This is a genomic window from Kitasatospora sp. NPDC023176 (assembly GCF_055560495.1).
Genome location: NZ_JBVHIP010000011.1, coordinates 52,399 through 109,263, shown reverse-complemented (window position 1 = coordinate 109,263; position 56,865 = coordinate 52,399). Strand labels below are relative to the sequence as shown.

Below are 56,865 nucleotides of genomic sequence, written 5' to 3'. Positions count from 1 at the left end.
AGCCGCAGGTGGACCTGGCCGCCGCGGGGGTGGCTGCCGGGTCTGAGGCCGGCGGTGATCAGGCGGGCGCCGGCGGCGGCGAGCAGGGTGCGGCCGGGGGCGCTGTAGAAGAGGACGACGCCGGCGGCCACGGGCCACCAGGGGCTGTGCGGGGCCCAGGGGGTGTTGCTGCCCATGAGGTTGTCGATGGCGATCAGGACGATCACCCAGCGCAGGCCGGAGAGGCCGAACATGCCGAGCAGCATGAGGGTCTGCCAGAACCCGGCGCTGCGCGGGGTGGGGCGCACCGGCCGTGCGGGCGTGGCGGTCGCGGCGGCTTCCGGCCCTGCCGCGGCCGCCGCGGCCTGGGGGGCCGGGGCGAGGGAGTCGAGGTAGCCGGCGAGGTCGCCGAGCACCGGGTGGGCGTAGAGGTCGGCGACGGAGACGCCGGCGTGGCGGGTGCGCAGTTCGGAGACCAGGCGGGCGGCGGTGAGGCTGGAGCCGCCGAGGGCGAAGAAGTCGTCGCTGCGGCCGGGGGCCATGCCGAGCAGGCTTTCCCACTGGCCGGCGAGCCAGCCGGCGGTGCCGTCCAGGGTCTCGGTGGGGCGGTCGGAGCCGCCGGTGGTGGCCAGCGGCCAGGGCAGGGCGTTGCGGTCGACCTTGCCGGAGGTCTTGGTGGGCAGGGAGTCGACGAGGGCGAGGACGGGCACCAGCGGGGCGGGCAGGCGCTCCAGCAGTTGCTGGCGGGCGGTGGCGAGGTCGCAGCCGGTGCCGGGCTGGGTGACGAGGTAGCCGACCAGCAGGTCGGCGCCGGCCGGGGTCTTGCGGACGGCGGCCGCGGCGGCGCGGATGCCGGGCAGGGCCTGGAGGGCGGCGTCGATCTCGCCGAGTTCGATGCGGCGGCCGCCGAGTTTGATCTGGTCGTCGGCGCGGCCGAGGAAGATCAGGCCCTCGGGGTCGTTGCGGACCAGGTCGCCGCTGCGGTAGACGCGGGGGGAGGCGATCGCCGGGTGGGGGCTGTACTTCTCGGCGTCCTTGGCGGGGTCGAGGTAGCGGGCGGTGCCGATGCCGCTGATCAGCAGTTCGCCGCTCTCGTACCAGGGCACGGGGTGGCCGGCCTGGTCGACGACGGCGATCTCCCAGCCGTCCAGCGGGGCGCCGATGCGCACCGGCTGGCCGGGCAGCATCCGGGCGGCGGTGGCGACCACGGTGGTCTCGGTGGGGCCGTAGGTGTTCCAGAACTCGCGGCCGGGTACGGCCAGGCGCTCGACGAGTTCGGCCGGGCAGGCCTCGCCGCCGACGATGATCAGGCGCACCTGGTCCAGGCACTCCTGGGGCCACAGGGCGAGCAGGGTGGGGACGGTGGAGATCGCGGTGATGCGGCGGCTCACGAGCCAGGGGCCGAGGTCGGTGCCGGCCTTGACCAGGGAGCGGGGGGCGGGGACGAGGCAGGCGCCGTGGCGCCAGGCCAGCCACATCTCCTCGCAGGAGGCGTCGAAGGCCACTGACAGGCCCGCCAGGACGCGGTCGCCGGGGCCCAGCGGGCGGGGGCGCAGGAAGATGCGGGCCTCGGCGTCGACGAAGGCGGCGGCGCTGCGGTGGGTGACGGCCACGCCCTTGGGGCGGCCGGTGGTGCCGGAGGTGAAGATGATCCAGGCGTCGTCGTCGGGGGTGGGCCAGGCCGGGCGGCCCGAGGGGCGGGCGGCGGGGCCGGCGGCCAGCCGGTGGCCGGCGCCGAGGATCGCGCAGACCTGGGCGTCCTGCCAGATCATCTCGGCGCGCTCGTCGGGGTCGTCGGCGTCCACGGGCACGTAGGCGGCGCCGCAGCGCAGCGCGGCGAGGATGGCGACGTACAGGTCGGCGGTGCCGGAGGGGATGCGTACGCCGACCCGGTCGCCGGTGCCGATGCCGTGGCCGGCCAGCACGCCGGCGAGGGCGTCGACCTCCTGCAGCAGGGTTCTGTAGTCGAGGACGGTGTCGCCGGTGTCCAGCGCGGGCGCGTGCGGGTGCGCGTCGGCCGTGGCGGCGATGACGTCGAGGAGGCTTCGCGGGTGGGCGGGCTGGGCCACCGGCCAGCCCGCGGCCTGCCCCGGGTTGGGTCGGTGCAGCGTGCCTGGGCCAGCCGTGTCGTGGCGTGCGTCCATGGGGATGGGTTCCTTGGCTCCGTTTGTTCGGGGAGGCGCGTGTCACGCGCTACGTGCGGTGACGCCGTTGTCAGGTGAGGGGACGCGCCCACTCACCATGACTCCGCTGGGCGTCCGCTGGATGCAGCGAAGGTGCGGTCAAAGAGAATTCTCATCATCGATGCCAAACGGCCTAATGGTGATGCGATTCGAATGTCGATTCGGGTATTTCGTGCATTTTCACTGGTGAAGGCTAATCGGCGAAAACCGGAGGGGCATGACGGCGGAGGGAAGAGCGATGAACACCATGGCGTCCGGAACGGTACCGGTAGTGAGGGGTTGGCTACCGAATCGGGGGGTTTTGGTCGGATGTTCATCCTGTCCACGTCAGCCTCGGGTTTGTGTGAGACTCTCCAGCCGGCGTCCGTCAAACGGACGTTTCCTGTGAAGACGGTGTGGGCCGCGGCGGAGGGCCCCGGACCGGATGGTCCCGGATCGGATGGTCCCGGGCCGGACGGCGGGGATTCACTCCTCTGGTACGCGGCGTACGGGTCCAACCTGCACGCCGCCCGCTTCGCCTGCTACCTGTACGGCGGCCGTCCGGGCGGCGCGGCCCTGCGCTGCCCGGGCTGCCGCGACCGCCGCCCGCCCCGGCTGACCGCGGCCCTCACCCTGCCCGGCACCCTCTACTTCGCCGGAAACTCCCCCACCTGGGGCGGCGGGACGGCCTCCTACGACCCGGCCGGCCACGGGCCGGTGCCCTGCCGCGGCTACCTGCTCACACCCGGCCAGTTCAGCGACATCGCCGCCCAGGAGATGCGCCGCCCCCCGGGCGCCGACCTCGACCTCACCCGGGTCCTGGCCACCGGGCGCGACCGGGCCGGCCCCGGCCGCTACGAGACCCTGCTGCGCGTGGGAGCACTCGGGGGGCGCCCGGTGCTCACCTTCACCTCCCCCGCCGGCCTGGCCGGCGCCGAGGTCACCGCCCCCACCGCCGCCTACCTGCGCACCCTGGGCGCCGGGCTGGCCGAAGCCCACGGCTGGGGGCCCTGGCGCGCCGCCGGGTACCTCGCCACCCGCCCGGGCGCGGCCGGGCACTGGGGGGTGGGGGCGGTGGCGGCACTGCTGGGACGAGCAGGGGGCCCGGGCGATTCCAGCGGCAACCGGCGTGCACTGAAAGGGAGTTGACGCCTCAGACGGCCGGCGGGGCGGGGACCAGGCCGGCGGCGGCCAGGCCGGCGAAGACCGCCTCGCCGAGGGCCTGGACGGCGGACTGCGGGCGCACCATCACGGTGAACTCCTTGATCCGGCCCCGCTCGTCGAAGTGCAGCAGGTCGATGCCGTGGATCTCCTTGCCGCCCGCCACCGCCCGGAACAGCAGCACGGCGGACGGCGCCTCGCCGCCGTCGGCGCTGGTCTGCGCGGTGCCGTCGTACTCGCCGACGTAGCGGAAGTCCTCGAAGGTGCGCAGCAGCACCCCGAAGAGGCCGAGCACCATCGCCTTGCCCTCGAAGGGGCTGAACTTGACCGGGCTGTAGAAGCGGATGTCGTCGGTGAACAGGTCGTCCAGCGCGGCGAGGTCACGGGCGTCGACGGCGGCGCGGAAGCGCTCCGCGGTGGTGGTGGTCATGAGCCGGCACACTCCTTGGATACTCATGAATGTGATTAGTCAGTTTCATGACTACTACCATGGAAGGCCTGTCCGGCAACAGGAGGGAGGGCCGACCCGATGGCCCTGCGACACGCCGTGCTGGCCGCGCTGCTCGACGGCGAGACCAGCGGCTACGAGCTGGCCAAGGCCTTCGACCTGGGCGTGGCCAACTTCTGGTACGCCCAGCCGCAGCAGCTCTACGCCGAGCTGACCCGGCTGGAGCGCGACGGGCTGGTCGCCGGGCGCGAGGTGGTGCAGGAGAACCGGCCCACCAAGCGGCTGTTCACCGTCACCGCGGCCGGCCTCGCCGAGCTGGACGCCTTCGCCGCCGCCTGCGCCAAGCCCTCCTTCGTCCGCGACGACCTGATGGTCAAGGTCCGCGCCGCCGACCACCTCGACCCCGGCGTGCTCGCCGAACAGCTCGCCGAGCGGGCCGAGTTCGCCCAGGCGAAGATCGACCTGTTCGAACGGATGCTGCACGGCATGCGCGGCGGGCGCGAGGAGCCGGAGTTCCTGCGCGAGGGCGAGCGGATCGGCCCCTACCTGACCTGCCTGCGCGGCCTGGCCTTCGAACGCGGCAACCGGGACTGGTGCCGGGAGGCGATCGCCGTACTGGCGCAGCGCCGGGCGGCCGCGCCCGGGACCGGGTCCGGGGCTGCCTGAAACCCGCTCGCCGGCCGGGCAGTCGGGGCTGTCGACGGCCCCCTCCTCCTCCGGGCCGAGGACGCCGCGCACGTCCGTGGCGGTGAGCGGCCACGCCAACTCACGCGGCAGACGGAGCACCGGCACGGCGTTTCGCGACGACCTGCGGCCGTACCGCTGACGAGGCCGCGCGGTCAGGGCGCCGGTCAGGCCACGGGCAGGCATTCGTCCAGGAGGGCGACGATGTCGCGCCAGGCCCGTCGGGCGTGCAGCGGGTGGTGGGCGACGCCGGGGACGGTGACCTGGTCGACGGGCGGGTGGTGGAAGGCGTGCTCGGCGCCGCCGTAGACGACGAGGCGCCAGTCGACGCCGGCGGCCTGCATCTCGGCGGTGAAGGCCTCGCGTTGGGCGGCGGGCTGGATCGGGTCCTCGGAGCCGACGCCGGCCCACACCGGGCAGCGGATGTTGGCGGCTTCGCCGGGGCGGCCGGTCATGAGGGCGTTGATGGTGCCGACGGCCCGCAGGTCGACGCCGTCGCGGGCGAGTTCGAGGACGACGGCGCCGCCGGTGCCGTAGCCGATGGCGGCGATCCGTGCGGGGTCGGTACGCGCTTCGGCGCGCAGCACGTCGAGGGCGGCGTGGCCGATCTCGCGCAGCCGGGCGGGGTCGGCGAGCAGCGGCAGGCAGCGGGCGAGCATCTGCTCGGGGTCGGTGTACCAGTGGCCGCCGTGGATGTCGAAGGCCAGGGCGACGTAGCCGAGTTCGGCGAGGGCGTCGGCGCGGCGGCGCTGGAAGTCGTTGAGGCCGGTGCCTTCGGGCCCGATCAGGACGGCGGGGCGGGGGCCGGTGCCGGCGGGGAGGGCGAGGTGGCCGACCATGGTCAGTCCGTCGGCGGGGTATTCGACCGTGCGGGTGGTGACGGTTGTCATGCGAGGGACTGTAGGCGCCGGTGGGGCCCGGCGGGGCGGGCCTTCACCGACAGCGGAACCGGGAACGATCCGCAGGGTTCAGAAGACGAAGTAGCTCGCCCCGAAGGTCCGGACGGACTGCCCCGGGTCCACCTCCGCCGTGACCGGGCCCTGGCAGTTGGCCGCGGCGTGCACCAGGACCGGGGAGCCGGTGTGGTTCTGGAGGGAGACCGGCGAGGTGACGGGGTAGCAGCCGCGCTGCGGGTTGTCGTGGGGCACGCCGTTCACCACCAGAAGGCCGGTGGCGGCCTGGGCGGGGGCGCTGAGGGCGAGCATCCCGGTGGCGACCGGCAGGACGACTCCGAGGATCCGACGACAGATCCGACGACGCATGGAACGACCTCCCTTGTCGGGGCGCACCGCCCCGAGGCGGCGCCTGTACGGAGGATCGTGTCGGCGCCGCGTCGGATACGGCAATCCCCCGAACCGGCGACGGAACGCCGGGAGTTGAGCGCCGTCCGGGCCCTGGGGGCGTCCGCATGGCTGACGGGTGCCTCGGGCATCCACGGCTCGCCGGGGTCCACGACCCGCTCGACCCCGACCGCGCCGAGCAAGGCCACCATCACCCCGCAGGCCCCGGCATCCCCGCACGCGGGAGGCCGGAGCGCGGGAAGTCGGACGGGCCGGCTTCCCGCGCTTTCGCGCGTCGGGGCGTGGTGCCTCGTTTCCCGGCTCCGCGTGAATCGTTGATCGTTGCACCAACGGATCACACCCCTCCCCCGCAGGCCCGCCCGGCGCAGCGCCGGGCGGGCCGCAACGGAAAGCCACCCCATGCCCGTTCGCTCCTGGCGCGCGGCGGTCGCAGCCGCCGCCGTGCTCCTGTTCCTGCCCGCTCCCCGCGCAGCGGCGGAGCCGGCGGCGTACACGCTGCGCAACGCCCGTACCGGGACGTGCCTGCACCACGCCTTCGGCACCGCCCAGGTGCGTCTGGAGCCCTGCGAGGAGGTGCCCGAGCAGCGGTGGGAGCTGCGGGCGGCGGGCGCGTGGACCAACGTGACGGCGTTCGACCGGGAGAAGGGCACCTGGGGCTGTATGGCCATCGGCGACAACTGGAGCATCCGCTACGGGCAGTGCGGCACCACCGAGTCGGCGTGGACCATCCCGGACGGCGGCCGCTCCCGGGTGCGCTCGGAGTCGGACCTCAACGGCAACGACCTCTACCTGACGGAGATGCAGGACGGCCGCCTCAGCGCCCAGCCCGGCGGCACCACGCCCTCCGCGGACTGGATCGTGGCCGCCGAAATTCCGGGGAGCGCCTGACCGCGCCCTGCTACGGTGCCCGGATGGCAGCGATCAAGCAGTTCCAAGTCACCTTCGACTGCGCGCAGCCCGAGCGCGTCGCCCGGTTCTGGTGCGAGGTGCTGGGGTACGTCGTGCCGGCGCCGCCGAAGGGGTTCGCCACGTGGGACGAGTACCAGGCCTCCCAGGCTCCCGAGGAGCGGGACTCCTGGTTCGCCTGCACCGACCCCTCGGGGGTGGGCCCGCGGCTGTACTTCCAGCGCGTTCCCGAGGGCAAGAGCGCCAAGAACCGGGTGCACCTCGACGTGCGGGTCGGCACCGGGCTGGTGGGCGAGGAGCGCCTGGCCGTCCTGGAGGCGGAGGCCACCCGGCTGGAGGCGCTCGGCGCGGTACGGGTGCAGGTGCTGTACGACGGCCATGACTCGTGCATCTCGATGCAGGACATCGAGGGCAACGAGTTCTGCGTCGACTGAGCACCCGCCGGGCAGCGCGGATGACGGCCGGCTGACAGCGGGGACAGCGGTCTGCCGGTGGGCTGTGAGCGGCCCGCGGAACCCTGGAGGCGGGGCGTTGAACGACACCCCGCCTCCAGCCCGTCACCGCGCAAACCCCCGGGAGCCCGCCATGTCCTCCTCCGCACCCCAGAGCCCGCCGTGGGACGTCCACCGGCTGCCCCGCGCCGAGGGGAAGGCCGTCCTGGTCACCGGCGGCAACGCGGGCATCGGCTACTTCGTCGCCGAGCAGCTCGCCGGCACCGGGGCGACCGTCGTCCTCGGCAGCCGCGACCGCCGCAAGGCCGAGGCCGCGATGGCCTCGATCGGCGCCCGCGTGCCCGGCGCCAGGCTGCGGCACCTGCCGCTGGACCTGGCCGACCCCGCCTCGGTGGAGGCGTCCGCGGAGGCGATCGGCCTGGAGCGCCTGGACGCGGTCGTCCACAACGCCGGCATCGCGCTGGACGACCCGCCGCGCCGCCGGAGCGCGGACGGCCACGAGCTGATGTTCGCCACCAACCACCTGGGCCACTTCGCGCTGACCGCCCGGCTGGCCCCGCTGCTCGCGGCCACCCCCGGCAGCCGGATCGTGACCACCGGCAGCTTCGCCGCCAAGTCCGAACGCCTGGACTTCACCGACCTCCAGAGCGCCCGCGACTACCGGCCCAAGCGGGCCTACGCGCGTTCCAAGCTGGCCCAGATGCTCTTCGCCGTCGAACTCGACCGCCGGCTGCGCGCCGCCGGAAGCCGGACGCTGAGCGTCCTGGTGCACCCCGGCGGCGCGCTCGACGCCCTCACCCCCGCGCGCCCGCCCCTGCACGCCCGCACCACCGGCGAGCGGCTGGGCCATCTGCCGCTCGGCCTGGTCGTCCAGGGCAAGGACGCCGCCGCGTGGCCGGCCGTGCGGGCCGTGCTCGACCCGGGCGTGCGCGGCGGGCCGGTGCTGTGGAGCCCCCGGGTGTTCGGGCTGCGCGGCGAGCCCCGGCCCGAACCCCTGTGGGAGCACCTGGCGGATCCCGTCACCGCGGCCTGGCTGTGGGAGGCCAGCTGCGAACTGACCGGCCACGAGCCGGTGTTCAGCGCGGCGGCGGGATCCGGCTACTCCGACCTCTCCTTGAGGTAGGCCTCGTACGTGGCCGCCGTGAGCAGGCCGTTCAGTTCGGCGGGCTTGGTCAGGTCGAGCTCGATCATCCAGACGCCGTGCGCGTCGGAGTTGATCTCCTCGGGCGAATCGTTCAGGTCCTCGTTGACCGCCGCGACCTTGCCGGACACCGGGACGTAGAGCTCGCTCACCGACTTGACGGACTCCACGGAGCCGAACGACTGGCCGGCCTCGAACGTGGCACCCACCTTCGGCAGTTCGACGAAGACGATGTCACCGAGCTGCCGCTGGGCGTAGTCGGTGATGCCCACCCGGGCCTTGTTCTTGCCCGTGGTCTGCACCCACTCGTGCTCCTCGGTGTACTTGAAGTCTTTCGGGTAGGCCATAGCGTTCTCCGCAGGACGAGGTTCGCTGACGGTGCGTCAGCCAGGGAGGAGCCTGCTACAGATCTTCGCCGACTGGCATGACTGTCACTCGAACGAGTGAACGAGCAGGCGCCTCGACCGGGGCGCCTGCTCGTGGCGCGGGACCTCGCCCCGGCCGGAGCCGGGAACCGCGCCGCGGGCTCAGACGAGGGCGGTGACCAGCAGGGCGAAGGCGGCGATGATGACGGCGACGCGGACGTAGTGGTAGCGGTCCCAGCGGTCGCTCTGCTCCTTCCAGTCGGCGGGCCGGTTCTCCGGGGTCCAGGTCTTGCTGCGGTTGTTGATCGGGACGAGCAGCAGGACGGACATGATCACGCTGACGATCAGCAGCACCGCGGCGGTGAGAACGAGACCGGTGCCGTGGTGGTGCCATCCGGCGGCGGCCCAGATGCCGGCGAGGACGAGCGAGGAGATGTACCAGACCGGCATCACCGCGCCGAGCATCCGGCCGCCGTGGGCGCGGGCGAGCTGGCCGCTGTCCTCGGGAAGTGCGCCGAAGATCCGGTTCATGACGAAGGCGACGGAGAACTCCACCCCCACCATCACCCCGACGACCACGGTCGTGAACACCTCGAGTGCGCTGAGCATGATGACCCCTCCGGACATCTAGTGCCGCTAGCTGATGAGGCAATGCTAGTACTGCTGCCGCTCCACTGTCTAGCAGTGCTAGGATCGGGTCATGTCGGTACAGGAACGAAAGCAACGCGAACGGGCGGAACGCGAACGCCTCATCGTCGCCACCGCCCGCGAACTCGCCGAGCAGCAGGGCTGGGACGCCGTCACCACCCGCCGGCTCGCCGAACGCATCGAATACAGCCAGCCCGTCCTCTACAGCCACTTCCGCGGCAAACGCGAGATCATCGGCGCCGTCGCCCTCGAAGGCGCCACCGAGATGGCCGCCGCGGTACGCGCCGCGACCTCCGCCGCGACCAGCCCCCGCGAACGGGTCACCGCCCTCGCCCGCGCCTACCTCGACTTCGCCGCACACAACCCCGCCGTCTACGACGCCCTCTTCCAACTCGACGGCGGCCTGGCCTTCGCCCAGGAGTCCACCCCGGAACCCCTGAAGGACGCCTTCGCCGCCCTGCTGGAAAGCCTGAGCGAGGTCGCCGGAGACGGCGTCCACCCGGGAATGTTCACCGAGGTGTTCTGGGCCGCCCTGCACGGACTCGCCACCCTCACCCGGGCGGGACGGCTACCCCCGGAAGAAGCCGAACCCAGGGTGGAACTCCTGGTGGACCGGCTCGCCGTACTCTGACCCGTCACCCCGACAGGCGGGCGGCCGGGGCCTCGGGGGCTCCGGCCGCCCGCCTGCGGCCTCGCCGCCCCTGGCTCAGTCGGGGCGCTGGCCGTGGAGGAGGAGGGGCAGGGCGCGACCGGTCAGGGCCTCGGCGGTGCGGGCGGCCTGGGAAGGGGCCATGTGCCGCGCGAGTTCGCGCACGGGGACGAAGCGGGCGCCGAGCAGTCGGCTGCGCTTCTGCGCGGGGACGGCGGGGGTGGTGGCGTCGCGCACGGTGCCGCCGTCGAAGACCAGGCTGAGGCGCTCCAGGTAGCGGTCGCAGGGCGCGTAGTCGAGGGCGACGGCGTGGGTCAGGCGCAGGATGATGCCGGTCTGGGCGTGCAGGTGGCGGGCGGCGGCACGGTGCGGGGGCTCGTTCACCTTGCCGGCGCCGCCCGGCAGGATCATCCCGTCCAGGTAGTCGGGGTCCACGAGCAGGACGTCGCCGGCCTGGTTGCGGACGAGGACGAGGCAGCCGAGCCGGCAGACGGGGGGCTTGGCCAGCAAGCGGGGGTCGTGCATGGGGAGTTCACTTCCTGAGGGTGCAGAAGAGAAGGAGAGCGAGGCAGGCCCACCACAGGAGACGGGCGAGGAACTCAGTCGTCATAGGTGAGGCGCTCGTAGCGCAGGCCCTTGCGAAGCAGGTCGACGATGCGCAGCAGGTCGAAGGGGCGGGCGGTGAGGTGGAGCAGGTACTCGCACGTCGAACGGCCGGTGTCCCAGTCGACTTCGAGCGTGGGGAGGTGGACCCGGCCGAGGGCGAGGACCGTGGTCAGGTCGTCCAGCACGACGGCGGCCTGCCGGCGCTGATCGGCGGTCACGCGGGACAGGGTCAAAGCTCCCCCGGCCGCTTGTGGACCTCGAAGAGGCGCCAGGCGCTGAAGGCCTCGGTGAAGGAGGAGAAGCCGCTGCGCTCACCGGTCGGCTTGCACAGCCACGCGCCGGTGCACTCGTTGCGGACCCGGTAGCACCGGGCCTCGGTGTCCCAGCGGACGCCGTAGCCGTGGAGGCGGGGGACTTGGGCATGGGTCATGGGAATGGAACTCTCTGCGATGGGAGTTTCACGTTCTGTTGCACATGGTGGCGTGACGTTGCCTACGATCGGAAGCAGCCTGCGACTTGCCTATGGGCTCGCCAGAAGTTGGGAACCGCCATGAACAAGAAGAAGATTGACCCGGAGTCGAGCCCTTGGGCGCCCTTCGGAATCCAGCTTCGCAACTTCCGCGAGGCCAAGGAGATCCGCCAGGAGGAGCTGGCGCCGCAGCTCGAGTGCTCCCCGTCGCACCTCTCCTACATCGAACTTGCGCACCGGCCACCGAGTCGCAGGCTCGCCGAGCTGGCGGACATCGCACTCGACACCGGCGGCACGATGCTGCTGATGTGGTATCAGCTGAAGAACGCGGCGATCCTGGAGGGCTTCCCGGAGTACGCGCGCTACGAGGCCCTCGCCGAGCGGATCAGGATTTTCGAGAACGACTTCATCAACGGGCTCCTGCAGACCCGGGCGTATATGACCGCGCTCCAGATGGGCTTCGTCAGGCAGGGCGTTTCAACCCAGAAACTGGCCGAGGAGCGCATCGAGTTCAGGCTGAACCGCCAGAAGATCCTGGACCGGCCTTCTCCCCCACTCCTGCAGGTGGTGCTGGATGAGAGCTGCCTCCGGAGGATCATCGGCGGACGCGACGTCATGATCGAACAACTACTCCATCTTGAGCAACTGACCAATCGTCGCGACGTGATCATCCAAGTGGCGCCGTTCTCCCTGGGCGAAGACCGGCCGTTCACACATATGACGGCCCTCCTTACCATGCCAAACAGTAAAGTTCTCGCTTACGGCGAGATTGAGCAGCGTGGCTACATCGACCGCGATACCAAGTCGGTTGCCGCAGTGGCCAGAAGCTACGATCGACTCGCGATCGATGCCCATGGCCAGGCCGAATCGCGAGCTTTCATCCGTGCGGCAAGGAGGGACCTGGAGTGGATGTCGACATGACCGAGGCTTTCTGGCGGAAGAGTTCGTACAGTGGCGCAAACGGCGGGCAATGCGTCGAGGTCGCCGACGGCTTCCCCGGCGTCATGCCAGTCCGCGACTCCAAGGACCCCTCCGGCCCCGCCCTGGTCTTCTCCGCCACCGCCTGGCAGTCCTTCGTCACCGCCGTCCGCGCCGGCGAACTCGACGCCCGCTGAGCGCAGTTGATGACCCCGCCACCCCTCCCGGGGGTGGCGGGCCATGTCATTACCGCTTCGAGCGATCTTCCGTGAGTCGCCTTGCGTGATCACCCGGACATCACCAAGTGGGTCGAGGACGTCGAGAACACCAACACCCACCAGGACGTCGTCCTGATCGTCGGCGACCCCACCGACCCCACATCCCACCGCGTCCGCCTGGTCGACGCCTGGGCCGGCGCCACCTACCACCTGGACGAGGACGACGACCCCGACGCCTTCGCCATCGAGTTCGCCAACATCACCGTCGAGAAGTAGGCAACCCGCTCCTCGCCCACCACCGCACGGTGGTGGGCGAGTCGGGCCACCGGGTCAGCACCGCCCACCGGGCATGACCGGCCGGTGCCACGGGCGCAGCCGGCGCGCGTCGGCCACTTCCGCCGACCGCCCTGAACGGAATGCGGACCGGCCCCGTTCGCTCCCGAACCGTCCATCCCTGGCCACTTCCGAGCAGTACCGGTCATGGCCTGGTGCGCAGGGTGACCGCACGACTACGGTCGTCCACGAATCATCAGCACCGATCGAGGCGGTAGCCCATGGCCGTGAACCCCCGTATCGACGTCTCCACCTCCCTCAGCGCCGCAGGCGCGGCACCAGGCTCCGAAGAGCTCGCCGAACTCGCGGCGGGCATCTCCCACGACGTCCTCTTCACCACCGAGATCGGCCTCCCGGGCACCCGCGTCCCCGACACCACCTGGGAGCTGCGCGGCGGCCGGGCGAGCGGCACGGCGGGCGTCTACTACGCCGACGGGCGCAGCGACCTGCGGAAGCCGTTCCTGTTCGCCGACGGCTTCAACTACGGCCCCAGCGACGTCCCCGGGCTCTTCAACCACTTCAACGCCCCCTACGCGGAAGGCCGTCCGGGCCTCTTCGACCAGCTCCTCGCCCGCGGCTACGACATCGTCGTGATCGGCTTCGACCAGCGCCACACCTTCATCCAGCACAACGCCGAGGTCGTCACCGAGGCGATCCACGGGGCCATCGCCGAGCGCCTCGGCGACGAGCCGCTGACCGTCGGCGGCGTGAGCATGGGCGGCATCATCACCCGCTACGCGCTCGCCAAGCTGGAGAGCGACGGCGTCGACCACGAGACCGCGACCTACCTGTCCTGGGACTCCCCGCACAACGGCGCCTGGATCCCGCTGATCCTCCAGCAGATGGCGTACTTCTTCGAGAAGCTCGCCCCCGCCGAGCCCGGCCGGCCCTCCCAGGCCGACCTGATCCGCAGCGAAGCCGCCCAGCAGCTGCTCTGGGCCTGGGTGCCGGACGCCACGTACTCCGGCGACGTCGCCACCGCGAGCGAGCTGCGCACCGACTTCGTGCGCGAGCTCGCCGACCTCGGCAACTTCCCGCGCCGCCCCCGGCTGCTCGGGGTCGCCAACGGCCGCGGCGACGGGGTCGGCCTCCCGCTGCCCGCCGGTGAGATCGCCTTCGACTGGAAGGCCCTGCTCAACACCGCCAGCGCCACCGCCCGCTTCCAGCCCGAGCGCGGCAGCGAGCAGCGGATCGGCAGCATGCACGTGCTCGCCGAGATCCGCCGCTCCACCACTACCGAGGTCCCGGCCCTGGACGGGGTGCCCGGCGGCACCCTGGACTCCTTCGGCAAGGTCGCGGACGCGCTGAAGGCGAAGATCGGCGAGGAGTACCGCAGCGGGGCCTTCGTCCCGGCGGTCAGCGCCAGCGCCCTCGCCTACGACCCGGTCGTCTGGGACGTCGACCCGAACCTCAACCTCCTCGACCAGGCCCCCGACCGCTTCCACCTGGACGACGTCGCCTTCGACATCGCCAACACCGAGCACAGTGCGGTCTCCGCCGTCCTCGCCGACTGGGTCCTCCAGCGGTTCTGAGCCCCCCGGGGCGGGGGGGGGGGGGGTGGGGGGGGGGGGGCCCCCCCCCCCCCCCCCGCCCGGCCGTTCGACTCGCGCTCCCCTGTCCGGACGGGCACCGGCTGCTGGCCCCCTCAGCCCTTCCGTCCCGCCACCCGCCGGATGACCATGGAACGTCGGTGGACATCCGGAAGGACGCACCCGTGCGCACACACGAGGGCGAGCGGCAGCAGCGCCGGCACGCAGCCGGGACACGGCCACCGACCGCGCCGGCCGCGGTTCCACCGGCCGGCGCAAGCGGAGGAAGGGTGACGCATGACCGCCGGCGGCCGGTGGGCGGGTGGCGCGGCGGTCAGCTCCGGCGGGTCCCCCACCTGCGGGGGCCGCGTACCCGGATGCGGCCGAAGCCCTTCTTGCCGATCAGCTCGATCCGCAGCCTGACCGGGGTGCCCGGGTCGGGGGCGTACTGGTTCTTGATCTTGCTGAACTCCAGGGTCAGGCCGTAGGGGTCGACCGTGATGCCCGGGCCGACGATCAGCGTCAGGTTCCCGCCCTGCATGTCGACGTCGATCTCCAGGGTGTCCTGGGTGATCACCGCCTGGGTGAAGTCCAGCGTCACGTTGCACCACTCCGCGGCGAGCTCCAGGCGCCGCGGCAGCACCCAACCGCCGGTCCGCTCCAGCCTGCTGAACTTCTGCTCGATCCGCAGGACGTCCCTGGACTCCGCCGGGACCCCTGACGTCGAGATCGAGATGGGCGGCAGGTCGGCGGTGAGTGCGGCCAGGTCGCCGACCGTGCGCGCAGACAGCGCGGCCTCCACCCGCTGGTCCAGCTCATCGGCCGTCAGCCGGCCGTCGCCCGCCGCCACGCCCAGCATGGCGACCACGCGGTCGCGGTCCGCGTGCGAGGCCCGCAGCGCGGGCAGGGCGCTGGGGCCGGGGGCGCTCCCGGCGGGCACGATCTCTCCCGGCATGTTTCCCGTCCCTGAACTCGCTCGGCGAAGGTCTGCGCGCGAGGGACCGCGCGGCAACTTACGTTATATCGCGATACGGTATATCGCGTTACACCTGATCGCCAGGCCCGGGCCGCCTGCGCCGCCAGGCCCGGTACAGGTCGATCGCACCGACGCCGAGGACGCCGAGGACCATCAGCCCGATGTAGAGCCACTTGCCCCAGGAGCGCGTCACGACCAGCAGCACCACGACGGCGCTGCCCGAGGCGAAGAGCAGGAAGCCCAGCCCCGTCGCCGTCGGGCACCGGCCCCGGCGCCGGTGCCGACGCCGTGGGTGGCGGGCCGGCCCTCCCCCGGCGTTCAGCGCCATGTCCGCTCCCGTGAAGGTGCCAACTCTCTTGCCACCCCTGGATGTTGTCCACAATGGCGTGCCTTGAAGCGGGATGGACGCGTCAGGAGGCGGCGTTCTTGCCGAAACGCTTGGCCAGGGCCGGGTCCGACTCCCACCACAGGCCGCTGCCGGCGGACCCCTCCTCGGCGGGCCGGGCGGGCTCGGCGCCCCGGGCCGACGGGAGCAGGGAGTCGCCTACGGCGCGCAGGCGGAACAGCAGGCCGGGCACGCTCCAGAAGACCGCGATCATCAGCAGCAGGAGCACTGCGGCGTAGGGCCAGGGGATCATGGTGGCGCGAACCAGGGGCACCACCAGGAAGGCGAAGCCGTATCCGGTCGCCCGGCCCGTCAGCAGGAACTCGCGGTCCTCGACGGCCTCCACGGTGACGGTGTTGGAGCGGGTGCGGTCCCAGGTGGTGAGCCGGACGGTGTGGGTGCCGGCCGGCACCGGGAAGCGTGCGATCGCACCCTGTTCCACCTTGCCGACCGGCACCCCGTCGATCTCCACGCCGAAGCAGCCCCTCCGCAGGGCGACCAACGGCGGCTCGGCGTGCACGACGACGGTAGCGGTCATCTGGTGTCCCCCTGGGTTCGTGATCATGATGCGTGGAGCGCGCCCATGATAGGGGGATGCCCCTGGCCGGGCACGGTCAATTCGGCTGCCGGGCGGCCAAGTTCTCCAGACCGAGGTCGCCCGGGTGCGCGCCGGTGGTGTAGCGCGGAGCCGCGCGCCCCCAGTCGTGGTAGCCGCGGATCCAGGCGGCGTGGGCGTCGGCGTAGCGGGCCAACTCCGGCATCTTGCCGCCGAGTTCCCGCTCCAGGGCGGGCAGGCCGGCGCGCAGGTCGAGGAAGGAGCCGACACTGCGGTCGACGGTGTCGCACACCTGCCGTACGGCCTCCGCCCGCGAGGCGCCGTGGTGGCGCATCAGGCTCAGGACGAGATTGGGGCGGCCGCCGGCCTGGTCCTTCTCCAGCGAGTGGATCTCGTTCATGGCGATGATCGCGTCGCAGGCGGCGATCCGCATCGCCTCCAGATGGCTGGAACACCAGGCCCGCAGCGGGACTTCGAAGTGCCCGGCCCGCTCGGCCAGGGCGAGCAGCGGGCGCACGCCGATCGTGCGGCGGCGGGCGCGCAGGTGCGCGGACGGGGCCGGGAGGACACCGTGCGCCCGCTCGGCGATCTTGGTGGGCCAGCCGGCCAGGTAGTCGACCCAGTCGTGGACGGTGCGGCGGCGCCACTCCTCGGACATGCCCGCACTCATCCGCTGCCAGCAGTCGGCGAAGGCGGCCACCACGGGCGGCGCGTGGGTCGTCCGGGGTTTCGGCCAGCGCAGGAGGTCCACCAGGTCCTGGCAGACGGCGATCGCGTCGCCCGTACACCCGTCCCGGCCGTCGAACTGGTCGTCGAACTGGTCGTTGAAGAGGAAGAACCAGCCGAGCAGGTCGAAGCAGAGGTCCAGGTCGGTGCCGGTCGCGTCCGGGACGCCGTACGCGGCGCTGTCCGCGACCCGGGAGGACTCGTAGCGGCGCAGCGCCTCCCCGCTTCCGACCAGCCCGGAGGCCCGCACCCAGGCCAGGTGGCGCCGGCGGGCCCGGGCCAGCTCGGGGCTGACCCGGCCGGCGAGGGGCACCGTGAACTCGATGTCCTGGGGCATTCGGCTTCCGCACTCCCGGGTCCGGTGGTCGTCCGTAGCGGCTGTACGTGGCCGTACCGGCCGGACGGTTCGGGCCCAGCGTGGTCGAAGCGGCGCCGTCCGCGCCAGAGCGCAAGGGGGGCATCACCCGGCGCACCCGGAGGCGCCGAGCCCTCCCGCACCGAGGGTGCGGGAGGGCTCTCGTCCCGGGTGTTACTTGCCAGCGGGGGCGATGTCGCCCCACGAGGTGTCCGCGGGAGCGGACCAGCCCCAGGAGGTGTTGGCGGGGGCGACGTCACCCCAGGAGGTGTCGGCGGGCGCCACACCGCCCCAGGAGGTGTCCCCGGCGGGAGCGACGCCGCCCCAGGAGGTGTCCCCCGCGAAGGCCTGGCCGCTGCCGAGGACGATCAGGGCGGCGGTGGCGGTACCGACGACGATGCGCTTGAGCATGATGGATCCTCCGACGTTCCGATGGTTCGGGCCTGACAGTAGATCAAGATGCGGTCAGTTGTTCGATCAATATCGAAATCTGTCCCCTCCTCGACCTCCCGACCCTCCCCGCCCTTCCCTGTCCTCCCCCGGCCTCCCGGTCCTGCCGGTGAACCCGCCCGGGCGCGGGTGCCGTTGGTCCCTGTCGGGGGTCCGGGCTCCGTGCGCCCGCGCAGGAAGTCACCCCCGTCGACTTCCTGTGCGGGCCGTCCCGGGCATCGCCGCCGGCGGGGTGACGGCCCCGCCGGCGGCGGCATCGGTATGCCGGACCACCCCGTGTCGCCGGCGCGGCCCGGGCCCGGTCAGTCGGGCAGGTTGCCGTCGCCGCCCATGTTCGCGGTGATGCGGCGCAGCACGTTGACGGTGGTCACGAAGTCGGCCTCGTCCACACCCTCGTGGGCCTGCCGGAGCACGCGGTGGTTGCGCTCGCGGGCGCGCAGGCGGGCCGCCTCGCCGTCCTCGGTGAGTGACATGGCGCCGGTCGTCTCGTCCTCCAGCAGCCAGCCGCGGGCGGCGAGGTCGTCGAAGACCCGGTCGGGGTCGATGCCGAGGTCGTCGTGGCGGGCCAGCCGTTCGACCAGGGTGGTGCGGTTCCAGCGGCCGGGGGCGCCGGCGGCGTGGTTGAGCGTCCACCAGTGCGGCTGGGTGAGGTTCTCCACGGCCAGTTGCTCGCGCAGGGCTCCGACCACCCGGCGGTACGCCTCGCCGGTCCACGCGCCGATGGGCTGGGCGGCCAGGACTTCGTGCGGGTACTCCTTGAGCGTCACGCTGGTGCGCCTCTTCTGTTCGATCGCCAGGACGTGATCACCGTAGGACCTCAAGTCGGCTTGAGGTCAAGGCGGTTCGCAGGGGTGCAGCGGCCGGCTCAGGCCGGGTCCGGGGTGTTCCGGGCGTGCTCCGGCGCCGGGGCGCGTGGTACAGCGCCGGCAACACGTACCCGTGCGGGTTCGGCTTCGCCTCCACCGTGACCTACGACGGCCGGGACCTGCTGGACGGCTCCAGCTCCGGCAGCGGCGGAGCCTGCGGCACCGTCGGGGGCAACTCCGCCGCCTGCGCGGGCGGCGGCAACGACACGCTGCGCGCCCGCTACGTGCTGAGCGGCCCGTGCTGGACCGACACCCAGATCGACTCCGGCTGCCGCACGTACAACCTGGACCTGCCCTGCGGCTGAGCGGCGGCCCCCTGACCGGAGCGGGAAGTCGCCCCCGCCGACTTCCCGCTCCACCCGGGCCCGCGGTTCGGGCGGTGGCCGCCGGACGGCCCGCAGGGTCCGTCGGGGCCGCAAACCCGGAGCCACTCGAATGAGTGGTCGTCATCTCGCCTGCCAGTGAGGCGCTTTGGCGTCCCGATACGTTCCGCCCATGGACTTCAGCGCAATCGCCAACGCTTTCGTGAACCACTACTTCACGACCTTCGACGACTACTCCGCGCGCGGCAACCTCGCGAGCCTCTACCGGCCCGAGTCGATGCTCACCTGGGAGAGCGCCCAGATCCAGGGCGCGAGCGGCATCATCGGGCAGCTCGCCAAGCCCGAGCTGAAGACCGTCAGGACCCAGATCACCTCGGTCGACCCGCAGCCCTGCGCGAACGGCTCCGTGGTGGTCCTGGTCACCGGCAGCCTCGCCGTCGACAACGCCTACGACAAGCCGCTGCGGTTCAGCGAGATGTTCGTCCTGGCCCCGATCCCCGACCGGCCCGGCGGCTTCTTCGTCTACAACCAGGTCTTCCGCCTCATCCTCGGCTAGGGACTGTCTCTTTGGTTATCTGCGGGTCCAGATGAGGATCGCGGCGAGGTGGAGTGCGGCTTGGTAGGCGATGGCGAGTTCGTCGGTTCGCATGGCCAGGCCGCGCCACTGCTTGAACCGGTTGATGCACCGCTCGACGGTGTTGCGTTCCTTGTCGGACTCGGGGTCGAAGGCAGGTGGCCTGCCACCGTGAGGACCACGTCGTTGGCGGTGGCAGTTCGCGGTCGCCCCGGACCGGTGCGTGGGATGCGGATCGCCGCCATGACGGGGGTGAACGCGGGCGCGTCGCCCGCTTGTCCGGCGGTGAGGACGACCGCGAGCGGACGGGCGTTGCTGTCGCAGGCCAGGTGGACCTTCGTGCTCAGGCCGCCCCGCGAGCGTCCGAGTGCGTGGTCGGCCGGCTCTCCTCGGCCGGTGTCACCTTTTGCGGGCACCGGCGGCGTGCTGGTGGGCCCGGCAGACGGTGGAGTCCACCGAGACGGTCCAGCCGATGTCGTCGCCCGCGTCCGCTGCGGCGAGAATAGCTGCGAAGACCCTGACCCAAGTGCCGTGACTGCCCAGCGCAGCAGTCGTTTGTGAGCGGTCTTGAACGAGCCGAGCTCGTGGGGCAGGTCCCGCCAGGGCGAGCACGTGCGGTACTTCCACGCGATCGCCTCCAGAGTGCGGCAGTGGTTCGCCCGTCGCCGCCCGCGGACCGGATCGGCCGGCATCAACGGCTCGATCCAGTCCCACATGGCATCACTGATCACCAATCGGACAGACACATCCGATCAACAGCTCAGCCCATCAAAGAGTCACGCTCTAGTCGGCGAGCAGGACGGCCGGCAGCGGGGCCTCCAGCACCAGGGCCCGGGGGAGCGTCAGACCGAAGTGCCGCTCCAGCACCCCCAGGGTGGTCCGGTGCACCTCGCGGCCCGCTCGCTCCTCGTCCGGCAGACCTTCGGCGCTCAGCAACTCCTTGATCTTACCCGCGACTTCGGGGTCTCCGACGACCTGGCCGTTGCCCCATGAGTCGTCCAGGTGCAGATTGAACGAGCACACCGTCCGACCGTCCCGGTGGTAGCGGAAGGTCGGCGGCACCGGCTTGCCGTTCTCCTCCTCGTACTCCACCAGGAAGACCTCGGCCCCGCCCTCGGAGATCGCCGGACCGTCCCGGAATTCCCCGAACCAGCCCCCGTACGCCACCGCGAAGGTCCACCCGCCGCTCACCCCCAGCCGCAGCCCGATCCCGTCCCAGGCGTCCCCGAACTCCTCCTCCAGCGCCTCGACCAGCCCGTCCCCGGTGAGCTCCCCGACCGGCTCCACCGTCCGCTCCGACCACTGGGCCGAGGCCGCGATCCGCACCGCCAGCGCCTCGACCCCGAGCCCTCGGGCCAGCGTCACGCTGTAGCCGCCGAAGGCGATGCTCTGTGGCTCCGCGAGCCAGGCGATTCCGTCCGTCATACAGGTGATCCTGCCGCACCACACCGACACACCTCCGCCCCGGGCCGGCGGCCTGCTCCGACCCGGCCGCCCACCCGGCCCGATCAAGGAGACAGGCCCTGGCTGCCCGGCCCGGGCGCCCGGCCCGCGTGCGGAAGGGGCACCCGGGTCTGCGCGGACGCCGAGCCGGTGCGCTACCAGTGCGTCCCGCGCCGAGGTCCGTCGTCGCGGTCGATCACGTCGCGCTGCCCGCCGGGTTCGGGAACCTTCGCTTCGCGGCCGGTCAGAAGTTCCGCGTCATCCACTTCTCGTCGAACTCGCCGTTGCAGGGCCACTGGATGACGGGCGCCCCGTTCGAAGTGGAGCTGCCCACGCCCAGGCACTGCGCGCTCCACCTGTTCTGGAACGAGGGGACGGTCGAGGTCGCGCTCGCCGTGACGGTCCCCATTCCCGCGAAGACGAGACCGGCCGACACCGTCACACCGAGAACCCTGCCGAGCTTCATGAAACCAGCCACCCCTGAGCGTTGGAGCACCTATCGATACGTATGCGGACCGAGGCTGGACTTCCATGATCAACTATGTCAACCGTTGCGGGCCGCACGGGGTTTCGCGCCGGTCAGCTGCCCAGGAAGCCCAGGACGGCGAGGACCTCTAGGAGCGCGGCCGCTGGGAGGGCGACGAGGTGGTCGTGGAACTCCATGTCGACTCCGTCGGCCTCGCCGTGCGGGCGCAGCGGTAGGACGGCGAGCATGCGGCGCGCCTCGTCCGCGGTGAACGGCGTCGCGGGCCCGGGCCGTTGAGCCCGGTGGGGGGATCCCGTACGGCATCGGCAGGGGGCCGACGCGGCGACAGGAGGCGGAGCGTGGCGGCGGACCACATGGTCATCGAGCAGGTGCGGCGGCTGGGAGCGGGCCCGGAACGGGACCTCGCCCCCGACTACGGGCTCGTCCCCCCGGCCCGGGCGGCCGTGCCCGACTGGCACCGGCCGCTGGACTCGCTGGGCACGGTGCTCATCCCCCCGGAGGCCCGGCCCGCCCCTGACGGCCCCGCCGTCCTCCTGCCGCCGCCCCCGCCGTACGCCGTGCCCGTACTGCCCGCCGCGCCTCCCGCGCCGTACGCCGTGCCCGCACCGCCCGCCGCACCGCCCGTACCAGCCACCCCACCGCCTGCACCGGCCCTCGTCCCGTACGCCGCGCCGCAGCCTCAGCCGGACCCGGCACCCGTGCCCGCATCCGTGCCCGCCGCCGCCCCGGTTCCCGCCCGGCGCGCCCGGCGCCTCGGGGCCGGTCTGGGCCTCGGCCGGGGCGAGCAGCGCGAGCGGGAGCGGCTGGAGGCCGTCATCCGCACACCCCTGCACCGCTCCTTCCGGATCGCGGTCATCGGCCTCAAGGGCGGTGTCGGCAAGACCTCCACGACCCTGGGGCTCGGTTCCGTCCTCGCCGAGACCCGGGCCGACAAGGTCGTCGCCGTCGACGCCAACCCGGACACCGGCACCCTGAGCCGGCGCGTCCGCCGGGAGACGGCGGCGACCGTCCAGGACATGCTCGCGGCCGCGCCCTCGATCACCGGCTACATGGACATCCGCCGCTTCACCTCGCTGACCCCCAGCGGACTGGAGGTCCTGGCCAACGACGGCGACCCCACCGTCGCCAACGCCTTCGGCGGCGAGGACTACCGGCGGCTGGTCGACCTGCTCAGCCGCCAGTACCCGGTCGTCCTCGCCGACTGCGGCACCGGCCTGCTGCACGGCTCCATGCGCGCCGTGCTCGACCTCGCCGACCAGCTGGTCATCACCGCCACCACCAGCGTCGACGGCGCCAGCGGCGCCGACACCACCCTGGACTGGCTGTGCGTCAACGGGTACGAGGAGCTGGCGCGGCGCAGCGTGACCGTGATCTCCGGCGTGCGGGCCAAGGGCCGGGCGATCCGGGCGGACGACCTGGTGGACCACTTCGGGCAGCGCTGCCGGGCCGCCGTGGTGCTGCCCTTCGACGAACACCTCGCCCTCGGCGGCACGTTCGAGCCCGCCAGGCTGCACCAGCGCACCCGCCGTGCCTACCTGGAGCTGGCCGCCCTCGTCGCCGAGGGCATCCGGCCGCCCGGTACCTGACGGGCCGGCTGACGGGCTGACGGGCGGGCGGCGGTCCGTCAGGCCTGCCAGCGGCCCGGGCGCCAGGCCCGGCGGCGGGCGGCGGTGCACAGGAGGGCGAGGCCCAGGGTGAGGGTGACGGTGGTGAGGACGACGGCGGCCACCGTCGCGGCCTGGCGGGGGGCGGGGTCCGGGGGCGGGGGGCCCAGGACGGTGGCCCGCGCGGCCGGGAGGGCGGCGGCGGTGGGGGGCGGGGTGGTGGTCAGGGCGGCGAGGGGGTCGACGGTGCCGTAGCCCAGGCGGGGGTCGGGCAGGGCGGTGCCGGGGTGGTAGGCGGTGGATTCGAGGCGCTCGCGCAGGTGGGCCGGGTCGAGGTCGGGGTGGTGGCCCAGGAGCAGGGCGGCGGTGCCGGCCACCACGGCGGTGGCGAAGCTGGGGCCGCTGCCGGTGAAGTAGCCCTTGCCGGCCGGTCCGGTGCTCATCATCGCCTCGCCGGGGGCCGTCAGGTCGACCCGGGCGCCGGCGCCCGTCCCCGCTCCGCTGCCGGTGCTCACGCTCCCCGTACTCGTCCCCGTGCTCGTCCCCGCGCTGCCGCCGGTGCCGCCGGTGCCGCTCGCCGTGCCCGTGCCCGTGGTGCCCGCCGTGCCGGTGGTGTCCGGTGCGGTGCCGCCCGGCGCGAGGGCGGCGACGGTGAGGACCTGCGGCGGGGCGGAGGGCAGCGCGGCGCCGCCCTGGTCGGGGGTGGCCGGGGCGATGACCAGGGCGCCCTTGGCGTCGGCGTGGCGCAGCGCGTCGTCCAGGCCGGCGTCGCCGGCGGGTACGGGCAGGGCGGAGGCGATGACCCGGGCGCCGGCGTCGGCCGCGTCCCGGATGCCCTTGGCGAGCAGGGCCGGGGTGGTGGTGCCGGTGTCGTCGGTGACGGCCACGGCCAGGATCCGCGCCTCGGGGGCGATGCCGGCGAAGCCGGTGCCGTCCTGGTGGCGGGCGGCGATCAGTCCGGCGAGGAAGGTGCCGTGGCCCACGCAGTCGCGGGTGGAGTCGCCGGTGCCGTACTCGCGCGGGCCGGGCAGCAGGCGTTCGCCCAGGACGCCGGAGGCGGGGTCGACGCCGGAGCCGACGACGGCGACGGTCACCCCGGCGCCGCGGCTCAGTGCCCAGGCGGCCTCGGGGCGCAGGAAGGTCTGGGCCCAGGGGGTGCGGTCGGTGCCCTTGTCGGAGGGTTTGAGGCAGTCGCCCGCGCGGGCGGCCGGGCGGTTCTGGGCGATCACGGGCAGGGCGGAGGGGTCGCCGGTGGCCGCCGCGGCCGGGGCTGTCAGGGCGCAGGCGAGGGTGCAGGCGGCGAGGGCGGTTGCCCGGCGGGTGGTCACACCGCGCTCCCCTGGAGCAGTGCGGGGACGTCCTGGGGCAGCAGCAGGCTCAGTTCGGAGACGTCGCCGACCTCCAGGCGGGCCAGGCGCCCGGCCTGACGGGTCACCATCGCCTCCAGGGTCTGGCGGGCGAAGCGGCCGTTGCCGAAGTTGCGGTCCCGGGGGACGGCCGCGCACAGCGCCGTCAGCGTGGTGAGGGTCTCGGGGGCGCAGAGGTAGCCGGCCTCCTCGGCCTGGCGGCTGACGATGGTGACGAGTTCGTCGGCGCTGTAGTGGTCGAAGGCGATCTGCTGGGGGAAGCGCGAGGCCAGGCCGGGGTTGGAGGCGAGGAAGCCCTGCATCTCCTCGTGGTAGCCGGCCACGATCACCACGACCTCGTCGCGGTGGTCCTCCATCAGCTTCATCAGGGTGTCCACCGCCTCCTGGCCGAAGTCGCCGGAGGCGGCGCCGCCGCGCGGGGTGAGGGTGTAGGCCTCGTCGACGAACAGGACGCCGCCGCGGGCGCGTTCGAAGGCCTCCTTGGTGAGCTGGGCGGTGTGGCCGATGTAGCGGCCGACCAGGTCGGCGCGGGCGGTCTCGACGAGCTGGCCGGTGGGCAGGACGCCGAGTTCGGCGAGCAGGGCGCCGTAGAGGCGGGCGACGGTGGTCTTTCCGGTGCCGGGCGGCCCGGCGAAGACCAGGTGGTGGCTGATCCTGGCGGCGGGCAGGCCGGCCTCCTCGCGGCGGCGGGCCTGGGTGATCAGGTTGACCAGGTTCTCCACCTGCTCCTTGGCGGCGCTCAGGCCCACCATCTGGCGCAGCCGCGCGAGGAGTTCGCTGCGGCCGTCCGCGCCGGGGCCGGTGGCGCGGGCGGCCTCGGCGCCGAGGTCCTCGGGCAGCAGCAGCGGCAGGTCCGCGTCGGTGACCTCGGCGAGGGCGGCCAGCCGGGAGGCCTGGCGGTCGACCATCTCCTCGAAGACCTTGCGGGCCGCGCGGCCGTTGCCGAAGTCCGCGCCCTTGGGCATGCGGGTGAAGTGCGTGCCGAGCGCCTCGACGGTGGCCTCGGCGAGGTCGAAGCCGTGGGCGGCGGCGGCCCGTTCGACGATGGTGACCAGTTCCTGCGCCGAGTAGTTGCGGAACTCGACGGTGCGGCTGAACCGGGAGGCCAGGCCCGGGTTGGAGGAGAGGAACTCGCGCATCTCCTCGGAGTAGCCGGCCACGATGACCACCACGTCGTCGCGGTGGTCCTCCATCAGCTTGACCAGGGTGTCGATGGCCTCGCGGCCGAAGTCCGGGCCGGTGCCGCCGCCCCCGGCGGACAGGGTGTAGGCCTCGTCGATGAAGAGCACGCCGCCGAGCGCCTCGGTGAACACCTCGGTGGTCTTGATGGCGGTGCCGCCGACGATGGAGGCGACCAGATCGGCGCGGGCGACCTCGGTGAGGTGGCCGCTGCGCAGGACGCCGAGTTCGGCCAGGATGCTGCCGTAGAGGCGGGCGACGGTGGTCTTTCCGGTGCCGGGCGGCCCGGCGAAGATCAGGTGCCGGCCCATCGGCAGGGCGGGCATCCCGGCCTGTTCGCGGCGCCGGGCCAGCCGGTTGAGGTTGACCAGGGTGGCGACCTGCTCCTTGACGCCCTCCAGGCCGACGAGCGCCTGCAGGGCGGCCTGCGGGCCCTCGGGTTCCGGCGGCGGCAGCGGCTCGGTGCCGGCGCCGTCCGGTCCGGGCGGGGTCCCGTCCCCGGGCAGGGGTTCGGCGCCGGCCGGGCGGGTGCCGGGCGCGGCGGCGACGGGCTGGGCCTCGGCGCTGCCGTGGCTGTCGGCGTGGGCGTTGTCGCGGCTGGTCAGTTCGGTGACCGCCAGCCGGGTGCCGGGGCGGGTCTGGCGCAGTCCGGAGCCGCGGTTGCCGCTCACGGTGCAGCCGGTGACGCGCACCGGCTCCTCGGAGTCCACCCGCAGGCCGTCGCGGGTGTTGTCGGTCAGTTCGCAGCCGGTCAGGGCGGCCCGGGCGCCGGCGGCGAGCAGGACGCCGTGGCGGCGGTTGCCGTGGACGCGGGTGCGGGCGGCGGTGAGTTCGCCGCCGTCCTCGACCAGCAGGCCCTCGCCGCTCCAGTCGGCGATGTCGCAGTCGCGCAGCGAGGCGAGGCCGCCGGGGCCGATCTCGACGCCGTTCACCGTCCCGCCGGCGGCGGTGGCGGTGGCGGTGCCGCGCACGGTGGTGGCGCCGACCTGGGTGTTGCCGCCGTCGGCGACCCGCAGGGCGGCGCGCCCGCCCGCCCCCAGCAGGCAGGACTCCAGGCGCCCGCGGCCCTCGCGCAGCACCTCGACGCCGTGGCCGCCGACCTCGGCGACGTCCAGGCGGCGCAGCAGCGGGTTGGCGCCGTCGCGTACGACGACCCCGGCGCCGGCGGCGCCGCGCACTTCCAGGCGGTCGAACTCGGCGGCGCTCTCGCCGGTGAGGTCGACGGCGTCGCCGGCGCCGGCGGTGACGGTGGTGCGGGTCAGGACCGGGCTGGCGGACTCGTCGACCAGGATGCCGGTGCCCTGGGCGTCGCTGACCTGGCATTCCTCGAAGCGGCCCCGGGAGCGGGCGGTGACGTGGATGCCGTGGCCCTTGGTGCGGGTGGTGCGGCAGCGGCGCACCAGCGGGTCGGTGCCGCCGGCCAGGACCAGTCCGTGGCCGCGGGTGGCGTCGAACGCGCAGTCCTCCAGGAGGACCTGGGCGGTGGAGCTGACGTAGACGCCGATGGCGACGTCGCGCACGGTGGTGCGCAGGACCCGGGTGGTGCTGTGTTCCTCCAGGGCGATGGCGGGTTTGTCGGTGGCGGAGATCTCGCAGTCCTCGATGGAGCCGCGGCCTTCGCCGTTGGCGCACACGCCGTTGCCGCGGGCGTCGCGCAGGACGCAGTTGCGCACGACGGGGTTGGCGTTCTCGCCGATCACCACGGCGGAGCTGCCGAGGTGTTCGATGACGGTGTCCTCGATGACGCTGGTGCCGGTGGAGGTCTCGACGATGCCGGCGCCGGCGGGGTTGACGATGCGGCAGCCGCGCATGGCCAGGGAGCCCTGCTGGCGGGTGAGGACGGCGGTCCAGGAGTTGCCCGCGACCTCGCAGTCCTCCAGGGCGGCCTGGCCGCGCGGGACGTCGATGGTGGGCAGTTCCTCGTCCTGGCCGTGCAGGACCAGGCCGGTGAGCTGGACGGCCTCGGCCACGACCTGGACGACGGCGCCGCGGCGCGGGGAGATGCGTACGCTGCCGCGGGCCTCCTCGGCGGTGATGGTCACCATCTTGGTGATCACCAGGTTCTCGTCGTAGCGGCCGGGGCGGACGCTGATCACCGCTCCGCTGCGGGCCGCCTCCAGGGCGGCGCCGATCGTGCGGTAGCCGCCCTCTTGCGGCTCCGCGCCGACCGTCAGCACATGGCGGGCCATGGGGCGCTCTCCTCCGTCGTTCGTGGCTGTGGTGCTTGCCGTGCTTGTGGTGCTCGGTGGTACGGGGCTGGGGGTGGGTCAGCCGGTGCAGTCGGCCTTGACGGCGGAGGCGGCGTGGTGGGCGTAGGTCTTGACGCTGTCGCCGACCCAGTCCTGGCCGCGGCTGTGCATCACCACGGCGATCCGGCCGCCGCTGAGCGGGAAGGTGCCAGCCGAGACCCACTGGCCCCGGTAGGAGACCTGGTTCACGAGGAAGGACTGGTTCTGCACGGTGTAGTAGGTCGGGGCGCCGCCGACGGCCTTGAGGTCGCCGTTGGGCACGTACACCGACAGGCGGCAGCTGCCGGTGGTGAGCGAGCCGGTGTTGAAGGTCCACACCACCGAGTTGCTGTTGTCGTCCTTGCCGGAGGCGCCGGACATCGGCATCGAGGTGAAGCCGCCGGCGCAGCCGTCGCCGGTGTAGCCGCCGGAGTTGTTGCGCCAGCCCTTCTGCCCGTCGTCGTACCAGCCGTTGCGCTGCATGGAGGTGGATCCGCCGCAGCCCGGGCCGGCGACGCCGCTGTAGGTGGGCGCGGGCGGCGGGGCGGGCTGGGCGGACTTGGCCGGGGGCGGGGCCGGCTGCTGGGGCTTGGCGGGCTGCTGCGGCTGGGTCTGCGCCGCGCCGCCGCCCTGGCCGCCGCCCTGGTTGGCGCCCTGGCCAGTGTTCTGCCCGGTGTTCTGGCCGCCGCCCTGGGGTCCGGCGGGGGCGCCGGCGGCGGCGTGGTTGGTGGTCGTGCTGCCCGGGTTGCCGCCCTGGTCGGCGCCGATGCCGGGCAGGGCGGCTCCGGCGGCCGCGGCGGGGACGACGGCGCCCTCGCCGGGCTGCGGGCCGGCCGGCTGTCCGGGCTGGCCCGGCTCACCGGGCTGGCCGGGCTGCAGCGGCTGGTCGCCGGGCGGGTTGCCGGGCCCGTCGGCGCCGGGCACGTACCCGTTGCCGCCGCCGTCCGGCTGGGAGAACCCGGCGGGCGGCGGGCCGTCGGCGCCGTGCGGGCCGGGGCCGTCCCCGCCGAGCCCGGAGATGCCCAGCGGCACCCCGACCAGCACCAGGCCGGCGATCACCGCGGCGGCCACCATCGGCTTGGGGATGCGCCGCCCGGCGCCCTCCCCCTCCGGTGCCTCGGCCGGCGCGGGCACGGCGCTGATCCCGGCCCGGGTCTGCCCGGCCGTCGCCTGCGCCGCACCGCTCCCGGCGACCGGGGGCACCGCCCCGGCGGCGCCCACCGCCGCGGGCGCCTGCGCCGCGCCGGCGGCCGTACCCTCGCCCGGTGCCCCGGACTCCGCTGCCGGCTCGGGGACCTCCCAGGCCACGGCGGGCAGTTGGATGCCCCCGCCCGACGACCCGTTCCCCCGCGCACTGCGTTCCCTGCCCACCCGCACTCCCTGGCCCACGACGACGACGCCCGACGGGGCCGGCCGCCCCGGCCGCACCGGCCGCGGCGGGAACCGCCCCTCCCCCAATCGACGGACGGCACGTGACGCCGGGTTCAGCCGGTTTCCAGGCGCCACGCCGGCTCGGCCGGGCTCGGCGGGTGGAGGACGAAGTCGACCGCCCGCTGGAGGGTCTGCGGGGACGGCTGCGGGCACGGCCCGGTGCGCTCGCGCAGGTGGGCGAGCAGCCCGGGCTCGGGGGCGAGGTCGTACTCCTCCAGGTAGTAGGCGACGGTGTCGGTCCAGATCCACTCGCCGTCGGTGCGGTAGTTCATCGGGACGGCGCCCCGGCGGGAGGCGTCGAAGACGTCGTCCATCAGCATCGGCGTCACCAGCACCTCGGCGCCGGACCGCAGGTACTCCAGCAGGTCGGCCCGCTGCCCGCCGTCCCGCACCAGCGGGTGGTCCGCCGAGAAACCGGGCCCGATCACCGGGTCGACCAGGTCGAACACCGCCGCCAGCCGGAACTCCGGCTCCGCCGCCCGCCCTTGCTGCTGATCCACGTCCTGCTCCCGCTCGCGTGCCGGCGCCCCGGCCGGGGCGCCCTCACCCGGGTCAACGGCGCCGGGACGGGCGGCGTTCACCGGGCGGGGCGCCTGCCCGCTCAGGCGGCGCTGCCCTCGAGGTCGGGCCTCTGGTCCTTCTCGTACCAGAGCAGGAGGGCGGCCTGCACTTCAGGGGAGGGCTTCCACGCCACGATGCCCTGCCGCATGTGGGTGTTCAGCTCCTTGACGAAGTCCTCGGGCTTCCCCTTGTAGGTCTTGGCGAACGCCGTGACCGCCCTGGCCGACGCCGGCTTGACCCCCTTGTCGATCACGTTCACCGCATTGGCCCTGGCCGCCTGCGCCTCTTCCTCGGCCGCCCGCCGTGCTGCCTCCTCCTGCTCGGCCGCCCGGTCCACGAGCCGCTGGTTCCAGGCGGCCTCGCCGTTCTTCGAGGGGAAGTACTTGAAGGCGATGTCCTTCCCCTTGGGCACGTACGGGCTGGTGGAGTTGAGCCTGGCCGTCTCCTTCCAGCCGTACTCGATGAGGCCCTCCACGTCCTTGCCGTCCTTGAGGTAGGTACGGGGCTGCTCCGACACCGTCGACTTCTGCTGGGCGGCGATCGTGTACCCCACGTAGGCGCTGACCCCCGGGAACGCGTCCTGGAAGTCCTTGACGACGGACTTGCAGCTTGCGCACGTACCCCGGGAGGAGAGCACGATGAGCGCGCCCTCGGGCTGGGCGGGCAGTTCGGCCCCCGACTGTGGGGACGCCGCCTTCTCCGGCGGCTTGCCCGGCGGCTTTGCGGAGGGGTGGGGGACCTGCTCGAAGCCCCAGTCCTTCATCTGCTGGAATGCCTTCGCCAGCCCCTTCACCTCGGCGTCGTAGCGCTGTGTCCACAAGCCGTTCTCGCCCGCCCACCGGGCGGCGGCCTTGAGCGAGCGGCTGTCGTTGATGGATTCGTCCTTGCCGTTGGTGACGGCCTCGGTCGTCTGCCAGCTCTTGTCGCCCTTCAACGCCAGGCCGATGACGGCGTAGGTCACGGTCTTGTCGGTGCCGGTGAAGAGTTGCTCCAAGAGGGAGTCGTCCAGGACCGCCGTCGCCGCCTGCACGGAGTCGGGATCCGGTTGCGGTTTCACCGGGGCGGGTTCCGGGTCGTCCACCCTCTCCTTGCCCTTCGCCACCGGCTTCTCCTGCGGCTTGGCCACCACGTCGGAGTCGGGACCCGGGTCGTCGGCCCTCTCCTTGCCCTTCGCGACCGTCCCCTCCTCCGGCTTCGCCGCCTCCGGCGCGTCGGCCGGCACCGTCCTGCCCGACAGCGCGCTCTCGACCCCCTCCGCCGAGTTGGTGTCGGGGCGATCGGCGGCGGCCTTCTTCTTGGTGTTCTTCCCGAAGGCCAGCGCGCCCTCCAGCTCTCGGTTCGGGTCGAGGGTGCCCGGCTCGGCGCGCTCGTAGCCCTCGGGGCGCTCCCGGTCCCGCTCCGGGCGGGCGGGGGCGGGCAGGTGGGCCCCGCGGTCCACGACCGGGGGCGTCGGGCCGTCCGCCGTGGGCCGGGTGACCTCCCGGAAGTGCCCGCCGGGGACGATGGCCGGCACGCCGTCGGCCGTGTAGCCGACCTCGGAGGCGACCACCAGGTGGCCGGGGCCGTCCGTGCCGTCCACGCGCGGGGTGAAGTACACCGAGCCCGTCGCGACCAGCGCGCTGCTGCCCAGGTCGGCGAGGCCGAGCTGGCGCATCACCTCGGTGACGAAGTCGAGGCCGGGCGCCTTCCCGAGGTTGCAGGAGACGAACTGCAGCCGGTCGGTGCCGTTCCAGACATCGCCCGCGTGCAGCCCGGCCAGGATCCCGGCGACCCGGTCCTCGGTCAGTTCCTCGCCGTCCAGCACCGGCTTTCCGGTGTCGGGGTCGGTGTGCACCGGCAGCGTGAACACGCCCTCCTGCGCGGGGAAGCGCGCCAGGGCGTACCGCTCCGCCGGCGACGGCTCGGGGTTGCCGAGCCACCAGCCGTGTGCGGGGCCCCCGAACGCGCTCAGGGGCGCGCCGACTTCGCCCGCCTTCGGTACCGGGTCGGTCCAGTACCAGTCCGCCGGGAGGTTGATCGTGTCGAAGGGGGCGGTCTTCGCCAGGGTGCCCTCCTCCAGGTAGGCGCTCACCTCGTGGATGTTCTCGGCGGTGTACCGGAACACCGCCGGAGCGTCGCCCTCGGCGATGTCGACGCTGTTGTGGAGTTCGACCGTGAGTGCCCCGTCCTGCTCCAGCCTGAGGTGGACCGTGACGCTCTGGCCGGTCAGCTTCGGGTGGGACGGGGTGATCTCGACCGTCTTCTCCCGCCCGTCCGCGGACTGCCGCTCGGTGATGCGGTGGTCGGGCCGCAGGTCGTCGGGGAAGGCGGCGCGCAGCGCGGCCTCGCCGTAGAACCCGGCGAACAGGTCGAACGCGTGCTCCATCGGCATGTCGTTGGTCCAGCCCGCGATCGTCTCCGTGACGTCGTGGAGCGTCATGGGCTCGGCGTCCGCCCGGATGACGTGGTAGGGGCCCTCCTCCTCCCGCCCGGTCACCGTGAGCCGGGTCGGGCCGAGCGTCACCTCGTACTGGCCCGGGTTGACCTCCGTGGGGGCGCCCGGGGGCATGTGGTCCCGCGGGTACGACAGGGCCAGCATGGGGTGGGTCAGCGGGACCTGGATCTCGAACAGCGCGTAGCCGTCGGGGTTCGACATCCACTCCTGGACGAACTGCCGGTCGTAGGAGGTGGACGACGGCACGATCTCCGTGAAGCTCTGCTGCTCCCGGGTCTGCTCCGACATCCGCACCGCCCGGTACAGGAGCAGGGTTCCCTCGGCGTGCGGCTGCCCCGCCGGGGGCTGGAGGTCCTGCGCATGGGCGAAGAACCGCTCCAGGTTGCCCATCATCGTGGCGTAGGTCGCCGTGCCCTCCCGGTGGATCAGCCGGCCCGCCGGGTTGCGCAGGTTGGTGAAGGCTCCGGTGCGGATCTGTCCCATGAACGTGCGCAGGGCGCTGTCGGGTCGGGCCGTGGTCAGGTGGCGTAGGGACAGGTCGGCGCCGGCGGCCCTCTGTTCGGGGGTCGGCTGGAGGAAGCGCACCGCTTGGTCGTTGTGGCGCGCCGGGTCGATCGACTCCACCAGCCGGTAGCCGTCGGGGTGGTCGTGGAAGGAGCCGTCCGGTGCCCGGTGGGCCCGGTGGTCCTCGGCCTGGACCTGGATGTCGCCGGAGTCGTCCCGGAGCGCCCGGAACTCCCGCCAGTGGCCGCCGCCCACCATGACCGGGTGGCCGTCCTCGGTGAAGCCGACGTCGGAGGCGACCACCAGGTGCCCCGGGCCGCTCTCGCGCGGGGCGAAGTACACCGGACCGGTCGCGGTCAGCGCAGTGGTCCCCAGGTCCAGTTCCTTGAGCCAGCGCGTCACTTCGGCGCCGAACTCGTGCGCCGGACCGCCGCCCAGGTTGCACGCCACGAACTGCACCGTGTCGGTGCCGTTCCAGACCCCGGAGCGGTGGAGGCCGTACAGGACGCCCGCCGTCTGGTGGGCGGACAGCGGCCCGTCGGGGCCGAGCGGAAGACCGGTGCCCTCGTCCGTGTGCACGGGCACGACGAACACCCCGGGCTGTTCGGGGAAGTTCCGCAGCGCGTCGCGCTCCGCCTGCGGCACCTCGCTCGGGCCGATCCGCCAGCCGGCGGCGGTGCCGCCGAAGGCCGACAGCGGCAGGCCTGTGTCCTCCGGCTTGAGCACCCGGTAGTCGAACCAGTCCCAGGGGAGGTCCAGCATCTCGAAGCTGGGGTTCTCGGCCAGCTTCTGCGAGCGAAGGCCCCCGCTCACGGTGCCGATGCTGTCGGCGTCGTAGACCATCGGCTCCCGCGGCTCCGTGTCTTCGCTGGAGCGCCAGAGGATGGAGACGGACTCGCCTTCATGACGGATCGTCGCTTCCAGGAACTGTCCGGCCAGCTGTTCGTGGGAGTGCTCGATCCTGACGGTCTTCGTGAGGCCGTCCGGCGACGACGTCTCGCTGATGCGGTGGAAGGGCCCGAGGTCGCCGGCGTAGGAGGCCCGCAGCGAGCGGTCGCTGAAGAACTGGGTGAACTTCTGGAACGCGACCGGCATCGACATGCCGCTGGTCCAGTTCGCGACGTCGGCGCGGATGTCGGCGACCGTCATGGGTTCGGCGTCCACCCGGATGACGTGGAAGCCTCCCTCGTCGTCCCGGCCGGTCACCGTCAGGCGGCTCGGGCCGAGCGTCACCTCCGACTGCGCCTCGTTCACCGGCTCCGGGTCGCCCTGGGCCCTGGTGTGGCCCGGCGGGAAGGACAGCGCCAGCATGGGGTGGGACAGCGGCACGTTGATCTCGAACAGCGCGTAGTTGTCGCCGCCGCCCCCGTTCGACATCCAGTCCTGGACGAACTCCCGGCTGAAGGAGGTGGAGGCGGGCAGCAGTTCGGTGAAGCTGTCCCGGCCCCGGGATTCGGGGTCCATCCGCACCGCCCGGTACAGCCGCAGGGACTCCCCCGTCGGATGCGCCCCGGCCGGGCGCAGCGCCTGCGCGTGGTCGAGGAAGCTCTGCACCTTGCCGAGCAGGGAGTCGTACCGCTCCCCGGTCCGGATCGCGATCATGCCCTCGTCGTCGCGCTTGCTCGTGAACCCGCCGCCCTTGATCCAGCCCATGAACTGGTGGAGATCCGGGTTCTGGGCCGCGGCGTCGAGGTGCTGCCGGGCCAGGTCCACAGCGGTCTCGTCGGTACCGAAGGTGAACGCGCCCTCGATCGGGGTCAGGTCCGGGTGCTTGCGCGCGTCGATCTGCGTCCTGGTCGCGTCGTCGATCAGGACGGCGGAATCGTCGGCCAGGAGGCCGTTCCGGTCCGGGCCGCCGAAGAACTCCCACGGCGCCTTGTGCGTCAGCGGCGTCCCCTGTCCGGGCGCGGCGAGCATGTCACGCCACTCCTGCACGGTGGCCTCCCGGTCGGGGAAGAGCAGCGGGTCGATCACCCGTTCCCCGGCCGCCGTCTCGACCAGCACCGCGACGTGGTGATTCCACCTGTGTCGCTGGTGGAGGTGCCCGAGTTCGCCCTCGGGATGGGCCCAGATCTTGGCGAGGTGCTGCCGGCCGGTCGCCGGGGCCGCCAGGTTGATGAGCTCGGACAGCGCGTGGGCCCGGAATTCGCAGCCGTCGACGCGGTTCGGGGCGTCGGGTCGGTAGCGGCTCATCACCGTGGCGTGGAGCTGCTGGAACTGCTCGGCGGAGGGCCGCCCGGTGGGCTGCTGTCGCAATTCGGCCTGCCGGACGCGCAGTTCCAGGGGCCGTGGGAGCGATGCGCGCTGCAGCAGCCCCAGCAGTGCGTCGGCCGCCCGCACCGAGCGGACCACTCCGACGTTCTGGATGGCCGTCAGCACGTCCTGCTCGGCGTTGATCCGGTTGATCTCGTCGTCGTCGTCGTTCTCGTCGGCGCGCCGCCATTGCTCCCTGAGTTCGTCGGAACGGGTCCTCACCTTGCCCAGGTAGCTGCGGTAGTCCTCCGTCTCGGACTCGCTGCCGCTGTCACTGTCACTGTCGCCGTCCGACTCGGAGTGCTCGCTGACGGTGTCCTCGGCCGACGCCATCTCCTCGTCCGACGAAGGCGGGTCGTTCGGCCGGACGCGCTTTCCCGAGCTCGGGCCCGCACCCGGGTCCGGGTTCGAGCCCTCGTCGTCGGTCCCGTCGTCGCGCCTGCGGCGCCCGGAGAACGCCATCGCGTCGCTCTGGGGCGCCAGTTCCCGCTCGCGCGACGGGGCTCCGCCCGGGACCGCGGTGTAGCCCTCGGGCGCCGACGTCGAACGCGGCGGGAGGGTCTTGTCCACCGGCAGGTGGGCACCGAGGTCCCGGACCGTGATCGGGGCGCCAGGGTCCCGCGGGGCCGTCAGCCCCGCCCAGTTGCCTCCGTCCACCAGGACGGGTCGGCCGGAACCGTCGAAGGCGAGCTGCCTGCCGACCACCAGTGCGCCGGCACCGTGCGGATCGCTGCGGAACGGCCCCGCGACCGGGGGCGCGAACCAGGCCAGGCCCTTGGGGGCGTAGACCTCCAGGTCCCGGCCGGGCAGGCGCAGGCGCAACTGCCGCAGCACGCCCGCGGCGAACGATTGGTCGCCCCCGCGGGCCGCCGAACAGGCCACCAGCTGAACGGGCTTGACCCCGTCCCACACCCCTTGTTCGCGCAACGAGACGAGCAGGCCGGCGGCTTCGCCCTCGGTGAGACGGGTGCCCTTCCAGAGCGGCACGCCGTCGGAGCCGGTGTGCATCGCCACGGTGAGGAAGCGTTCGTCGACCGGGAAGCGGTCCAGTGCCGTGGCCATCCGCTGCCGGGCCTGGGGGTCGGCGCCCGGGTCGTCCAGCCGGTAGGCGCCCGAGGTTTCGTGGTGGACCAGTGCCGTGCGCAGGTCGCCGCCGCGGTCGACGGCCGGCGGGTCCGGGAGCGGCGCCGGCACCAGGGGCCCGGCTCCCGGCGCCTGCGTCTCGTGCTCCGGGAGCGGCGGCGCGGCGGCCGGCTGCCGCAGGTCGTCGGCGTTCGAGTCCGCCAGGGGCTGACCCGCCTCCTCCTCCGCTTGCGCCTGGTCGAGGTCGTACCAGTCGTAGGGGAGGTCGATGGACTCGAAGCTGGTGTTCTCGTTCAGCTTCTGGGAGCGCAGGCTCACGCTCACGGTGCCGATGTTCTGGGCGCCGTAGACCAGCGGATCCCCCTCGTGCGGTTCCTCTCCGTAGACCGTTTCGTCGCGGAAGCGCCAGCGGAGCGAGACGGAATCGCCTTCGTGGTGGATCGTCACTTCGGCGAACTGGCCGAGCGGATCGCGGGGGTGCTCGATCCTGACGGTCTTCCGGCTACCGTCGGCGGACCACGTCTCCGTGATGCGGTGGTGGGGCTCCAGGACGCGGGAGTAGGCGGCCCGCAGCGAGCCCTCACTGTAGAACCGGGTGAACTTCTCGAACGCGACCGGCATCGACATGGGACTGGTCCAGTTGTCGACCTCGGTGCGGATGTCGGCGACCGTCATGGGCTCGGCGTCCACCCGGATGACGTGGAAGCCCCCGGCCTCCTCCCGGCCGGTCACCGTCAGGCGGCTGGGGCCGAGCGTCACCTCGGACTGGCTCTCGTTCACCGGCTCCGGGTCGCCCTGCGCCCTGGTGTGGCCCGGCGGGAAGGACAGCGCCAGCATCGGGTGGGACAGCGGCACCCGGATCTCGAACAGCGCGTAGTTGTCGCCGCCGCCCCCGTTCGACATCCAGTCCTGGACGAACTCCCGGCTGAACGAGGTGGACGCGGGCAGCAGCTCGGTGAACCCCTCCCGGCCCCGGGCCTCGGAGTCCAGCCGCACCGCCCGGTACAGCCGCAGGGACTCCCCCGCCGGCTGCGCCCCGGCCGGGTGCAGCGCCTGCGCGTGGTCGAGGAACCTCTGCACGTCGCCGAGCAGGGACTCGTACCGATCCCCGGCCCTGATCGCGAGCATGCCCTCTTCGTCGCGCTTGCTCGTGTACCCGCCGCCCTTGATCCAGCCCATGAACTGGTGCAGCGCCGGGTCCTGGGCCGCGGCGTCCAGGTGACGCCGGGCCAGGTCCACCGCGACCGGATCGGCGGCGAGCGGCGGTGCGGCAGATGGCGCCAGGAGGCCGCCGGCGCCACTCTCCCGGACCGGCGGGTCGTCGTGGGAGGGGTGCTCTCCGAGGGCCGGGGCGTCCGCCGTCGTCTCCTGGTGGGAGCGGTACTGGCCGTGGGTCAGGTCGCGCAGGACCGGACCCGAGTGCAGGACGTCCTCGATGCGCTGGAGGTGGCGGGGCAGCACGGTGAAGTCGTCCCGGTGGGCCGAGGTGCCCATCACCCCGTTCTCGCCCGCCCAGCGGTCGCGGCGGCGAAGGACGAAGGCGTCGCCCGGCTTGGCGGCCGGCTCGACGTACTCGTCCGGGAGGCCGAGGAAGTGCAGCGCCTCGTGCAGCAGCACACCGGGCGGGCTCTGGTCGTACCAGTGGAGCTGGTCGCTGCGCCCGGAGCCGGGCAGGATGGTGATGCTCTGGTGGGCGCCGGCGGCGTCCTGGGCGCTCTCGACCCGCAGGTGGACCTGGTCGCCGCCGGGCAGGCGGAAGCGCTCGTTGAAGCGGTCGGCGACCACCGCCCGGGTCCGGTCGAGCATCCGGGCGGCGGCGGCCTGCTCCAGCGGGCGGCCGTCCGGTCCCTGAAGGTGCAGGTTCAGGGTGAACTCGGTGACCCAGTGGCCCGGTTGGGCCTCGAAGCGCCGCACGTCGTAGCTGATCGCGGTGTCGGCGCCGTGCAGGCCGCCCAGGCTCGAAGACTGCCGGTTCTCGTACTGCTCGCGCACCCCGGGGCCGGCGATGTCGCCCCGGCCGCCCTGGCCGCGCACCCGGGGGTCGAAGCGCACGGTGTCCATCCGGGCGGGCGGCGCGAGCGTGCGGATGTCGGCCCAGGCGGAGGCGGGCAGCAGCGGGCCTGCGGACGCGGCCGGCTCGACGGGGGCCGGGGTGAGCGGGGTGGCCGGGGTGAGCGGGGTGGCCGGGGTGAGCGGGGTGGCCGGGGTGGCCGGCGCCTGGGCGGGCGTGCGCTGCGCCACCGGGTGGGTGTGCTCCGGCTCCTCGTGGTCCGGCTTCTCCTCGTGCTCCGGCTGCTCCTCGTGGCCGTCCCGGGAGTGTCCGTCGCCGTCCTCGTGTGCGGGGTGGGGGGTGCCGGCGAGGGTGAGCGGGCCGGCGGGGGTGAGCGGGCCGGCGGGGGTCTTGCCGGCCTCCGGCTTGGTGTCGGCCTCGGGCCTGGTGTCGGCCTCGGACCTGGTGTCGGGGCGGCGGCCGAAGACGTTCTCGTTGGCCGCCTCGTGGTCGCGCCAGCGTTCTCCGTCCAGATCCTTCGGCGCCCAGTGCTCCCGGTAGGCGTCGAAGAAGTCGCCGCCGTACTCGGTCTTCAGCCGGCGGATCTCCTCCTCCGGCACCTGGCGGTCCTCGGCGAGGCGGTCGTAGCCGGCGGCGGCGTGCTCGCGGGCGGGCAGGACGTCGCGTTCGAAGGCCACGTGCTGTTCCAGGCCCCTGGTCAGCCGGTCGCGCTTGCGCCGCCAGATCTCCAGCTGCTCGGTCAGGCGGGCGCGGTGGTCGGTGTCCGGGTCCCGCAGCAGGGAGCGGAAGGACTCCTCGAAGGCGGCACGGATCCGCTCGGTGTAACCCTCGCGCACCCGTCGGGCGGCGCTGGAGGCGGGGGGGTCGGAGCCCTCGGTGCGGGTGCCGCGGGTCGCGCGGCCCAGGGCGGTCTCGACCGCGGCGGCCGTGTCGTCGCCGCGCTCGGTGGTCTCCGGGCCACCCAGGTCGTGCGGGACCTCGGTGCGGGCGGTGTCCTCGGCGGCGCGCAGCGCCTCCTCGCGGGCGCCGTGCAGGGCCAGCAGGCGGTTGGCCTCGGCCGGGGAGGTGAGCCGGTCCAGTTCCGCCTTGAGCCGGGCGGGGTCGCGGTCGGCGGCGGTGTGCTCGGCGACCAGGCGGTCGGTGCGGCGGGCGAGGTCGGCGCGGGCAGCGGCGACCGCGCGCGGGGAGGGGCCGTCGGCGAGGCCGAGTTCGCGCAGCGCCTCGGGGCCGAACTGGTCGGGGGCGGTGTCCTTCCAGGCCGCGGCCGCGTCGTCGACCGCGTCGACGGAGCGTTTCAGCACGGCCTCGCGGACCGCCTGGACGGCGAAGTCGTGGGACAGCCCGTCGCGGTAGCGGTCCAGGGCCTCCCGGAAGTCCTCGTCCAAGCGGGTCCGGCCCAGGCGCGTCGGGTCGACGGGGGCGAGCTCCTCGCCGCCCGCCTCGCCCTCCTCCTCGATCAGCTGGAAGGACTCGTCGTCGCCGTGCAGGTCCTCGATGCGTTCCCGCAGGGCGTCGGCCATCAGGTCGCGGGCCTCGGGTGACAGGCGGACGTCCAGCGGCACGCCGGCCGCCTCCAGCAGCGCGCGGTCCTTCTCGGAGAGTTGCTGCGTCGACCACTGGGAGTGGGCGTCGTCCACCGCCCGGTCGATCTGCCCGATCGCCTCGGCCCGCGCCTGGCGCAGGTCCAGGTCCCGGGCGGCCTCCCGCAGGCGGCGCTCCAGCGCCCGGGCGGCCAGGGCGTTGCGCTCGGGGGTGAAGTCGGTTCGGGCGGTGAACAGTTGGGCGACGTCCTGTTCGGCGTCGGTCCGGAACCGTTCGGCAGCCTCGCGGCGGATCTCCGCCCGGGTGTGGTCGCCGGAGTGCTCGGGCCCGAGGCCGCGGTCGGCCAGCAGCCGGTCGAAGCGGCGGACGGCGAAGGTGAGCGCGAGCTCGCGGGCACCGGCCAGCTCCAGGCGGTCCGTGGCGGAGTCGAGGATCGACTCCCGCTCGTGCGGGCGCGCCTCGATGTCCTCCCGCAAGGACTCCGCTGCCCGGCGCCACACCGGCGTGTCCGGTGTCACGAGGGGGCGCAGCTCCCGGGGCAGGCGGGCGGCGCCCTGTGTGAGGCGGTCCTCGACGGCGCGGCGGGTCTCTTCGCGTGCCTCGGCCTCGGCGAGCCGGGTGTCGTGGTCCTCGGCGAGGGAGCGCTGCCGGTCCTGCCAGGCCGCGCTCCGCTCGTCGGCGGCGGGCGCCTCGGCGTGCTCGGGGGCCTCGACGTGGTGGTAGGGGCGGCCGGAGGCGGTGGTGGAGTGGATCGGGGCCGTGTCGGGGGTGTGCTGGCCGCCGGGCACGTCCGGCTTCGGGTCACGCGGCGGGGTGGCGGGCGGCAGCGGGTTCTGCGGGTCGGGGCGGTTCGGGTCGGGGTTCTGCGGGTCGGGGCGCTGCGGGTCGGGACGGTTCGGGTCGGGGTTCTGCGGATCCGGGCGCTGCGGGTCGGGACGGTTCGGGTCCGGGTTCTGCGGATCCGGGCGCTGCGGGTCGGGACGGTTCGGGTCCGGGTTCTGCGGATCCGGGCGCTGCGGGTCGGGACGGTTCGGGTCCGGGTGGCCGGGGTTGGCCGGTGCGGTGCCGTCGCCGGAGCCACCGGAGCTGGTACGGACCCGCGGTGGCGGGGTGGCCTCGTTCCGGACGTCGGCGTTCGCGGGCGACTGCGACTGCCCGTGCCCGCCTGTGCCGCCGCTGGTCGCGTTCGAGGGCACGTGCAGGGGCGGTTCGGCGCTCTCCTCGACGACGGTGGTGCGGTGGTCGGGGTGCTTGGGCGGCGGTTTCGGCTTCCCGGTGCCGTCCTGGCCGCCGGCGTCCGCGGAGGACGTCGCGGTGGCGCCGCGCTCCCCGCCCTCCACCGGCTTCCCGTCGCCGTTCGGGCTCTTGGGGCCGCCCGTGGTGGCGCCGCCGGGCCTGGTGTTCCCGGGCCCTCCCTTCGTGGGGGTCCCGGACTTCGACCCGTTGGAACCGGCGGTCTTCTCGCCGTCGGACTGGGTCCTGACCTGCCGGTAGGAGGTCTTCGGGTCCAATGCCCCGTCGACGGATGAGTTGAAGCCGGTCTTGCCTCCGGGGTCGGCGAGGACGCCTTCGGGGGACAGCGTCTCCCCGAGGATCTCGCTGATGTGCCCGGGCCGGCGCACCGGGAACGGCGCCGGGTGGCCGCCCATGGTGCTGATCACCGCGAGGAAGTTCAGCGGGTGGAAGGTGCTGTAGTACTCGCCGTTCTCCTCGATCCGGGAGCTGTCCAGGCTGCGGACGAAGTCCGCGTACCGGGCGGTCAGCGGCGAGGCGAGGCCCATGAGCATGTGGTGCATCCCGGACATCATGAAGCCGCCGACGAAGCTCATCCCGTTGGCCTGCCACTCACCGTTGTAGATGGTGTTGTAGATGCCCTCGGTGAGGTACTGGTTGACGCCCGACTCCAACTGGCCGCCCAGCATCTGCCCGACGTGGAACCACTTGTTCATCGTGTTGATGCCGCCCGCGAGTTCGGGCATCTTGTCGACCAGCATCTTGAGTTCGGGGGTGAGCGCGACCAGCTTGCTGTCCTTCTTGGCGAGGTTCTCCAGGGCCTCGGTGAGCGCTTCCCGACTGGCCTGCTTGGCCACCGTCTTGAGCGAGTGCTCGGCGAACTGGCGGCCGATCTGCTCGCCCATCTCCCGGGCGAACTTCTCGCCGATCTCGGTGCCGAGCTCGGCCACGAAGAGGTCGCCGAGCTGGCGCACGAACTTCTCGCCCATCGCGGCGCCCGTGCGGCGTCCGGACTTGAAGCCCTTGGCCAGGTAGCCGGCGTTGTCCTTCAGGAGCTTGGAGATGCCGCCGGCGAAGCGTTCGGCGGCCTCGTTGCCGAGCAGCCGGCCGACGTCCTGGCCGGCCTCCTTCTCCAGGCCCTTGAGGCCGCCGCCCGCGGCGCCCTTGCCGAGGTCCTCGAGCGCGCCCTTGGCGACGTCGCCCGCGGCGCCCTTGGTGAGGTCCTTGAGCCCGCCCTTGACGAGGTCGCCCGCGGCGCCCTCCCCGATCTCCTTGCCCAGTCCCCCGGTCAGTCCCTTGATGACGTCGTCGAGCACGGTCTTCATGAACAGCTTGCTCAGCCCGGCGCCGAGCAGCTTGCCCAGGCCCTCGCCCAGGATGCTGAGCGGGCCGCCGATCGCGCCGCTGATCGCGCCGAAGATCGCGGCCTGCTTGGTGAGGTCGGTGTCCCACTCGTGGCGGTCGCCGCGGTTGAACTGGATGCCCTGGATGATCGCGTCCAGCAGCAGGCCGCCGATGATGCCGCCGAAGGTGTGCATCACGATCAACTGGACGAGTTTCTTCACCAGTTGGAGCAGGAACTGCCGGGTGAGGATCTTCTGCCACTCCAGCTCGATGAGGGAGGCCCCGCCGGTGAAGACCGACCAGGCGATGGCGATGGCGATCTCCAGCAGCAGCTGGATGAGCTGGCCGATGGCCATCCACTTGGTGTACTCGACGCTGAGGGCCACCTTGTTGGCCAGGTCGGCCAGTTGGGTGCAGAGGTCGTGGGTCTGGTCGAGGGGTCCGGGCCGGCTGTCCGTGCCGACGAACTTGCTCCACTCCTTGCGGAAGGCGTCGGCGGTCTTGCCCTCGATCCGCTGGTCGCAGTTCTTCACCGCGTCCTGGATGTAGCCGGCCAGCTTCGGCAGGTCGTCGGCCAGGGCGAGGTAGTCGTCCCGGACGTCGCGCAGCAGCCCCTCGTCGGACTCCGGCCAGGGCATGCCGCTGATGATGTGGAAGAACTGCGCCAGGCCCGGGGAGACGTGGATCGAGGAGTGGGACACGGCGCGGGGCCTCCGGGGACGGAGCTGACGGCAGGGAAGGGCTGGCGGTGCGACGAGGGGCGGGCGGACCCGGGCGGGCGGGTGCTACGTCGCCAGGTCCACGCCGTGCTGGTCGGCGGCCTGGAAGAGGGTGACCGTGTCCTGGCCGTGCTTGGCCATCGCGTCGATCTTGGCCTTGATGCTCGTCGTCAGCCCGTACAGGTCCTCGGCCGGCTTGTCGATCTTGGCGTGGTACTGCTTGCCGATGTCGTCGCCGCCGCCGGCCTTGACGTTCTTGGTGTGGATGTCCTCCATCTCCCCGGAGATCTTCCCGACCAGGGCGGACACCTCCTCGAAGTTGCTGAACGCCTTCCTGGCGTCGCCGTCCAGGCGCAGCGTGTCACCCATTGAACTCCTCCTGCCTGACGGACTTGGCGGCCCGGCCGGCGCCGGGGCGCATCGCGGTGAGCGGGGCGAGCAGCGTCTCCAGGTCCAGGCCGGCGCCGGCCGCGAACGGGTCCTCGTCGCCGCGCTCGCCGGTGAAGTTCATCCGCAGGCTCTGGCCGACGCCCTCGAAGCCGCGCATCTCGGCGGTGATCCGCTCGCCCATCCGGGCCTTGGCCTCGTTGAGGACGTCCTTCAGCAGGGCGCTCAACTCGGCGGGGGCCATGGACTGGTAGGCGGTGGTGTGGAAGTTCAGCGCGAGCAGTTCGCCCTGCGGGCCGACCTTCGCGGTGACCATCCGGTCCTTGCTGGTGGCCTCGGCGGTCATCGCCTGCATCTTGCGGGCGGCCTCGGCCAGTTTGGCCTGCTGGTCCGCCAGGTCGGCCAGGGCCTGGTTCAGTTGGTCCTCGAACGCGTACGACATGCCTCTCCTGTTCCGGTCTGCTTCCTTCGTGGGGTCAGCGGCCGATCACGCCGCTGATCGCTCCGGTGTCGGTGCCCCACACCTCTTCGTCCTCGGCCAGCCAGGTGGTGCGCTGGCGGGCCTTCTCGCCCTGGCCGCCGGCGCCCATTCCGCCGCCCATCGGCGGCACCATCGGCATGCCGCCGCTGGTGGACACCGACTGGCCGCGCATGGCGGCCTGCTCCTCGGCGGCCAGCGCGGCGGCCTTCTGGGCCGCGGCCTTCTCCGCGGCGGCGCTCTCGGCGGCGGCCGCGCTCGCCGCGGGGCCGGACTTTCCGCCGGGCCCCTGGGCGAAGTTGTCCTCGACGCGGGGGCCCAGGCCGGCGCCGGAGCCGAGGATGCGGGGGCCGGAGGCGCCGCCGGAGCCGGTGGACGCCGCGGCGCCGCCGCCGGAGCCGAGGCCGCCGAAGAGCCCGGGCAGGGGGGTGAAGGAGCTGCCGGTGCCGGTGCCGGAGCCGAGGTCGACCGTCCAGGGCGCGGTGTCGCCGGAGGACCCGTGCGGGAAGCCGCCGAGTCCGCCGAGGCCCCCGGTGCCGCCGGTCCCCCCGCTGCCGCCGCTGCCGCCGCTGCCCATCGAGTTCCAGGCGCTCTGCAGGTCGCGGGAGCGCTGGAGGTAGTCGGGGATCGGCTTGCCGTCGGCGCCCAGCAGGGTGCCGTCCTGGGCGATCGAGCCGCCCTTCTCCAGGACGTACGGGTTGCCGTTGGCGTCCAGCACGGGCTTGCCCGCGGCGTCGACCACCGTGCCGTCCTCGCGCACGGTCGAGCCCTTGGGCACCTTGGCGTTGGCGCCGTAGACGCCTCCGCCGGTGCCGGCCGGCACGTTCGCGCCCGGGGGGACGACGATCGGCTTGCCGTCCTTGCCGAGCACCTCCTTGCCGTCGGCGTCGTAGACCTTGCCGCCGTCGCCGATGTAGCCGCCGGGCGGCAGCAGGATCGGCTTGCCGTCCTTGTCGAGGAGGACCTTGCCGTCCTTGTCGCGGATCGGTGTGCCGGCGCCGCCGATGCCCCCGCCACCGCCGATCCCGCCCCCGGTGCCGCCAGTGCCGCTGCCGCCGATGACCGGCGGCGGCGGGGGGCCGCCGAGGTCGAGGTTCTGGTGCTTGCCGCCGCCCGCGCCGCCGGCCCCGGACCCGGTGCCGCCGTCCTGCGGGTTGGGCACGTCCTTGGGGTTGGGCACGTCCTTGGGGTTCGGGACGTCCTTGGGGTCCGGCGCGTCCTTGGGCGGGAGCGTGAGGCCGACCGGCACCAGCCCGAAGTACAGCTTTCCGATCAGCGGCTGGTAGGAGGTCCCGAGGTCGGTCATCGTGGCGTTGCCGGGCCCGTCGAGCATGGTGGACACCTTCTGCAGCCACCGGGCCTTGGCCCGGGCGTCGAGCGCGGTGTAGAAGGCGTCGGTGCGCGGGTCGCCGAGCTCGGTGGTGTAGCTCCAGCCGTCCTTGCTCCCGGTCCAGGTCGGCGGGCTCTTGGCCATGACCTCCGTCAGGACCTCCAGGATGCACTGGTACGGGAAGCCGACCGCGTACCAGTTCGTGCGCGCGGTGTGCAGCGCGTCGATGGTGACCCCGATCTGGTGGGCCGCCGCCTTCAGCATCGACGCGTAGTCCGTCGCGGTCAACTGGTTGTTCAGGTCGTCGAGTTCGTAGGCGAAGCGCTGCAGGAGCATCTTGAACTCACCGGCCGCGTCGCCCTCCCAGCTGCTGTCCGGCGCATTGATCTTGGTGGCCCATTCATGGGCGTCCTTGCTCTGGGCGGTCAGCCACTTCTTGGTGTCGTCGATCGCGGTGGAGGCGGCCAGCAGGCTCTGCGGGTGGATGACGTCGTTGCCCTTGGTGCTGACGTTGTCCCCCGTCAGCGCGTCCGCGTCGGGCAGGATCGGCAGCAGGATGTCCTCGCCCTGCCAGTTGAACCTGGACAGCGGGCCGGTGGGGTCGTTGCCCCACTTCGAGTAGTCGATGTGGATCGAGATCAGGAAGTGGTGCGCGGCGTACCCGTCGATGAAGTTCATCACCCACCAGACGTCGGCCGGGCTCCCGTCGGCGCCCGTCTTCTGGTTGTTCGGGTTCTTGCTCTTCAGGCTGTCGTCGAAGTACCCCGTCTCGTTGGTGAGCTTCCCGGTCAGCCACGGGGCGGCCTTGGGGCCCGCGACGTCCGCCCGCTTGACGATGTCCACCGGCGTCTTCTTGGAGTTGAAGGCGGCGAGGATGTCCTCCCAGGGGATGGTCGCCTGGGAGGGGGGCGGGGTGGTCACGGGGTTCTCCAGTGGGGTCGGGGGTGCGGGGGTCGACGGGCCGGCGGCGGGCGGGCGCTACGGACCGGCCCCGCCGCCGCCACCCCCACCGCCGCCACCGCCACCGCCACCGCCACCGGCGCCGATGACGTCCTGGAGGATCTGCATCATCTGGGCGGCCGTCAGGGCGTCCTCGTGCGCCGCCTCCATCTGCTTCAGGAACGACCAGATGTCGTCCTGGGCCTTGGCCAGCTGCTGGTGGAACTTCGTGAAGTCCTGCAGCACGCTGCCGGCCAGGTTGGAGGCGAACAGGTCGTGCAGGTGGATCCCGCTCTCGAACTGCCCGGTCAGCAGTTCGGTGAAGAGGGCGTCCTTGCCGACCCCGCTCTTGCCCGCGAAGGCCATCATGGCCTTGAAACCGGGGTCGCTCTCCAGTCGGGTCAGGCAGGCCGCCAGGACCTTGTACGCGAAGTCCTTCAGGTCGTCGTGGTTGACGCTGAGAGTGGCGACCTCCGTGGACGGCGTGGTCATCAGCCGATGCCCGCCGCGCCGCCCGCGTCGGCGGCGCGCAGCAGGCCGTGCATCTCACGCAGGATGCCGGCGCCCTGGACGATGTCGGTGTTCATCTCCTTGTTCTGGGTGGTGAGGGTGGTCTGGAAGGTCTTGGCGGCGGTGGCGAGGTCGCCCTGGAGTTCGTTCTGGGCGGTCTGGACGGCCGTCTCGAAGTCGGTCATGGCGGTGTGCAGGGCCTGGCCGGCCTGTTGCAGGGCGTCGGCCGCCTCGTCGATGTTGGCGTGGTGGAGCTTGATGCTGCCCATCGGTGGTCCTCCTCGGTGGGGTGGTCCGGATGTCTACGGATGTCTGCGGATGCCTGCGGGGGTTCAGGGGTTGAGGGTGTAGCGGATGTTGTCGGAGATCCCGGAGCCCCCGCCCCACTGGCCGGTGAGGCCCAGGGCCTCCTCGTGGGCGGTGTTGATCTTGCCGTGGCCGGCACTGAACGCGCCGTGGAAGGTGTCGTAGGCCCCCTGGAGCTGCTGGTACCGGCCCAGCCAGTCGTTGATCTTCTGCTGGTACTGGGTGCTGCAGGCGGCCTGGAAGTACTTCTGGACCTCGTCGTTGACGTCGGTGACCTGTGTGGCGGCGCGCTTCATGATGCCGAGGTGGTGCTCCAGGCTGGCGAGGATGCGCTGGACGGAGGCGTCGTCCGTCTGCAGGCTGGGGGTGGTCATTCGGGGGCTCCTGTCCATCGGGCCCGGGGCGTTCGCCGTACCGGGTTCATTTCAGGTCAACGGTCGTGCGGGAAGTACGGGTTCAACCCGGGACGTACGGGTTCAGCGCGGGCACGGCGGTCCCGGCGGCGCGCCGGCAGGGGTGGCGCCGGTGAGGGCGGCCGGGTCGAGGCTGGGGCCGGTGGGCAGCAGGGCCAGCAGCGTGGCGGGCACGCCCGCGGGGGCGACGGCGCCGTAGCCGAGCTGTTTGGCGACGGCGGGTGAGGCGAGCGGGTACTTCGCCCCGTTGTCGGTCACCAGGTAGAGGGTGGCGCCGGCGCCGGCGGTGGACAGGGCGCGCACCAGGGCGCCGCCGCCGGGGCGTACCGCGATGGTGTCGGCGGGGGTGCAGGCGGCCTCGATGCCGGGCTGGGCGGCGGGGGCGGGGCCCTGGACGGCGGTGTCGTCGACGAGGGCCAGGGTGGTGGTGGGCGCGGGGTCGCCGGGGCGCAGTTCGGCGCAGACGTCGCGGCCCTGGGGGGCGGTGAGCAGTTCGGGCGCGGTGGTGGGCAGGGCGGCGGCCGGGCCGGCGGGGGCGGGGGGTGCGCTGTGGGCGGCGAGGTCGGCGGCGCCGATCGCGGTGGGGGTGGCGGCGGTGCCCTGGTAGGCGCTCTGCTGGGTGCGGGGGTCGGCGAGCAGCAGTTGCAGGGTCATCGGGGTGAGCGGGGTGAGTCCGGCGCCGGTGAGCAGGTAGGGGTTGCCGCCGGGGCCGGTGAAGAGCTGTCCGACGCGGGTGGGGTGGGTGGCGAGGTCGGGGCCGGGGGTGCCGCGCTGGTCGAGGTCGGGGGCGGCGAGGTCGGGGCCGGCGGGCAGGGCGTCGAGGAAGGCCTGGGTGACGGGCTGGGCGGTGACGGCGCCCTGGCCGAGGGCCTGGCGGGCGCCGGTGCGGGTGTCCAGGCGCAGGCGGCGGCCGTGCCACAGGAGGTGTTGGGCGCCGTCGGGGGCGGCGACCAGGAGGGCCTGGCCGTCGGTGAGGGCGGTGCCGTGGGTGGTGGGGTCGACGGCGAGGGCCAGGCGGGGGCGGCGGGTGCCGGAGGGGTCGGGGCGCTGGGTGGCGCAGGCGAGCCAGGGGGCGGTGGCGAGGCGGTCGGCGTCGGGCAGGCCGTCGGGGGCGCCGAGGATGCCCAGGGGGGTGCCGCGCGGGGTGTCGGCCAGGGAGTGGACGCTGACCTGGTCGACGGTCAGCTGGTCGCCGGCGAGCAGGCGGGCGGTGGTCTCGTTGAGCAGGGGGTGGAGGGCGCCGTCGAGGTAGAGGTAGCGGGCGCCGTTCTCCTTGACCAGGACGAGGGTGCCGGGTTTCTTCCAGCCGGTGGCGCCGCCGGGGACGAGGACGCCGTAGACGGCGGCGATCAGGCAGGCGAGGGCGGCGATGACCAGGCCGGTGGCGATGCCGCGGGAGGTGCGCCCGGTGGGGGCGTCGGGGGCGTCGGGTTCGCCGCGGAGCATGCCGGTGGCGAGGCGGCCCATCACGAACAGGTGGGCCTGCACCTGGTCGCGCTTCGACTGCATGGTGGTGGTTCTCCTCGGTGGCGGGGGTGGTGCGTACGGCGGGCGTGGTGCGTGCGGCGGCGGAGCGTGCGGCGGGTGCGTGCGGCGGGTGCGGCGGCTGGTGGGGGGTCAGCCGCCGAGGGCGCGCAGTCCGTGGAAGGCCCCGGCCGCGGCGAGGGCGAGCGGCAGGATGCTGACGGCCGCGAGGGTGTGCAGCAGGTCGGCGGCGCGGCCCCAGTAGGGCAGCAGGCGCCGGCCGGGGACGGTCCAGGAGGCGGCGGCCAGCAGTGCGGCGGTGGCGAGCAGCGCGGTGAGCAGGCCGATGCGGGCGGCGGCGGACTGGCCGGCGGCGAGGTGGGCGGTGAGCAGGGCGGGGCCCAGGGCGCCGGGGACGAGGACGGCCAGGCGTTGGGGGATGGAGCCGATGCCGCGGGCGTGCAGCAGGAGCAGCAGGGACAGGGCGCCGGTCAGGGCGGTGGGGGCCCAGCCGTCCTGGCCGGTGAGGGTGGTCAGGCACAGGGCGAGGACGGGGGCGAGGGCGAGGTGGAAGGCCGTCAGGAAGCCGTCGGCGACGGTGCTGCGGGAGCGGACGGTGGCGGCGGGGACGGCTTCGATGCCTTCCTGGAGTTCTTCGGAGTTGCGGGGCAGGGCGGGCAGGCGCAGTCCGGACAGGCGGAAGCACAGGCCGGGCAGGAAGGCGGCGGTGGCGACGGGGAGGACGGCCAGGGTGGCGGCGGTGGCGGGGGCGGTGAGTCCGGCGAGCAGCAGGGCGCCGGCGGCGGTGACGTGCAGGGCGAGCAGGACCAGGCCGAGGAAGAGCGGGGCGGAGCAGCCGACGGCGGCCATGGCCAGGATGGCGGCTCCGGCGCCGGCGCAGCCGCCGGCGAGCAGGCGGGCTCCGGTGGCGGAGGGGCCGGTGGCGGAGGTGAGGAGGGCGCCGGCCAGGGCGAGGTAGGGCACGGCGGTGGCGCCCAGGGCGGTGCCGGCGCCGGCGTCGCCGACGGCGCGGGAGGCGCTGAGGGCGCCCAGGAGCAGGAACAGTGCGGTGACGGCGGCGGCGCCGGCGCGCAGCTGGGGCGGGCCGGGCAGCAGCAGGAGGGTCAGGCCCCCGGCCAGGGCGGTGACGGCCAGGGCGAGGGCGGTGTGGTGGGTGAGGGCGGGGCGCCAGGTGTCGGGGCGTTCGCGCATGCCGGTGGCGAGGCCGTCGGGGAGGTCGTCGTAGTGGACTTCGGGCAGGGGGTCGCGGCGGGGGCGCAGGTGGAGGTCCTCGCCGTCGCGCAGGCCGAGGGCGTCGGCGCCGAGTTCCTCGTCGAGGGGGGCCTGGCCGAGGCGTTGGAGGATCCAGCCGTCGTGTCCGGTGCCCTGTTCGTCGAGGCCGTCGCCGGCGTGGTCGAGGACGGCGGGCAGCAGGTCGGCGAGCGGTACGTCGGCGGGGATGACGAGTTCGAACACCGCGTCGGGTGCGTGGAACCTCAGTCGGCACAGTCCGGTGGCTGTGGTCCCGTTGGCGGTCCCGTTCAAGGTTCTCCTCGTGTCCGTTCGGCGGTGGCCGTGCCGCCGGCGGGGCGGTCTCCTCCTTGGGGCACGGGCCGCGGCGGGTGCGGGGTTCAACCTGCGGCGGGTGCGGGGTCCGACCCGCGGCGGGGCGGCGGCTGAACCCGGGGCGGGGCGCCGTCCGTGGACCTGAAGGACGGCGACCCGGACGGCGGGGCACTTCGCGGCCGTCCCCCGGGTGCGAGGAGCGCTTTCGTTGAGTGTGGTGCTGGTCGACCGTCCGCCGCGGCGCCCCGGGCCGGCGATGCCCGACGGCGAGATCCAGTTGCAGGAGCCGCCGGTCCTGCCGGAGTCGCAGAGCGGCATGTCGAGCATGATCACGATGGCGCCGATGGCGTTGAGCTCGCTGTCGATGGTGTTCGTGTTCCTGCGCCCGGGTGAGGGCGGCGGGGTCATGACGTACGTCGCGATGGGCATGATGGGCCTGTCCGCGGTGGGCATGCTGGTGACCTCGCTGATCCGCGGGTCCAGCGACCGCAAGCGGGAGTTGCGGGCCGAGCGGCGGGACTACCTGCGCTACCTGGCGCAGATGCGCCGTCAGGTGCGCGGGCACATCGTGCGTCAGCAGGAGGCGCTGGCCTGGCGGCATCCGGCGCCGGGGTCGCTGGCCTCGCTGGTGCGCACCTCGCGGCTGTGGGAGCGGCGCGGTACGCATCCGGACTTCGGTGACGTGCGGATCGGGGTGGGGCACCAGCGGCTGGCGGTGCGGCTGGCGCCGTTGGCGACCAAGCCGGTGGAGGACCTGGAGCCGTTGTGCGCGCACGCGTTGCGCCGGTTCATCCACGCCTACGGGACGGTCGCGGACCAGCCGATCGCGGTGTACGTGCGCGGCTACGCCCAGGTGCTGGTGCGTTCCGAGGACCGGGAGGCGGCGCGGGCGCTGGCGCGGGCGATGCTGGCGCAGCTGGCACTGTTCCACGCGCCGGACGAGCTGCGCATCGCGGTGGTGTGCGACGCGGAGCGGCGGGGGCGGTGGGAGTGGGCGAAGTGGCTGCCGCACGCGCTGCACCCGGTGGACACCGACGCGCTGGGGCCGGTGCGGCTGGTGGCGGGGTCGGTGGCGGAGCTGGAGCAGGTGCTGGGGGCGGAGTTCGCGGGGCGCGGGCCGTGGGAGCCGGACGCGCAGCCGGGCCGGGACGAGCCGTTCACGGTGGTCGTGCTGGACGGTGTGCCGGTGGGTGCGGGCAGCCGGGCGGCGCTGGCGGGGTGGCGCAACGCGGTGCTGCTGGACCTGGGCGAGGCGCTGGAGTGGAAGCCGCTGCGGCACCGGCTGCGGCTGCGGATCGAGGAGGGCGGGCTGGCGATGGTCGGCGCGGACCGCAACCACCGGGACGAGGTGACCGAGCTGGGGCGGGCGGACGCGCTGTCGCTGCCGGCGGCGCGGCGGCTGGCCGGGCTGATGGCGCCGTACCGGATCGGGGACCAGTCGGAGGCCGGGGAGCCGCTGGCCGGGGACTTCGACCTGGTGTCGCTGCTGGGCATCCGTGATCTGCACCGGCACGACGTGGCGGACAGCTGGGCGCGGCGCGGCATCGCCGAGCGGCTGCGGGTGCCGCTGGGGATCGCCGGGGACGGCACGCCGGTGGAGCTGGACATCAAGGAGTCGGCGCAGGGCGGCATGGGGCCGCACGGGATGCTGATCGGGGCGACCGGGTCGGGCAAGTCGGAGCTGCTGCGGACGCTGGTGATGGCGCTGGCGCTGACGCACTCCTCCGAGGTGCTGAACTTCGTGCTGGTGGACTTCAAGGGCGGGGCGACGTTCCTGGGGCTGGACCGGCTGCCGCACACCTCGGCGGTGATCACCAACCTGGCCGACGAGGCGGCGCTGGTGGACCGGATGCGCGACGCGCTGCACGGGGAGCTGGTGCGCCGTCAGGAGCTGCTGCGCTCGGCGGGCAACTACAGCTCGCTGCTGGACTACGAGACGGCCCGGGCCGGCGGGGCGGCGCTGGAGCCGCTGCCGACGCTGTTCGTGGTGGTCGACGAGTTCTCCGAACTGCTGGCCGCGCACCGGGACTTCATGGACCTGTTCATCATGATCGGCCGGCTGGGGCGGTCGCTGGGGGTGCACCTGCTGCTGGCCTCGCAGCGGCTGGACGAGGGCCGGATGCACGCCCTGGAGTCGCACCTGTCGTACCGGATCGGTCTGCGGACGTTCTCGGCGATGGAGAGCCGGGGCGTGCTGGGGGTGCCGGACGCGTACCACCTGCCCTCGCAGCCGGGCAACGGGTTCCTGCGCAGCGACATCGCCACGCTGACCCGGTTCAAGGCGGCGTACGTCTCCGGGTCCTACCGGGCGCCGCGCCCGGCCGCGGTGCGCCGGCAGGCGGCGGCGGGGCAGGTCGCGGTGTACGGCACGGGGTACGTGGCGCCGCGTCAGATCGTCGCGCCGGTGGAGGAGCCGGAGGCCGAGGAGGTGGCGCAGAGCCGCAGCCTGCTGGCGATCGCGGCCGAGAAGCTCGTCGACGCCGGGCCGCCCGCCCACCAGGTGTGGCTGCCGCCGCTGGGCGTGCCGCCGACCCTGGACCAGTTGCTGGCGCCGCTGGCGCCGGTGGCCGGGTACGGGCTGACCACCGAGGACGATCCGGGCCGGGGCACCCTGCGGGTGCCGGTGGGCGTGGTGGACCGTCCCTTCCAGCAGGTGCGCGACCTGCTGAGCGCCGACCTGTCGGGGGCGGGCGGTCACGTCGGTGTCGCGGGCGGGCCGCAGAGCGGGAAGAGCACCCTGCTGCGGACCCTGGTGGCGGCCCTGGCGCTCACCCACACCCCGCGCGAAGTCCAGTTCTACTGCCTGGACTTCGGCGGTGGCACGCTCTCCTCGCTGCGCGGCCTGCCGCACGTGGGCGGGGTGACCGGGCGGCACGACCCGGAGCGGGTGGTGCGCACGGTCGCGGAGGTCAACGCCATCCTGGCCCGGCGCGAGCAGAGCTTCGCCGAGCTGGGCATCGACTCGGTGGCGGCGTTCCGGCGGGCGCTGGCCGAGGGCGCGCTGCCCGGGGAGGCCCACGGTGACGTGTTCCTGGTCGTCGACGGCTGGAACACGGTGCGCCAGGAGTTCGCCGACCTGGCGCCGGCGCTGACCCTGATCGCCCAGCGGGGCCTCAACTACGGCATCCACCTGGTCGTGGGCACCACGCGCTGGGGCGAGGTGACCGGTGCGCTGCGCGACCTGCTGGGCACCCGCTTCGAGCTGCGGTTGGGCGACCCGGTGGACTCCGCGATCGGGATGCGCATCGCGGCGACCGTGCCCAAGATCCCCGGCCGCGGGCTGACCGGTGAGGAACTGCACTTCCTCACCGCGCTGCCCCGGCTGGACGGCAGCGGCGGCACCGAGGACCTGGGCGAGGGCGTCGCCGACCTGGTGGACGCCGTCGCCGAGCACTGGCAGGGCCCGCGCGCCCCCGAGGTGCGGATGCTGCCGCTGCACCTGCCCGCGGCGGCGCTGCCCGCCCCCGAGGGCCGGCTGCGGGTGCCGCTGGGCCTGCAGGACGTCTCGATGGCCCCGCTGTGGCACGACTTCGAGGAGTCGCCGCACCTGGTGGTGGTCGGTGACAGCGAGGCGGGCAAGACCAACCTGCTGAAGCTGGTCGCGGCCGGCATCACCTCCGCCTACCGGCCCGACGAGGCACGGATCATGCTGGTCGACTACCGGCGGGTGCTGCAGGGCGCGGTGCCGCAGGAGTACCGGCTGGGGCACGCGGTCGCCGTGGACGTGCTGCGCCAGATCGTCGACGGGGCGGCGCGGGCGATGGCCAACCGGCTGCCCGGACCGGACATCCCGCCGGAGCGGCTGCGGCTGCGGGACTGGTGGGAGGGCCCCGAACTGTTCATCCTGGTCGACGACTACGAGCTGGTCGCCGGCTCGTCCGTCAGCATGGGCGCCCATCCGTTCGCGCCGCTGCTGGACTACCTGGCGCAGGGCGCCGAACTGGGCCTGCACCTGATCGTGGCGCGCAGCGCCAACGGCATCGGGCGGGCCGCCTCCGACCAGCTGCTGCGCAAGCTGGAGGAGGTCAACACCCCGGCGGTGCTGCTGTCCTGCCCGCCCAGCGAGGGCTTCCTGTTCGGCAACACCAAGCCGCGGGTGTTCCCCCCGGGGCGGGCCCTGCACATCACCCGGCGCCGGACGGTGCAGGTGCAGACCGCGCTCGTCGACGACGGGGACGGGGACGGGGACGGGAGCGGGGGGACGGGGCGGTGAGCCGGGCGTCGGCGGGAGCGGACGGCGGCGGGAGCGGAGCGCGGCGACGGCGGGAGGGGGCGGCGATGAGCACCACCGCACAGGCGGACCCGCACACGGCGGGCCCGCGCACCACCGGCGCCCCGGGCCCGGCGGCACCACCCGCCGCACACACGGACGACAGCGGGAAGGCGCGGCGATGAGCACCACCGAACAGGCCTCCGGGGCACGGCGCTGGCTGCCCCGCCGACGCGCCGACACCGACACCGCCCCGGCGCCCGCGGCGGCGCTGCACGAGGTGGGCCCGCACTTCGTCATCGCGCCCGGCGCCGCGCACGGCCCCGACCCGGCGGCGCTGCCCGCCGCGCTCACCGACGCGCTGGCCGCGCTGACGCCCGTGGTGGGCACCGTCACCGTGCTGGCCGTGGCCGCCGACGCGCAGCCCGTACTGCTCGGCCGGCTCGACGACCTGGCCCGTACCGCCGCCGACCGCAAGGCCGCCACCCTGGTCCTGGCCGCCTCCGGTCTCGCGGCCGCGCCCGAGTCCGGGCGCCGCCCCGCCCAGCGGCTCGCCGAACTGGCCGCCACCAGCGTCGTGGCCCCGGACGGGCTCGTCACCCTCCGCCCCGACGGCACCCTGCTGACCACGGGCGCCACGGACACCACGCCCTCCTCCTGGTGGCTGTTCGCCCCGGACGGGCGCACCCGCCGGCTCGGGGCGGTGTGGCCGCTGCCGGGGACGGACGGGGGCGGGCCGCGCGGCCGGGAGGGGGCGGCGGGCGCAGCGGCGGCCTCGGCGGCGGCCGTTGTGCCGGGCCGGGTGAACGCGGCACCGGCGGCACCGGCGGGCGTGCCCGCGACGGTGGCGCCCGCTCCGACCGCACCGGCCGCACCGGCGGTGCCCGAGGCGGCGTCAGCAGCAGTGCCCACCGGGCCCGGGCCCGGCCGTGCCCCCGAGCCCACCCTCGCGGCGCCCGCCGTCGTGCCGGGCCGGGTGAACGCGGCACCGACGGCACCGCCGATCGCACCGACGGCACCGGCCCCGACGACGCCCGAAACGGCGTCAGCAGCGGTGCCCAGCGGGCCCGGTCCCGGCCGTGCCCCCGAGCCCGCCGTCGCCGCGCCCGCCGTCGTGCCGGGCCGGGTGAACGCGGCACCGACGGCACCGACGACGCCCGAGACGGCCCCGCCGATCACACCGACGGCAGCGGCCCCGACGACACCCGAAACGGCGTCAGCAGCAGTGCCCACCGAGCCCGGTCCCGGCCGTGCCCCCGAGCCCACCCTCGCGGCGCCCGCCGTCGTGCCGGGCCGGGTGAACGCGGCACCGACGGCACCGCCGATCGCACCGACGGCAGCGGCCCCGACGGCGCCCGAAACGGCGTCAGCAGCAGTGCCCAGCGGGCCCGGTCCCGGCCGTGCCCCCGAGCCCGCCGTCGCCGCGCCCGCCGCGGCCGGGCCTCCGGACGGCGCGGCCGATCCGCTGATGACCGTGCTGCCGTACGGCTTCTGGTTCCACGGTGCGCCCGCCCCGGCCGTCCCGCCGGGGCCGCTGCTGGGTGCCGCGGCGGCGCCCGGCACGCCGGTCCTGGTGGTGGGCCGCCCGGACGCCCCCCTGCCTCCGGTCGCCGATGTCGCCGCCATCGCCACCGCCGCCGCCCGGCTGGGCCCGCCCGGGACGTCCCCGGCCGACCTGCTGGTCAGCGCGCCCTGGGCCGGCACCTCGGCGCTGGTCACCCTGACCGCCGTGCTCGCGGCCGCACTGGGCCGCGAGGTCCGGGCCGCCGTCGGCCTGCCGACGCGCACCGCGCACGGCTGGTCCTCCCGCGTCCTGGCTGCCGACGGGGCCCAGGCCTGGGAACCGTGGCTGACCGAACTGACCGCCTCCCCCGCACTCGGCCGCGTGATCGCCTCCGCCTGGCGCCCCCTCCCCGCGGCCTTCGCGGCCTGCGGACCCGCGCTCCACCAGGCACCGGTCGCTGGCTGGCGCCTGGAGGCCGTCCCCGCCGGACTGTGGCTGCGCCCCGAGGAGCCGCCGAGCGACCGCAGCCCCCGCCTGCTCGACCCGGACCCGGCCCGGCCGACGCTCATCGCGGGTTCGGCCGACCGGACGGCGCCCGCCGAGGTGCTCGACATCCTGGACGACCTGGTGTCCGCCCTCACCGACCCGGGCGCCCCGGCCCCGCGTCTGCTCCTCCCCGGCGCCCCCGCCGTCCGCCGACCCCACGCGGCCGGCCCCGCGACGCCCGCTCCGGCCACTCCCGCTCCGGCCACTCCCGAAACTCCCGACTCCCCCTCCCCGCAGGCCCGGCAGTGCGCCCCCGACAGCGGCAGCGAGCCGCCCGTCCTGCCGGAGCCCATCACCCCCGCCACGGCACCGACCACCATGACGGAGAGCACCACCGCCCCCAACTCCCCTGCCCCGCGGACCTCTCAGGCCACCCCCTCCCCCGGCCCGGCCGCCCCCGAAACCCCCGACACCCCCACCCCGCAGACCACCCTGCCCCCGACCGGAAACGACAGCGAGTCACCCTCCCTGCCGGAACCCGCCACCCCCGCCACGGCACCGACCACCACAACCGAGAGCACCACCGCCCCCAACTCCCCTGCCCCGCAGACCTCTCAGGCCACCCCCTCCCCCGAAAGCGGCACCACCCTCACTCCCGCGCCCGACCCC

At 73.8% G+C, this 56,865-nt stretch carries 45 protein-coding genes and 3 pseudogenes (1 of these 48 only partly in view); 15 read left to right on the top strand and 33 right to left on the bottom strand.

From position 1 onward, the window contains the following. On the bottom strand, positions 1–2,123 hold the 5' portion of the coding sequence (locus ACZ3YL_RS17885; protein WP_465658313.1) for a Pls/PosA family non-ribosomal peptide synthetase. 1,873 nt of this gene lie to the left of the window's left edge; the window shows 2,123 of its 3,996 coding nt (coding positions 1–2,123); the start codon lies at positions 2,121–2,123; its stop codon lies off the left edge, out of view. 423 nt (positions 2,124–2,546) lie between these two features. Between ACZ3YL_RS17885 and ACZ3YL_RS17880 the strand changes: the two genes are divergently transcribed. Then, positions 2,547–3,290, top strand: coding sequence for a histone deacetylase (locus ACZ3YL_RS17880; protein ID WP_465658311.1), 744 nt, complete (start codon positions 2,547–2,549; stop codon positions 3,288–3,290). Positions 3,291–3,294: 4 nt separating this feature from the next. Here the strand turns inward: ACZ3YL_RS17880 and ACZ3YL_RS17875 are convergent, their stop codons facing one another. Further along, positions 3,295–3,732, bottom strand: a complete 438-nt coding sequence (locus ACZ3YL_RS17875; protein WP_188306858.1) for a nuclear transport factor 2 family protein — start codon at positions 3,730–3,732, stop codon at positions 3,295–3,297. Between the two features lie 99 nt (positions 3,733–3,831). Here ACZ3YL_RS17875 and ACZ3YL_RS17870 point away from each other — a divergent pair, with 99 nt between their 5' ends. Then, positions 3,832–4,416, top strand: coding sequence for a PadR family transcriptional regulator (locus ACZ3YL_RS17870; protein ID WP_188306857.1), 585 nt, complete (start codon positions 3,832–3,834; stop codon positions 4,414–4,416). A 185-nt stretch (positions 4,417–4,601) separates the two neighbouring features. On the opposite strand, the gene ACZ3YL_RS17865 is transcribed toward ACZ3YL_RS17870, so the two are convergent. After that, a complete protein-coding gene (locus ACZ3YL_RS17865) occupies positions 4,602–5,324 on the bottom strand; it encodes a dienelactone hydrolase family protein (protein ID WP_188306856.1) in 723 nt (240 codons plus the stop codon). Between the two features lie 78 nt (positions 5,325–5,402). Continuing rightward, the gene (locus ACZ3YL_RS17860; protein ID WP_188306855.1) at positions 5,403–5,696 is read right to left on the bottom strand and encodes a hypothetical protein; all 294 of its coding nucleotides are present in this window, start codon (positions 5,694–5,696) and stop codon (positions 5,403–5,405) included. 438 nt (positions 5,697–6,134) lie between these two features. Between ACZ3YL_RS17860 and ACZ3YL_RS17855 the strand changes: the two genes are divergently transcribed. From ACZ3YL_RS17855 to ACZ3YL_RS17845, 3 genes are all read left to right on the top strand, one after another. Continuing rightward, on the top strand, positions 6,135–6,623 hold the full coding sequence (locus ACZ3YL_RS17855) for a hypothetical protein (RefSeq protein WP_465658308.1): 489 nt from the start codon (positions 6,135–6,137) through the stop codon (positions 6,621–6,623). Between the two features lie 23 nt (positions 6,624–6,646). Continuing rightward, positions 6,647–7,075 (top strand): VOC family protein, encoded by a 429-nt coding sequence (locus tag ACZ3YL_RS17850; protein WP_188306853.1) that lies wholly within the window; start codon positions 6,647–6,649, stop codon positions 7,073–7,075. 151 nt (positions 7,076–7,226) lie between these two features. Then, entirely contained in the window at positions 7,227–8,216 is a 990-nt protein-coding gene (locus ACZ3YL_RS17845; protein WP_188306852.1) for an SDR family NAD(P)-dependent oxidoreductase, read from the top strand. On the opposite strand, the gene gcvH is transcribed toward ACZ3YL_RS17845, so the two are convergent. Together gcvH and ACZ3YL_RS17835 are read right to left on the bottom strand one after the other, a co-directional pair. Next, positions 8,192–8,581, bottom strand: coding sequence for a glycine cleavage system protein GcvH (gcvH, locus tag ACZ3YL_RS17840; protein WP_188306851.1), 390 nt, complete (start codon positions 8,579–8,581; stop codon positions 8,192–8,194). The two genes, ACZ3YL_RS17845 and gcvH, sit on opposite strands and share 25 nt — an antisense overlap. 180 nt (positions 8,582–8,761) lie before the next feature. Continuing rightward, positions 8,762–9,208: an anthrone oxygenase family protein gene (locus ACZ3YL_RS17835; protein ID WP_465655010.1), complete on the bottom strand. Its 447-nt coding sequence runs from the start codon at positions 9,206–9,208 to the stop codon at positions 8,762–8,764. A gap of 91 nt (positions 9,209–9,299) precedes the next feature. Here ACZ3YL_RS17835 and ACZ3YL_RS17830 point away from each other — a divergent pair, with 91 nt between their 5' ends. Then, on the top strand, positions 9,300–9,878 hold the full coding sequence (locus ACZ3YL_RS17830; protein WP_465658305.1) for a TetR/AcrR family transcriptional regulator: 579 nt from the start codon (positions 9,300–9,302) through the stop codon (positions 9,876–9,878). A 75-nt stretch (positions 9,879–9,953) separates the two neighbouring features. Here ACZ3YL_RS17830 and ACZ3YL_RS17825 read toward each other — a convergent pair whose 3' ends face one another. From ACZ3YL_RS17825 to ACZ3YL_RS17815, 3 genes are all read right to left on the bottom strand, one after another. Beyond that, the gene (locus ACZ3YL_RS17825) at positions 9,954–10,421 is read right to left on the bottom strand and encodes an NUDIX domain-containing protein (protein WP_465658303.1); all 468 of its coding nucleotides are present in this window, start codon (positions 10,419–10,421) and stop codon (positions 9,954–9,956) included. A gap of 74 nt (positions 10,422–10,495) precedes the next feature. Beyond that, positions 10,496–10,720, bottom strand: coding sequence for a hypothetical protein (locus ACZ3YL_RS17820; RefSeq protein ID WP_465658301.1), 225 nt, complete (start codon positions 10,718–10,720; stop codon positions 10,496–10,498). Positions 10,721–10,731: 11 nt separating this feature from the next. Next, positions 10,732–10,932 (bottom strand): hypothetical protein, encoded by a 201-nt coding sequence (locus ACZ3YL_RS17815; protein WP_188306846.1) that lies wholly within the window; start codon positions 10,930–10,932, stop codon positions 10,732–10,734. Positions 10,933–11,052: 120 nt separating this feature from the next. Here ACZ3YL_RS17815 and ACZ3YL_RS17810 point away from each other — a divergent pair, with 120 nt between their 5' ends. The 4 genes from ACZ3YL_RS17810 to ACZ3YL_RS17795 all read left to right on the top strand — a co-directional run bounded on the left by ACZ3YL_RS17810 (position 11,053) and on the right by ACZ3YL_RS17795 (position 13,972). Next, a complete protein-coding gene (locus ACZ3YL_RS17810; RefSeq protein WP_465658299.1) occupies positions 11,053–11,892 on the top strand; it encodes a helix-turn-helix domain-containing protein in 840 nt (279 codons plus the stop codon). Beyond that, complete coding sequence (locus tag ACZ3YL_RS17805) at positions 11,889–12,086, top strand: DUF397 domain-containing protein (protein ID WP_465658297.1); 198 nt, start codon at positions 11,889–11,891, stop codon at positions 12,084–12,086. The genes ACZ3YL_RS17810 and ACZ3YL_RS17805 overlap by 4 nt, the downstream gene beginning before the upstream one ends. Positions 12,087–12,167: 81 nt before the next feature. Further along, positions 12,168–12,383, top strand: coding sequence for a hypothetical protein (locus ACZ3YL_RS17800; RefSeq protein WP_465658296.1), 216 nt, complete (start codon positions 12,168–12,170; stop codon positions 12,381–12,383). A 278-nt stretch (positions 12,384–12,661) separates the two neighbouring features. Then, on the top strand, positions 12,662–13,972 hold the full coding sequence (locus tag ACZ3YL_RS17795; protein WP_465658294.1) for a hypothetical protein: 1,311 nt from the start codon (positions 12,662–12,664) through the stop codon (positions 13,970–13,972). Positions 13,973–14,303: 331 nt separating this feature from the next. Here ACZ3YL_RS17795 and ACZ3YL_RS17790 read toward each other — a convergent pair whose 3' ends face one another. The 6 genes from ACZ3YL_RS17790 to ACZ3YL_RS17765 form a co-directional block, all read right to left on the bottom strand. Beyond that, entirely contained in the window at positions 14,304–14,924 is a 621-nt protein-coding gene (locus ACZ3YL_RS17790) for a DUF1707 SHOCT-like domain-containing protein (RefSeq protein WP_188306842.1), read from the bottom strand. A gap of 88 nt (positions 14,925–15,012) precedes the next feature. Then, on the bottom strand, positions 15,013–15,273 hold the full coding sequence (locus ACZ3YL_RS17785) for a hypothetical protein (RefSeq protein ID WP_465658292.1): 261 nt from the start codon (positions 15,271–15,273) through the stop codon (positions 15,013–15,015). An 82-nt stretch (positions 15,274–15,355) separates the two neighbouring features. Next, the gene (locus ACZ3YL_RS17780) at positions 15,356–15,868 is read right to left on the bottom strand and encodes a hypothetical protein (RefSeq protein WP_465658290.1); all 513 of its coding nucleotides are present in this window, start codon (positions 15,866–15,868) and stop codon (positions 15,356–15,358) included. Positions 15,869–15,944: 76 nt separating this feature from the next. Next, positions 15,945–16,949 (bottom strand): terpene synthase family protein, encoded by a 1,005-nt coding sequence (locus ACZ3YL_RS17775; RefSeq protein ID WP_188306839.1) that lies wholly within the window; start codon positions 16,947–16,949, stop codon positions 15,945–15,947. A gap of 192 nt (positions 16,950–17,141) precedes the next feature. Next, complete coding sequence (locus ACZ3YL_RS17770; RefSeq protein WP_188306838.1) at positions 17,142–17,378, bottom strand: hypothetical protein; 237 nt, start codon at positions 17,376–17,378, stop codon at positions 17,142–17,144. Between the two features lie 341 nt (positions 17,379–17,719). Then, entirely contained in the window at positions 17,720–18,184 is a 465-nt protein-coding gene (locus ACZ3YL_RS17765; protein WP_465658287.1) for a MarR family transcriptional regulator, read from the bottom strand. A gap of 125 nt (positions 18,185–18,309) precedes the next feature. On the opposite strand from ACZ3YL_RS17765, the gene ACZ3YL_RS17760 reads away from it, so the two are divergent. Continuing rightward, on the top strand, positions 18,310–18,588 hold the full coding sequence (locus ACZ3YL_RS17760) for a hypothetical protein (RefSeq protein ID WP_465658285.1): 279 nt from the start codon (positions 18,310–18,312) through the stop codon (positions 18,586–18,588). A 190-nt stretch (positions 18,589–18,778) separates the two neighbouring features. Further along, positions 18,779–19,162, top strand: a complete 384-nt coding sequence (locus ACZ3YL_RS17755; RefSeq protein ID WP_465658283.1) for a nuclear transport factor 2 family protein — start codon at positions 18,779–18,781, stop codon at positions 19,160–19,162. Between the two features lie 15 nt (positions 19,163–19,177). Here the strand turns inward: ACZ3YL_RS17755 and ACZ3YL_RS17750 are convergent. The 5 genes and pseudogenes from ACZ3YL_RS17750 to ACZ3YL_RS17730 all read right to left on the bottom strand — a co-directional run. Then, positions 19,178–19,375 (bottom strand): annotated as a pseudogene (locus ACZ3YL_RS17750) (IS5/IS1182 family transposase); the annotation flags it as partial. A gap of 74 nt (positions 19,376–19,449) precedes the next feature. Next, a pseudogene (locus ACZ3YL_RS17745) lies at positions 19,450–19,872 on the bottom strand (transposase); the annotation flags it as partial. A gap of 91 nt (positions 19,873–19,963) precedes the next feature. Beyond that, on the bottom strand, positions 19,964–20,605 hold the full coding sequence (locus tag ACZ3YL_RS17740; protein WP_465658281.1) for a DUF6461 domain-containing protein: 642 nt from the start codon (positions 20,603–20,605) through the stop codon (positions 19,964–19,966). A 262-nt stretch (positions 20,606–20,867) separates the two neighbouring features. Continuing rightward, positions 20,868–21,089, bottom strand: coding sequence for an RICIN domain-containing protein (locus tag ACZ3YL_RS17735; RefSeq protein WP_188306833.1), 222 nt, complete (start codon positions 21,087–21,089; stop codon positions 20,868–20,870). 113 nt (positions 21,090–21,202) lie between these two features. Next, on the bottom strand, positions 21,203–21,337 hold the full coding sequence (locus tag ACZ3YL_RS17730) for a hypothetical protein (RefSeq protein WP_262986054.1): 135 nt from the start codon (positions 21,335–21,337) through the stop codon (positions 21,203–21,205). A 111-nt stretch (positions 21,338–21,448) separates the two neighbouring features. Between ACZ3YL_RS17730 and ACZ3YL_RS17725 the strand changes: the two genes are divergently transcribed. After that, a complete protein-coding gene (locus tag ACZ3YL_RS17725; protein WP_465658279.1) occupies positions 21,449–22,696 on the top strand; it encodes a MinD/ParA family ATP-binding protein in 1,248 nt (415 codons plus the stop codon). A 38-nt stretch (positions 22,697–22,734) separates the two neighbouring features. On the opposite strand, the gene ACZ3YL_RS17720 is transcribed toward ACZ3YL_RS17725, so the two are convergent. The 13 genes from ACZ3YL_RS17720 to eccD all read right to left on the bottom strand — a co-directional run bounded on the left by ACZ3YL_RS17720 (position 22,735) and on the right by eccD (position 49,975). Then, the gene (locus tag ACZ3YL_RS17720; RefSeq protein WP_465658277.1) at positions 22,735–24,042 is read right to left on the bottom strand and encodes a S8 family serine peptidase; all 1,308 of its coding nucleotides are present in this window, start codon (positions 24,040–24,042) and stop codon (positions 22,735–22,737) included. After that, positions 24,039–27,449, bottom strand: a complete 3,411-nt coding sequence (locus ACZ3YL_RS17715; RefSeq protein ID WP_465658275.1) for a right-handed parallel beta-helix repeat-containing protein — start codon at positions 27,447–27,449, stop codon at positions 24,039–24,041. Before ACZ3YL_RS17715 ends, ACZ3YL_RS17720 begins: the two co-directional genes overlap by 4 nt. Before the next feature lie 78 nt (positions 27,450–27,527). Then, a complete protein-coding gene (locus tag ACZ3YL_RS17710) occupies positions 27,528–28,796 on the bottom strand; it encodes a hypothetical protein (RefSeq protein WP_465658273.1) in 1,269 nt (422 codons plus the stop codon). Positions 28,797–28,972: 176 nt separating this feature from the next. After that, positions 28,973–29,419, bottom strand: coding sequence for a hypothetical protein (locus tag ACZ3YL_RS17705; RefSeq protein ID WP_465658271.1), 447 nt, complete (start codon positions 29,417–29,419; stop codon positions 28,973–28,975). A 101-nt stretch (positions 29,420–29,520) separates the two neighbouring features. Continuing rightward, positions 29,521–42,585, bottom strand: coding sequence for a WXG100-like domain-containing protein (locus ACZ3YL_RS17700; RefSeq protein WP_465658269.1), 13,065 nt, complete (start codon positions 42,583–42,585; stop codon positions 29,521–29,523). 84 nt (positions 42,586–42,669) lie between these two features. Further along, positions 42,670–42,972 (bottom strand): hypothetical protein, encoded by a 303-nt coding sequence (locus tag ACZ3YL_RS17695; protein WP_188302862.1) that lies wholly within the window; start codon positions 42,970–42,972, stop codon positions 42,670–42,672. Beyond that, complete coding sequence (locus ACZ3YL_RS17690) at positions 42,965–43,432, bottom strand: YbaB/EbfC family nucleoid-associated protein (RefSeq protein ID WP_188302863.1); 468 nt, start codon at positions 43,430–43,432, stop codon at positions 42,965–42,967. The genes ACZ3YL_RS17695 and ACZ3YL_RS17690 overlap by 8 nt, the downstream gene beginning before the upstream one ends. A 34-nt stretch (positions 43,433–43,466) precedes the next feature. Then, the gene (locus tag ACZ3YL_RS17685) at positions 43,467–45,719 is read right to left on the bottom strand and encodes a WXG100 family type VII secretion target (protein ID WP_465658267.1); all 2,253 of its coding nucleotides are present in this window, start codon (positions 45,717–45,719) and stop codon (positions 43,467–43,469) included. 57 nt (positions 45,720–45,776) lie between these two features. Beyond that, positions 45,777–46,229, bottom strand: a complete 453-nt coding sequence (locus ACZ3YL_RS17680) for a hypothetical protein (RefSeq protein ID WP_465658265.1) — start codon at positions 46,227–46,229, stop codon at positions 45,777–45,779. Beyond that, positions 46,229–46,516, bottom strand: a complete 288-nt coding sequence (locus ACZ3YL_RS17675; RefSeq protein WP_188302866.1) for a hypothetical protein — start codon at positions 46,514–46,516, stop codon at positions 46,229–46,231. Before ACZ3YL_RS17675 ends, ACZ3YL_RS17680 begins: the two co-directional genes overlap by 1 nt. Before the next feature lie 63 nt (positions 46,517–46,579). Beyond that, complete coding sequence (locus ACZ3YL_RS17670; protein ID WP_188302867.1) at positions 46,580–46,927, bottom strand: hypothetical protein; 348 nt, start codon at positions 46,925–46,927, stop codon at positions 46,580–46,582. Positions 46,928–47,029: 102 nt separating this feature from the next. After that, complete coding sequence (gene eccB, locus ACZ3YL_RS17665) at positions 47,030–48,475, bottom strand: type VII secretion protein EccB (RefSeq protein WP_465658263.1); 1,446 nt, start codon at positions 48,473–48,475, stop codon at positions 47,030–47,032. Between the two features lie 108 nt (positions 48,476–48,583). After that, entirely contained in the window at positions 48,584–49,975 is a 1,392-nt protein-coding gene (gene eccD / locus ACZ3YL_RS17660; protein WP_465658259.1) for a type VII secretion integral membrane protein EccD, read from the bottom strand. A 229-nt stretch (positions 49,976–50,204) separates the two neighbouring features. On the opposite strand from eccD, the gene eccCa reads away from it, so the two are divergent. Further along, positions 50,205–54,209, top strand: coding sequence for a type VII secretion protein EccCa (eccCa, locus tag ACZ3YL_RS17655; RefSeq protein ID WP_465658257.1), 4,005 nt, complete (start codon positions 50,205–50,207; stop codon positions 54,207–54,209). 178 nt (positions 54,210–54,387) lie between these two features. After that, positions 54,388–56,865: pseudogene (locus ACZ3YL_RS17650) on the top strand (hypothetical protein); the annotation flags it as partial.

Coding starts and splice junctions, on each gene's coding strand:
- ACZ3YL_RS17875 (WP_188306858.1), bottom strand. CDS start 3,732: ATGACCACCACCACCGCGGAGCGCTTCCGCGCCGCCGTCGACGCCCGT.
- ACZ3YL_RS17870 (WP_188306857.1), top strand. CDS start 3,832: ATGGCCCTGCGACACGCCGTGCTGGCCGCGCTGCTCGACGGCGAGACC.
- ACZ3YL_RS17865 (WP_188306856.1), bottom strand. CDS start 5,324: ATGACAACCGTCACCACCCGCACGGTCGAATACCCCGCCGACGGACTG.
- ACZ3YL_RS17860 (WP_188306855.1), bottom strand. CDS start 5,696: ATGCGTCGTCGGATCTGTCGTCGGATCCTCGGAGTCGTCCTGCCGGTC.
- ACZ3YL_RS17855 (WP_465658308.1), top strand. CDS start 6,135: ATGCCCGTTCGCTCCTGGCGCGCGGCGGTCGCAGCCGCCGCCGTGCTC.
- ACZ3YL_RS17850 (WP_188306853.1), top strand. CDS start 6,647: ATGGCAGCGATCAAGCAGTTCCAAGTCACCTTCGACTGCGCGCAGCCC.
- ACZ3YL_RS17845 (WP_188306852.1), top strand. CDS start 7,227: ATGTCCTCCTCCGCACCCCAGAGCCCGCCGTGGGACGTCCACCGGCTG.
- gcvH (WP_188306851.1), bottom strand. CDS start 8,581: ATGGCCTACCCGAAAGACTTCAAGTACACCGAGGAGCACGAGTGGGTG.
- ACZ3YL_RS17835 (WP_465655010.1), bottom strand. CDS start 9,208: ATGCTCAGCGCACTCGAGGTGTTCACGACCGTGGTCGTCGGGGTGATG.
- ACZ3YL_RS17830 (WP_465658305.1), top strand. CDS start 9,300: ATGTCGGTACAGGAACGAAAGCAACGCGAACGGGCGGAACGCGAACGC.
- ACZ3YL_RS17825 (WP_465658303.1), bottom strand. CDS start 10,421: ATGCACGACCCCCGCTTGCTGGCCAAGCCCCCCGTCTGCCGGCTCGGC.
- ACZ3YL_RS17815 (WP_188306846.1), bottom strand. CDS start 10,932: ATGACCCATGCCCAAGTCCCCCGCCTCCACGGCTACGGCGTCCGCTGG.
- ACZ3YL_RS17810 (WP_465658299.1), top strand. CDS start 11,053: ATGAACAAGAAGAAGATTGACCCGGAGTCGAGCCCTTGGGCGCCCTTC.
- ACZ3YL_RS17805 (WP_465658297.1), top strand. CDS start 11,889: ATGACCGAGGCTTTCTGGCGGAAGAGTTCGTACAGTGGCGCAAACGGC.
- ACZ3YL_RS17795 (WP_465658294.1), top strand. CDS start 12,662: ATGGCCGTGAACCCCCGTATCGACGTCTCCACCTCCCTCAGCGCCGCA.
- ACZ3YL_RS17790 (WP_188306842.1), bottom strand. CDS start 14,924: ATGCCGGGAGAGATCGTGCCCGCCGGGAGCGCCCCCGGCCCCAGCGCC.
- ACZ3YL_RS17785 (WP_465658292.1), bottom strand. CDS start 15,273: ATGGCGCTGAACGCCGGGGGAGGGCCGGCCCGCCACCCACGGCGTCGG.
- ACZ3YL_RS17780 (WP_465658290.1), bottom strand. CDS start 15,868: ATGACCGCTACCGTCGTCGTGCACGCCGAGCCGCCGTTGGTCGCCCTG.
- ACZ3YL_RS17775 (WP_188306839.1), bottom strand. CDS start 16,949: ATGCCCCAGGACATCGAGTTCACGGTGCCCCTCGCCGGCCGGGTCAGC.
- ACZ3YL_RS17770 (WP_188306838.1), bottom strand. CDS start 17,378: ATGCTCAAGCGCATCGTCGTCGGTACCGCCACCGCCGCCCTGATCGTC.
- ACZ3YL_RS17755 (WP_465658283.1), top strand. CDS start 18,779: ATGGACTTCAGCGCAATCGCCAACGCTTTCGTGAACCACTACTTCACG.
- ACZ3YL_RS17740 (WP_465658281.1), bottom strand. CDS start 20,605: ATGACGGACGGAATCGCCTGGCTCGCGGAGCCACAGAGCATCGCCTTC.
- ACZ3YL_RS17735 (WP_188306833.1), bottom strand. CDS start 21,089: ATGAAGCTCGGCAGGGTTCTCGGTGTGACGGTGTCGGCCGGTCTCGTC.
- ACZ3YL_RS17730 (WP_262986054.1), bottom strand. CDS start 21,337: ATGCTCGCCGTCCTACCGCTGCGCCCGCACGGCGAGGCCGACGGAGTC.
- ACZ3YL_RS17715 (WP_465658275.1), bottom strand. CDS start 27,449: ATGGCCCGCCATGTGCTGACGGTCGGCGCGGAGCCGCAAGAGGGCGGC.
- ACZ3YL_RS17695 (WP_188302862.1), bottom strand. CDS start 42,972: ATGGGTGACACGCTGCGCCTGGACGGCGACGCCAGGAAGGCGTTCAGC.
- ACZ3YL_RS17690 (WP_188302863.1), bottom strand. CDS start 43,432: ATGTCGTACGCGTTCGAGGACCAACTGAACCAGGCCCTGGCCGACCTG.
- ACZ3YL_RS17680 (WP_465658265.1), bottom strand. CDS start 46,229: ATGACCACGCCGTCCACGGAGGTCGCCACTCTCAGCGTCAACCACGAC.
- ACZ3YL_RS17675 (WP_188302866.1), bottom strand. CDS start 46,516: ATGGGCAGCATCAAGCTCCACCACGCCAACATCGACGAGGCGGCCGAC.
- ACZ3YL_RS17670 (WP_188302867.1), bottom strand. CDS start 46,927: ATGACCACCCCCAGCCTGCAGACGGACGACGCCTCCGTCCAGCGCATC.
- eccB (WP_465658263.1), bottom strand. CDS start 48,475: ATGCAGTCGAAGCGCGACCAGGTGCAGGCCCACCTGTTCGTGATGGGC.